Genomic DNA, 57,671 nt, shown 5'->3' with positions numbered 1-57,671 from the left:
GCCACGGCGGCGTTCCAGATCCATGCCGTCGGTCTGGGTACTGCCGTCGTCGACCGAGCCGAGCCGGTCGATGGCTCCGGCGTCGAAGAGCAGGCGTTCGGTGAGGCTGGTCTTACCGGCGTCGACGTGCGCGACAATGCCGAGATTGAGCTTGCGCATCCAGGTCCTTGCATACGAGCGGGCGACAGTGGATGGGGCCTGTCGACACTCGGCGCATGGGACCTCCTGGTAGGCGGGAAGCCGTCACGGTAACAACCCTCGCCGCGCGTGGCATCCGATTTTCATGTCAGCTCGAACTCGGCACGGCCGAACGACTCGCCGTTGATCTGGATCTCCAGCGCGTGGGTGCCAGGGTGGTAGACGCGGGTGGTGATCAGGCGGAACGAGTGGTTGCGGTCGATGGTGACCTGCTGTCCCGCGGCCAGTTCCCTCGTGACGAGCTTGAACACCTTCGGGGTCTGCGAACCGTTGGCCTTACGGTGGTGCATCACATAGTCGATCACGAGATTCGCCGGGCCGGCGCCCTCGTTGTGCACAGTCAGCGAAAAGGACAATTCGCCACCGATTCGCACGACGTCCACACCCAACCGCGGGCCGGCGAGCCTGATCCCGGCCGGTGGGGCGAATCCCAGCAGGGCCAGGGCACCCGGGTGGCCCTTCTTGACCAGCGTGCGCAGGCCGTGCCGGACCAACTGCCTGGTTGCCGGATCGGCCGACCACCGGGTGGCGATCCGTACCGCGAGGTCCGGGTCGGCCTTGCTGATGTCATTGAGGTGATTGGCCACCGAACGCCGGACATAGGCCGATTCGTCTTGGTGGAGCGCGTCGAGAATGGCGACGGTCGACTCCGGCCGCGCCACGATCGCCTGGACACGCTTGGCCCACGGCAGAAACGGCCGGGTGCCTTCCGACGCCAGCCGCCGGACGTGCTCATCCGGGTTCTTTGTCCACTTGAGCACGATCGGCAACGCATTCTCCAGGTCGGCCTCGAGCAACGCGCGGATCCCGAACTCGGCCGTGAGCCGCTTGGTGAGCTCGGCCAGCAGCGCCATTGCCGAGCGGAACGCCTTCGCGCTGCCATCGGCCACCGCGGATACCGACACAGCCTCGGTCACCGGCCAGATCATCCAGCCGGTGAACTCCGGCTTCGCCAGGCCCTCCCGGATCAACTGGTCGAGCTCGGGATAACCCGTGACCTCGGCCAGCAGCGCCTCCCGCACCAGATCCACCCGCTCGCGCAGGCTCAGCCCGGCCAGGTCCAGGGCCTTGACCTTCGCGAACCTGCGGCCGGGCCCGGCCAGGCATTTCGCCAGTGCGGCAGGGATCTCGGTACTGAGCATCTCGTCGGCGAACGGCATCAACAACCTCCAAGCTTCATGCGAGAAGTAGTACCTCAGGGGTCTGACAAAACCGGTCGCGTCGCGTGCGTAGTTGCGCGGATGGTGCCCACTCGGCGAGTAATCTGGCCGGACGATGAAGAGCTGGGTCGGCCGGATCAGGACTGGATGGGTCGTGCGGGACACCGTCCCCGGCCCTGATGTCGACGAGTTCGCCGAACCCGACCAGATCACCGCGGCCCTGGCCCGGCCCGGTGCGGCCGAGGCGACGTTGCTCGCGGCTCAGCATCCACATCGGACACCCGTGGCCCTCGCGCGCAACCTGTCGTTGCCCGAGGCGCTGCCGATCGGCCGGACTGCGCTGAACGAGTTGCGCGCCAGGCACTATCGGCCGGTCAACGATGTCGTCGCGTTGTCCTGGGGCGACGGCCCGGAAGGGTCCGCGCTGGGCGTGTTGTGCATCGTCGATCCCGCGGCTGTCAACGCCGAAGGCCTGACGTTCGTGCGCCACACCGAAGAGGTCTACCCGGATGTGGTGGCCGAGCGGGCGGCCATGCTCAGTGGCCTCGGCTGCGCGACGAGTGCGGCGATGCTGGTGCCGGCAACGGGTGGTGATCTGTTCACCGAACTGCTGCTGCAGGCCGTCGCCGAACTGGGTGAACCGACCATTTCCATGACCGGCGACGGCCACCGTAACCGGATGTGGCTGGTGGGCAGGGGCGAGGTGCAGAAAGCCGTCCTGGCCGCGGCCTGCGGCCAGTCCCTGCTGGTCGCCGACGGCAACCACCGGGTGGCCGCCGCCGGGCTGGCCGGCCGTGGTTCGTTGCTCGCGCTGATCACCGGCGGCCCGCAACTGCGCATCGGCCCGATCAACCGCGTGCTCACCGGCACCGGGCTGACCATCGACGACCTGGCCCAGCGCTGGCAGCAGGCCGGCCTCGAGGTCGCCCCGGCGCAGGACCGGACACCGCCTGCGGTCCCCGGCACAGTCGTCGTCCTGGCCGGGGACAAGGCTTTGCGCGTGCGGCTGCCCCGATCCGGCCGCGACATCGATCACCGGCTCGTGGAGCAGCTCATGATCGAAGGCGCGCTTGGCCTCGATCCGGCCGGTCCCCACGTACGACCGTTGCCTGGTGTACGGACGCCACGGCCCGACGCCGACGCGGTGCTGTTGATCGCTCCGGTGCCGCTGGCCGACGTCCTCGCGGTGCATGGCGCGGGCGAAAGAATGCCGAGAAAAGCCACCTATTTCACGCCCAAACCGCGCAGTGGCCTTTTACTTGCCGATATTCGCAGGCCCCGGTGAGCACGGCCTGAGCACAAGGATTCCCTGGCCTAGCCGTCCACCAGCAAGCCGCGCAACGGGCCTTCCAGCCGTTCCGCCCGCCGGGACACGCCTGGCAGCAACGCTATCCGGTGAGGTTGTGCGCCTTCGGCGAGTGGACGCCAGAGCTGGTCGATCACCTTGTCGGGCTCATCGTCCACTTCGGATACTGAGCGCTGCAGGTGTTCGGCCCAGAGCCGGAGCCTGGTCTGCTTGATCAACGCGGCATCCGTGACGACGAGATTGGCCTCGGTGTCGTTGAACAGGGAATGCTCGTTGAGGTTCGCGGAGCCGATGGTCATCCATTTGTCGTCCACGATGCCAAGCTTGGCATGCACATACACTGGAACCGCGTTGTCGCCGTCATGCGAGGTAAGCGTGACAGCGAGCAGCCGACCAGCGCCGTCATCGGCGTCGACCAGCCTGCCGAGCTGCCCACGAGTCGTATCGGCACCGTTGCTCGGCTTACGCGGCAACACAAGCACAAGCCTGAAACGATCATCAGGAGGCTCACGCAGTTTGCCGATCAGCACCTCGGTGATCTCGGGCGACCAGAGGAACTGGTTCTCCAGGTACACCAGGCGCTCGGCCGATCTCAACGCACGCATGTACGTGTCCAGGACGGTGAACTCACCGGACGGCGCGAACTCATAGGTCCGCTCCGGCACCGTCCGTACGAATTGGACAGTGTGGTCACCGGCCGGGCCAGGCGTCTTGACCTTCGGCAGATCCTCGCCTGCCACTTCGCGCCAGCGCCGTACGAAGTGCCGGGTGACGTCGGCGACGACCGGGCCATGGGCTTTCGTCGTCAGATCATGCCATCCTATGGGCCGATCAGCGGGATGTTGCGGGCTGTCATGCCGGTCGCCCTCCATCGCGGTGAAGTCCATCCCGCCCACGAATGCGACCTCGTCGTCCACGATGACGAGCTTTTCGTGATGGCAGTGCAGGGTTCGTTCGCGGGAGTCGAGCACGCACCGGACCTGGCTGTCGCGCATGAACTCCTCGCACGCCTTACGCGCCCGTGCCCGCGTCGGCTGGAATGCGGGCACAGGCGGCCCGGCCCACAACAGCACCCGGACCGGTACCCGCTGTGAGACCTCCGCGAGCAGGTCCCGCAACGGCTGCGCGCCGGGTTCCCGGGTCGGTTTGAAGTCGGGACTGGAATGCCAGCCGGCGATGTAGACGTGCGAACGGGCGCCCTGGATGGCCGCCACCATCGCCGGCAGCGCCTGCTCACCGTCGATCAGGACTTCCAGGCGGCAGCCGTGGCGGATCGGGGCATGTGGCGAGAACCAGCCATGTGCCGGCTCGTCCAGGACCTCGCCCCACCCGAGTTTTCGCAGCCGGTGGGCGTGGTGGGAGCACAGCAGCCGTTCCAGCCCGTCGCCGAGCCAGTCGTCGATCCGGTCGAGTAAGCCCATATCAGACATGGTTGCCGGAATGGGCGATCCTCAAACAGGCACTCAGCCCCTGGTTATGTCCGTGACGATCGCGCCGGCGAGCAGATCCGCGTCAGGGCAGGGCACCGGATAGTTCAACGTCTTGGGGTCGGCGATCCGTGAGGTGACCGTCAGCAGCGCGGTCTCCGACAGGCCGACACTGACCGTGCACCGGCCTTGGTCAGGCACGGTGCGCTCCGGGTCGTACCGGACGGCCGGGTAACCCTGGACATCCGTCGGCTCGAAATATGGCAACCGGGAACGCTTACGGTACAGGCCTTCCAGCCCGCCCGACGTGAGATCGACGGTCGCGGTCAGCTCCGGCTGCTGCGGGGTCTTCGCGCTCCACGTGCACTTGGGACCGTCGTTGAAGCCCTCGGACAGCTCCTTGGTCACCGCCTGGCCCGGCTTGAGCATCGTGCACGGTACCTGCACGTACTGGGCGATTTCCACCGGCAGGGCTATTTCCGGGGCCAGCCGGCTCGGGCTCGGCGGTGGGCTCGACATGCTGATGGTCTGCGGTTTCCCGCACGCGCTCAGCACGACAAGGCAAGCCACCAGGCCGAGCCCGATCCGCGACATCCCAGGCACTCCCTCTGGTCGGACACCTCCGCCAGTCCGGAGATATCACAGGCCACGTGCTCGGGGCAGCGAATATCCGGCCTGAGCATGCGTTGCGGACGTCAGTGTCCGAGCATGACCGGTTTGGCGTCCTTGTTCTCGTCTTCTTGATCGCCGTCCCCCGACGGGGCAGACGATACCTGCTGGCGGGCGCCAGGCAAGAACAAAGCGGGCACGACACACACGGCGACAAGGATCAGCGCCCAGAGGAACGTCGACGCGAACGAGTCCGCGACCAGCACGGCGGCCTGGTTGTGCGTCTGCGGGTTCATCAGCGCCGCACTGGCCGCGACCTGGCCCTGCGCGGTCGGCACGCCGAACTGACCGGCCAGCAGCCCGGCCAGGATGATCGACATGATCGCGCCGCCGATCGCACCCGCCGTCTGCTGGACGATGTTCATCGACGTCGTCGCGCGGGCGACAGTCCGGTTGGTCAGCGTCCGCAGCGCGGCCGACATGATCGGCATCATCGTCGCGCCCATGCCCAGGCCGAGCACGCCCAGCGCACCGAGCAGCTGCCAGTACGGCGTGTCCGCCTCGACCTGCGTGAACACCAGCATGCCTGCGATGATCAGCGCCAGACCGGGCAGCACGACCTTGCGTACGCCGATCTTGTCGGCCAGCATGCCCGCGATCGGCATGGTGATCATCGCGCCGATCCCCTGCGGGGCCAGCAGCAGGCCCGACTGCAGCGCCGGCTCGCCGTGCACCATCGAGAAGTACGCCGGGAACAGCAGCATCGCGCCGAAGAACGACATCGCGAAGAACGCCGTGGCCAGCACCGATATGGAGAACTCACGGTTGCCGAACAGGCTGAGGTCGATCAGCGGGTTGGCGATCTTGGTCGCGCGCACGATGAAGCCGGCGATCAGCACGACGCCCGCGACGATGGGCAGCCACACGTCGGTGGCGCTGATCCCGCCCGCACCCGGGATCTTGGACACGCCGAAGATCAGCGCGGCCAGGCCGGGCGAGAGCATCAGCATGCCCAGGAAGTCGAACCGCTCGGCCGGCTGCGGGTCGTCGGCCGGCAGCAGCCGCCACGCCAGCACCAGCGCGACCACACCGATCGGCACGTTGATGTAGAAGATCCAGCGCCAGCTGACCTCGTCGACCAGCCAGCCGCCCAGGATCGGGCCGCCGATCGGGCCGAGCAGCATCGGCACGCCCAGCACCGACATCACGCGGCCGACCCGCTCGGGACCAGCCGCCTTGGTCAGGATCGTCATCCCGGCCGGCATCAGCATGCCGCCGCCGAGGCCCTGCAGCACCCGGAAGATGATCAGCGATTCGATGTTCCAGGCCATGCCCGCGAGCACCGAGCCGGCCAGAAACAGCACGATGGCCATCATGTACAGCCGTTTGGTGCCGAACCGGTCGGACGCCCAGCCGGTCACCGGGATGACGGTGGCCAGGGCCAGCATGTAGCCGGTGGCGATCCACTGGATCGTGTCGAACGAGGTGTGGAACTCCAGGGTGAGCACCGGAAGGGCGACGTTGACGACCGTGGTGTCCAGGATCGCCATCACGGCGCCGATGATCACCACGGCGGCGACTCTGAGCAGGCCCGCGTCGAGCTTGCCGGCAGACGGGGTCGAGTCAGTCACGGAGAAATCCCCCAAAGAATGGTTTCAACAGCCCACAAAACCCCAAGTAAGTGGGCAAGACGGACAAATCCTATCGATACTTCCGCCGAATCAACCAGAGTGTTCGCGATCACACTACCGGGTGTTCACGGACATATCCGAACGGTCAGTTCCCATTCACCCGGCAAAGCGTCCGATCGCGACGAACGCGGCCAGCAGGAACAGAACTCCGTTGACCGGCAACAACTTGCCCTCCTTGCGGCGAACATGCACGACACCGGCCAGTATTTGCACGACAGCGAGTCCGGCAGCGGCGAGCGGCGTGAGCACTTCGGCAATTCCCGTAGCCCAAGGCAGGATCAAACCAATCGCACCGAGCACCTCAACGGCACCGATACCCTTGACGGCACCCGGCGAGAAATCCTCCACCCACGCCATGTTCTTGGCGAGTTTCTCCCGCGGCTGACTCACCTTGGTCGCGCCACCGGCCAGGTAGGCCGCGGCCAGCAGGCCCTGCACGATCCACAACAGCACGTTCATCGCCACTCCCAGCTATCTGATAGGTGTCAGAATAGAGTCATTCTGACACTCGTCAAGCCCAGTACGCTGTCGGGTGTGCGCAACTGTCCCCGACGCCGCCCGGGCCGGCGCGTGGCCGGCGAGCCGGCCGTGCCCGACGAGGACGTGATCCTGCGGCTCGGCCTGCAGGCCTTCGCCGAACTCGGCTACGACGGAGCCTCAGTCCGCGAACTGGCGAAAAGACTGGACGTAAGCCACAACTTCATCAACGACCGCTACGGCTCCAAAGCGGCCTTCTGGCAAGCCACAGTGACCCACGCCCTGGCCCGGACAAGAACAGATCTCGACGAACTGGTCGCCGCGGAAATGGACGACAGCTGCAGACTGGCCGCGGTCGTGCGCGCCTTCTACCGCTCAGCCGCCGGCAGCCCGGAGATAAACCGTCTGATGGCCGACGAGTCGAACCGCGAATCCGAACGCATCGACTTCCTCTACGCCAACTACCTCGGCCCACTCCTGGCGGCCCTCGAACCCACCCTCCACCGGCTGATGGCCGCAGGCCGAATGCGCCCAGCACCCCCACACCTACTGTTCCTCGCCATCACAGGCCCCGCCATCACCCTCACCCAATCCCCCATAACAAAACGCCTCTCCCACTGCTCCCCCCAACCCACAACAGACCCAGAAGCAGCCGAAACCCTGGCCACCCTCGTCCTCGAAGGCCTCCTCTGCAAGGCCCCCGCCCCCGAACTCGACCACCACCCCTGAACAGCGCCCAGCCTGAAGCCGGTCTGCCGTGCCAAGCAAGTGCCCCAAGCAGAAGGTGTAGCGAGCCCGGCCCGCGCCCCGGACGCGAAGAGCCCCGGCTACCAAGCTGGAGATCTGGCGGGCCCGGTTAGCGCCCCGGTCGCGAACCCAGCCCCGGTTACCGAGCCCCAGCAAAGAAAAAGCGCGTCAGCGCACCAGAGGTGTGTCCTGAGTGTCCTCACCCTCGGTCGGCCTGGGCGAAGCCTCACCACACGAGTCCAGGGCACCGCAAACAACGGCGACCAGCCCAAACCCGGCGCCCCGCAACGAAACCCAACCCCAAACTAAAACCACCTCTCAGCGAAAAGCCTGGCGATGTGGGGCGCCGGCGGTGCTCTGGGCTCGTGTGGTCACCCTTGGGCAGGCCGACCGAGGGTGGGGACGCGAACCGCCCTTCCGTCCTCATCCGAGGGAGGTTTGCCGCCCGGCGAGGGCATGTCTTGCAAACAACCACAGCAAAAACACCAGCCGAAGACTCACCAATCACCACGCACCACAAAGGAATCCCCGCCAAGCAAACCCTTGCGACGAAAGAAACCCACCCAAAGCTCACACACGACCGTAACGAAAACCCCTACCCCAAAGAAAAAGACATGCCCCCACCCGCCACCGGGGGGCGTCCCTGCTCCAGTCCATCAGGGGAGCATGATCAACAAGGGGGAAGGGACAGCCTGTGGATAACCGGATTTGCGACTGGAGCCGTTCGTACGGTTGGGGCTGGATACGGCCATCGGGCTTGGGACTGGATACGGGCGATCGGAGCAGGGCTGGACGAGGGCTGCCGGAGCAGGGCGGACACGGGCGATCGGACTTGCGGCGATTCAAGAGCTAGGCGGCTGGGTTGCCGCCGATGTGTCTGCCGTTGGGTTCGGCGGCCTGGATGGCTCGCAGGAGTTCGGGGGCGGGGATGTCCTTGCTGTTGGCGGCCGCGGTCAGTTGGGCCAGGGCGCCTATCATCTGGACGCTTTCCTCTATCTGGTCTGTGTGGCGGGCCAGCCACCAGACGACTGCGCTGCCTGTGTCCTTGAGGACGTCCTCGCTGAGGTATCGGCGCATGCTGATTTCCATCCGCCGTTCCTGTTCCCACATTCGTTCGTGTTTGCGGAGTTCGGCCAATCGGTCCAGGCGGCGGGCGTCCTCGTCGGAAACCGCCAGGGAAACGTCGACTGCCCACGCTATGACCTGGCCGTAGGGTTCGGCCAATGCGGTTCCCAGGGCCACGGCGAGCCGGTGTTGCACTACTCGGTAGTCTTCCGGCTTCTCCATCAGGGTCAGTTCCCGGGCGCGGCCGAGGATCCAGTTCACGGCCAGGTCTCCGGGGCTGGCGTGCGGGACTGCCGCGGTGGGACTGGTCTGCCGCCAGCAAATGGTGCCGGAGAACAGGAAGCGATAGTCTACTTCGGAGCTTGGCAGTGGCACGGCGGAGACCGGGTACTGCACGTGTGCGGGCGCTTCAGGCTCTGCGGCGGCCGACTCGGATGATGAGCAGGACGTGGACTGTTCGGCGGGTTTGGTTCGTTGTTCGCGCATCTGTTTGCGTAACTCCGCTTGTTCCCGGCGGTGGACTACCTGCACGCTTACCAGAACAGCAATTCCGTTAGCCCCGATCATGATCGCGATCCAGAGCCAGATCGGCCCGGTCACCAGCACACTCAGCGTCAGTACGGCAATAGTCGTCAGCACACCGGCGAGCAAGGCCAGCCGGGTACGGTCACTGTGCCCCATGGGACCTGCCTTTCGTCAGCCCCACCCGGCACCCATATTCCCGTGCCACGCGGCCCAACGGGATACCTACTCGGGGATTTCGCTCAAACGAACCAATTCCGGAGCATAGGCGAACAGTCCGGGCAGGCCACCGGTATGCACGAACACTATGGTTTCGTCAGCGCCTATCGCGCCCGTGCCAACAGCCTCGACCAGGGATGCCGCAGCCTTACCGGAATAGACCGGATCGAGGGTGATTCCCTCGGTCCGCGCGAACAGCCGCAGCGCGTCCCACATCTGCGGAGTCGGTACGCCGTAACCTGGCCCGACCGCGCTGTCGTCGAGCAGGACATGGCCGAGATTCGCAATCGGTGTGCCCAGCAGGGCGCCGGTCTCGTCCACAAGCCTGCGGATATCGGCTTCGGATTCCGCCACTGTGTGTGAGATGCAAGCGCCATTCAGCTGAACGGGCCAGTCCGACAGGCTGATTCCGGCCGCGAGCCCGGCCGCGGTGCCCGCACTTCCGACGGCCACCACAATCCGGTCGACATGCAGGTCGCCCAGTTGCGCGCGCAGTTCGGCGACCGCGGCGACATATCCGAGCACGCCGACCGCGTTGGATCCGCCGACGGGCAAAGTCGCGGTTTTCCGGCCTTCGGCGGCGGCGGTTTCGACAATCCGTTCGTACGCCGCGACCGATTCGTCACCGTCCGCACAAAGGTGCACGTTCGCGCCGTACAGCCCGTCGAGCAGGATATTGCCGGACTGCTCGTAGGCGGCGCCGGACATCGGCACGGCCTTGGTCAGCACCAGCTCACACCGCAGTCCGAGCCGGGCGCACGCGGCGGCCGTCTGCCTGCCGTGGTTGGTCTGCACGGCGCCGAACGTGATGATCGTGTCGGCGCCGTCCGCGAGCGCGGCGCCCAGGAGGAACTCCAGTTTTCGCAGCTTGTTGCCGCCCGCGCCGAGTCCGTTGACGTCGTCGCGCTTGACCAGGATCCGCGGCCCGCCCAGGGCTTCGCTCAGCCTCGGGCAGTCCTCCAGCGGGGTCGGCCAGTGGCCGAGCGCGATGCGGGGCTGGTCGTTCAGGTCGATCGGCATGGTCACATCTTTGCCCGGATGTCGGCGGCGTACGACTCCGCTTCCTCGCTGGAGGCGTACTTGGTCCGCGGCCAGAAGAAGCCGCGCAGGCCGTCGCCTTTGGTCCGCGGGACGACGTGCACATGCAGGTGCGGGACGCTCTGGCTGACGACGTTGTTCATCGCGACGAACGTGCCCTGTGCGCCGAGCCCCTCCTGCACCGCGACCGCGATCCGCTGCACGAACCCGAAAAACCCGGCGAGGTCACTGGCGGGCAGGTCGGCGAGCGTCTCGATGTGCGTGGGCGGCACGACCAGCGTGTGCCCCTTGAACACCGGCCTGATGTCCAAAAAGGCCGTTCCGGCCGGATCGGTGGTCACGATGGACGCGGGTTTCCCGCCAGCGAGGATCTCACAGAACAAACAGGCCACGCGAGAACTCTAGCGCGGGACGCCGGCCGAGATCTCGTGAGTACTTCGCCGAGCGGCGACGCGGCGAAGTACTCACGAGAAATCGCTAGCCCAACTGGTTGAGACGGAAAGACTGCGCCGCACTTCCATTACAGGCCAGCTGAACCAGCTGAACACTGTCGGCAGTCGATCCACCAGGCACTGTCAGGCATTTCGCGCTATGCCTGCTGACAAAACGAAAATAGCCGCCATCCTCGGTGACCGCCTGCCATTGCTGGTTGTTCCCGCCACCGTAAGCCCACAGCTGCAGCACGGCATTGTCCGCCGCGGAAACATTGGCGACATCAATGACCTGAGCCGGGTTGTTGCGATTGTTGATTCGCAGGAAACCACCGCTCGTGGACTGGAACTGATACTGCTGGGCATTGCTGCCGTTGCAGGTGTACTGCTGGATCGCGGTACCGTCGGCCGTGGCCGCGCTCCGGGCGTCGACGCACTTCGAGGTGCCCTTGTTGATCACCGAGAACCACTGGTTCGGCGGGATCGGGCCCGGCGGCGGGATGGTGCCGCCGCCCAGCCACAGCAGGGTGTCGACGATGAAGTCGTTCTGGCTCGGGCTGGCGAAGGTGGACGAGGTGCCCTGGCCGCTGCCGTTGACCGCGTTGTGGCCGAAGTTGGCGTAGACCATCTTGAAGTTCTTGTTGGTCCACATGATCGGGTAGTAACCGCTGCGCCACGACTGGGCCGGGTCCGTGCCCAGCGGGAAGCTCGACGGGTGCACCGAGGCCAGGATGCTGATGCTGGGGTTGGTGCGCAGGTCGTTGTTCCAGCTGTACCACTCGCTGACCGACGAGGTGAACGTGGCGGGCAACCGCTTGGTGGCCGGGTGCGTGCGATTCTCGGTCTGCAGCACGGCCGTCGTCGGGCCCCAGGTGTTGTTCCGGAAATTGCCGCTGCCGAGGAACGTGTTGTGGTACCACGGCCAGCCCGACGCGTTCTGGGTGAACGCCGAGACGTGGAACCCGAAGAACCCGCCGCCGTTTTCCATATACCGCTGGAAACCGGCTCGTTGCGACGCACTCGACGGCAGGTCGTCCAGGAACATCACGACCTGGTACCGCGATGGGCTGATATCGTTGAGCAGATCCCAGTTCGTACTCCCGGTGTAGGAGAAATTGTTCTGCGCGGCCGCGGAGGTGAACCAGGGATTCGCCTCGCGCACGAACGCGATATGCCCGGTGTCGAACGTGCCGTGGTAGAACGCTATCACGTTGAACTGCGGCGCGGCCTCGGCGTTTCTCGGCGCCGGCACGAGAATGACACCCAGCAACAGGCCTAATATCACCAGCGCCCGCATCATCTTGCCCGCATTTTTGGACATGCAGGTGCCCTTTCGGCTAATGGCGGCGCTGAACTGGGCCGTGAATCGCGCACCAGACCGACACAACAGACGGTTTACAGCGATACGCAGCGTATGAGGCGGCAACATCACTTCGCAAGAGGCTGATCGGCTGTCGCTGCCCTACGCTCAGCATGTGACGACCGAGCCTCTCCACCACGAGCCGCACGAGGACACCGGCGCGCGGCTCAACTGGCTGCGAGCCGGTGTGCTCGGCGCGAACGACGGCGTGGTGTCGACGGCAAGCCTTGTGCTCGGTGTCGCCGGTGCGACCACTTCGGTGCCGCAGATCGTCACCGCGGGCTTCGCGGGGATGTTCGCGGGCGCCATGTCGATGGCCGCGGGCGAGTACGTCTCGGTGTCCAGCCAGCGTGACGCCGAGGAGGCGCTGCTGGACCAGGAGCGCCGCGAGCTCAAGGAGATGCCGCAGTTCGAGCTGCAGGAGCTTGCCGAGATCTACGAGGAGAAGGGCCTGTCGCCAGAGCTGGCGCGCGAGGTGGCCGAGCAGCTGACCGCCAAGGACGCGCTTGCCGCCCACGCCGAGGCCGAGCTGAAGATCGACCCGGACGGGCTGACCAGCCCGTGGCAGGCCGCGTTCGCGAGTTTTGTCGCGTTCACCGTCGGCTCGTTGTTGCCGTTGCTGGCGTTCATGATTCCGACCGGCGACCTCAGGGTTTCCCTCACGGTCGCGGTCGCCGTGCTGGCACTGGCGTTGACAGGGTCGGTCAGCGCACGCCTCGGCGGGGCACCCAGACTTCCTGCCATCGCACGGAATGTCGCCGGCGGCATCATCGCGATGGCCGCGACCTACGGCATCGGCCACCTGGTCGGCGCGGCCATCTAGCTTCCGAAGGTCAGGTGCAGCCGGAACCGGTCGGGGTCGAGCAGGCATTCCGCGTGCTCCACGAACTGGCCCTTGACGTCACGGCTCAGCCGGCGTGTGCGCAGGAACCGTTCTCCCGCAGGACGGCCGAGCAGTTCGGCCTCGGCCTGTGACAGGCGTGCCAGCTCGGCCCATTCCTCCCCCGCTTCGGGTACCAGGCCCGCGGCGCGCAGTTCGTCGTACAGCGAGCCTGCCAGGCCACGCTCGGGTAGTGCGCGCAATGTCCCGATGGCCGGGATTCTGCTTCGTTCGAAGGAGATCGGCGATCCATCCACAATGGAACGGACGCGGTCCACGGCGACCAGTTCGGCCGATTCCAGGCCCAGGCGCTCGGCCAGTTCCTGTTCCTCGACGAGTTCGAGGCGCACGACTGCCGTGCGGACGCCCTGGTCGACCAGGGCCCGCGTCCAGCCGAGACGGTCGTCGATCGTCCGGTCGTCGAAGGTGACGAACGAGCCTTTGCCCGAGTGGGTGGCGATCAGGCCCTGGTTGCCCAGTTCGGTCAGGGCTTGGCGGACGGTGTTGCGGCTGACGCTGAACCTGGCTGCCAAGGCGTTCTCGCCGGGCAGCTGGTCGCCGTGGGCCAGCCGGCCGGTCTGGATCTCCTTGGCCAACTGCTCGACGATCCACTCGTGCTTGAGCCTGGGCACCCGGCTGGTCACGCCCACTCCCGCCGTCGGGCAACATCACGCGTGTACAGGTCGTCCTCCGCGTGGTCGCGACGGCGCCGAGCCATATCAGCCAGCATGACGTCGCACCATACCGCGATCCGGACGTCTAGCGGGATAAGCAATCCCTGGAACCGGCCGGGAATTGTCCCGGCGAAGACGCCAGGCCGTCCAGGACGATCCGGAAGACCAGCTCGGCGTCGTCGCCGCGGTAGCGCTGCATCGCCTGGAGCCCGACAAGCAGGGTCTTCACGTCCTTGGCGGCCACATCGGAACGTACGCAGCCCGCGGCCTGCGCGGCCGCCAGCAACTCGGCCAGCATCTGCATGAACTCACGTTCCCCGTCCGGAACCGACGCCCCGAGATCGATGCCAATGCCCGCGAGGGCGTCGGCCAGCCCTTGGTCGGCCGAGCCTTCCTCGAGCATGTAGTGCAGGAACTTGAACAGCCCCTGGCCCGGATCGTCCGCGGCCATGCCGCGGGCGACGTCGATCAGGTGCCCCATCCGGTCGGCCACGATCGCCTGGAACAGCGACTCCTTGGTCGGGAAGTGCCGGTACACCGTGCCCGCGCCGACGCCCGCCCGGCGGGCGATCTCGTCGATCGGGACCGCGAGCCCCTCGGCGGCGAATGTCTCGTAGGCCACCTGCAACACGCGGGCGCGGTTGCGGGCGGCGTCCGCACGCAGCGGCCGTGACTGCTCAGCCATGTGTGACCCACCTCCCAGTCGACAAACGGGGCGATCGTTCCGTATAGTTCTAAGCGGAACGCACGCCCCGCATCTTAACCCAGGAGAGATCATGCCAGGACAGTCGTGGACCACCGCCGACATACCGGGTCAGCAAGGCAGGACCGCCGTGATCACCGGCGCCAACACCGGCCTCGGCTTCGAAACCGCCAAAGCGCTTGCCGCGAAAGGAGCTTCGGTCATCCTGGCCGTTCGCAACGCGGACAAGGGCAAGGCCGCCGCGAACCAGATCACCGCGGCCGGCCCCGGCGCGGACGTCACCGTGCACCAGCTCGACCTGACCTCGCTGGACGCCATCCGCAGGTCCACCGACGAGCTGCGCACCAAGCTCGACCGCATCGACCTGCTGATCAACAACGCCGGCGTGATGTACACCCCGAAGCAGCGCACGGCCGACGGGTTCGAGCTGCAGTTCGGCACGAACCACCTGGGACACTTCGCCTTCACCGGTCTCCTGCTCGACCTGCTGCTGCCCGTCCCGGACTCCCGCGTGATCACCGTCAGCAGCGTCGGCCACCGGATCCGGGCGAAGATCAATTTCGACGACCTGCAGTGGGACTCCTCCTACAGCCGCGTCGCCGCGTACGGACAGTCCAAACTGGCCAACCTGATGTTCACCTATGAACTGCAGCGGAGGCTTTCCGGCAAGGGCAAGACCATCGCGGCCGCCGCCCACCCCGGCGCCTCCAACACCGAACTGATGCGCAACATGCCCGCCGCCCTGCGAGGACTGTCCGCCGTCATCGCGCCACTGATCACCCAGAGCGCCGAAGCCGGTGCCCTGCCGACGCTTCGCGCCGCGACCGACCCGAACGTCCTCGGCGGCCAGTACTACGGACCGTCCGGGCTCGGCGAGGCCCGCGGTAAGCCCGTCCTGGTCAAGTCGAGCCAGCAGTCCCACGACGTGGAGATCCAGCGCCGGCTGTGGACCGTCTCCGAGGAACTCACCGGCGTCAAGTTCCCGGTGTGACAGCGAGCCCGTCCAGCATGAACGCCAGGATGCGGCCGGTGGTCTCGGTCTGCTCGTCCCGGATGAGCAGGTTCATGAACGTCGCGATCTCCATCAGCCCCACGTCCCGGCGCAGGTCACCGGCCTGCTGAGCTTCCTGGACAGTCCGCTCGAACAACTCCAGCCAGCGCGTGCGTATCTCACGCAGCTCGGAGTTGGTCCGCAGCGCCTGCGACATCCCGCTGCACAACGGATCCTGCAGCAAGCCGAGCCTGAACTCCGCCCACTCCCGCAGAAATCGGCGTAGCGCGTCCCAGGCCGACGATTCCTCGTCCCGTGCTGTGGCGATCATGCCGGTAAGCCGATGGAAGACGTCCACGGTCACGGCGTCCATCAGTGCACCACGGTCCGGGAACCGCCGGTAGAGCGTTCCTACGCCGACGCCCGCGGCCTTCGCGATCTCTTCCATGGGCGCCTCGACACCGTGCGTGATGAAGAGAACCCGCGCAGCGGCAACGATCTGGTCGCGATTGCGCAGCGCATCCGCGCGCACCCCGGCCTCCCGATGATGTGGACGAAGTTCTTCCGGTTAGTGTAGCGTGCGGAAACCGGAAGGAATTCGTCCACTTATCGGGGGCATGGATGCGTATCGGGATCTTCGTCGAGGACATGGGCAAGACCGTTGACGAGTACCTGGGGACCACGCGGGCCGCGTCGGCCGCCGGGATCGAGTCGGTGTGGCTGGGCGAGCGGCTGGGCTGGGACCCGCTCACCCTGCTGGCCATCACCGGCCGGGAGGTCGCGGGCATCGGCCTGGGAACAGCCGTCATGCGTTCGTACGCGCGGCATCCGCTCGCCTTGGCCAGCCAGGCACTCACTGTCGGGAATGGACTGAAGCTGGGCATCGGGCCCAGTCACCGGCCGCTCATCGAGGGCCAGTACGGATATTCGTACGACCGCCCGATCCGGCACCTGCGTGAGTACCTGTCCGCCCTGATTCGGTTGCTGCGTGGTGAATCCGTGAGCTACCAGGGTGAGACGGTCAAAGTGGAGGGACAGATCACCGCGCCCGGGACCGCCGCTCCCCCGGTGCTGATCTCCGCGCTGGGCCCGCAAATGCTCAGGCTGGCCGGAGAACTCGCCGACGGGACCATCACCGTGTGGGCGGGAGCGCGGTCGATCGCCGAGTACTTCGCGCCCGCCGTCAAGCAGGTCTACGCCTCGATCTGTGTGTCCGTCACCGACGATCCCGCCGGGCTACGGGACGTTCTCAACCAGACCTACGGTCCTGCCCGGGACATGCCCAGCTACCGGGCCGTCCTGGACCGGGAGGGCTTCGACAACGTCGGGGAGACCGCCGTCGTCGGCGACGAGAACGCCGTGCGCAAGCAGATCCAGCGTTTCGCGGACGCGGGCACGGCGGAGTTGATCGCCGTTCCGTTCGGGTCGGACGCCGAGCAGCGACGGACCATCGCGCTACTCGGGGATATCGCGGGCTAGCTTCACACTCGCAGTTTCGTCAGGCCGCGCAGGACTCGTTCGAGCAGTTCCATATCCGGGTTGGCCGACGCGTTCTCGTGCACCACGATCAGGCCGAGCGTGGCCATGTCGCCGAGCAGCACCTTGGCCACTCCCAGGGGCAGCTTCAGCAACGCCGCGACCTCCGCGACGGACTTCGACTGGCCGCAGAGCTCGGCCACTTCCTGGTGCTCGGCCGCCAGGTCCCAGAGCCGGTCCAGGGCCCGGGTGCTGGTCGAGACCAGGGTCTCGATCTCCAGGCGGTAGCTCGACCGCGTCCGTCCGCCGGTCCACGCGTAGGCACGCACGAACGACGCGTTCGGCTCTGGAGCCGCCGGCCGGGCCGCTGCTGCCGCGGGCGTCGTTGCCTGCGGAGCGGCGGGCTCTGGAGTGGGCTTGCGCCGAGCGGCGAAGCGCCGCCCGCTGTCCAGGCTGAATCCGTTGAGCACCTCGGCGAAGCCCTGATCGTCAGCGCTCACCCGGATCTCACCTCACCCAATCACCGAAACACCGAAACGATCACCGGCGGACGGATCCGCTCAGCTCGGCACGCAGCTCGGGGGTCAGCATCTGACCGACCTGATCGACCAGCACAGTCATCTCGTACGCGATCTGGGCGATGTCGCAGTCCCGCCTGGCCAGCACGGCCAGGCAGGATCCGTCCCGGATCGAGGTGAGCAGCAACACGCCGTAGTCCATCTCGACGATCGACCGGTTGACCTTCTCGGCACCCAGGCATTTCGCCGCGCCCAGATTCAGGCTGACGATCCCGGCCGCGATGGCGGCCATCTGCTCTGCCCGGTCCTCGGGCAACCGGGATGAAGCGGTGAGCAACAAGCCGTCGACCGAGATCACGATCGCGTGCGCGACGCCTGGGACGCGCTCTGTGAAGTTGTCCACAAGCCAGCCGAAACGGCTGATCTGACGAGTCTCCGTCATGGTTTCTCCTCCCCCTGGTCGGCTTTGCTCTGGCGGACGCCCGCCTGGAAACTGCTCAAGAAGCCCCTGGCACGTTCAGCGTTGGCCGGCGGTCTTGGCGGCACGGCACTGCGCTTGCCGTTGGCAGCACCATTGTCACTGACCGATCCGGCGAACAGCTGTGCCTTGGGAACGCGTTTGGGCAACTCACCTTCTTTTTGGGGTGTCGTGGCGACCGACGGCCGCGTCTGCTGGGGCAACGGCGGCTGCTGCGCCGGAGCCGCCGGAGCCGCGCCACCGAGCCACGCGAAGTCCTGTGCGGGCTCCGGTGCCGCCTGCTGGGTCTGCGTCTGGGGCGTCTGGGTCTGTACCTGTACCTGTACCTGGGGCTGGACCGGCGCCGGGGGTGCCACCGGCTTGGTCTTCACCACTGTGGGCGGCTCGTCGGGCGGCAGGTCCTTGGACAGGAACAGGATCGATGCGGGTGAGCTCGCCAACGGCAGTTCCGGCAGGGACACCGTGATGCCCACCGACTTCAGGCGGCCTGCCAGGCCGTGCTCCTCGACCGGGATGTCCTGGACCTCCGCGGGCTTGATGGCGGAGGTGTAGATGACATCCGGCGGCACGACCACCGAGGCCACCAGGCCGTCCTGCTCGCCTTCCCGGCGCGAGAGCACCACGGAGATGCCATGGCGGCTGGCCAGGCTGCCGACCACGAACAGGCCCATCTGGCGGGAGACGGGCACGTCCACGCCACCGGCCGCGGCCACCCGGCTGTTGGCCTCGGCCAGTTCGGTCTCGGCCATACCGATGCCCTCGTCGAGGATCTCGATCAGGACCGAGCCGTCCTCACGGCGCTCGCCCTGGATGGTCACCTGCGAGTCGGGCGGGGAGAAGGCAGTGGCGTTCTCCACCAGTTCCGCGACGGACCGCACCAGGTCACCGGCGGCGTAACCGAGCACCTCCACCCGCGGCACGGACCGCACGGTCGCCCGCTGGTAATGCTCCACTTCGGACACAGCGGCGCGCAGGACGTCCGACAGCGGCACGTGTTCGCTGAACCGCCGGCCCAGGTCGGCACCGGAGAGCACCACGAGGTTCTCGTTGTTGCGGCGCATCCGGGTGGCCAGGTGGTCCAGCTTGAACAGGTTCTCCAGCTGGTCGGGGTCGTCCTCTTTCTGCTCCAGCTGTTCCATCAGCCGCAGCTGCCGTTCGACCAGGCCCTGGCTGCGGCGCGACAGGTTCACGAAGATGTTGCGCAGGTTGCCGCGCAGCGCGGCTTCCTCCTCGGCCGACCGCACGGCCTGGTTCTGCACGGTGTCGAACGCACGGGCCAGCTGACCGAACTCCTCAGTCGTCTTGACCGGCATCGGCTCGATCGCCGCGGGCTTGCCCGCGCGGATGTCCGCGACCACCGCGGGCAGCTGGTACGAGGCGACGTCCAGGGCGGCGTTACGCAGGGAGTTCAGGGACCGAAGCAGGTACCGGCCGACCACACCACCGATCGCGGCGGCCAGCAGCACCATCGCCAGCAGCAGCACCGACTGTGTACCGGCGCGGTTGCTGCTGTCGTTCTGCAGGCGGGCGGACGCGGCCTGCAGCTCGCTGGCGGCACCACGGGCCACGAACGCCATCAGGCCGGTCGTCGCGTCCGACGTGGAGTTCCATTCCTTGGCCACGAACGGCATCGTCGGCCGGACGTTCGTACGGCGCTGGGCCGGGGACACCTCGGCACGGGCCTGGCGGACCATCGCCTGGCGCGCGGCGACATCCGAGCCGGTGACCGTGTCCAGATACTGCTTCCACAGGAACGGGGGCGCGACCGCACGCGCGTCGACGATCATGTCGGCGAGCCGGACGTCGGCCTCGATCAGCTGTTCACGCTCGGGGCCGGACAACTCGCCGCGGCGGAGCCCGACCAGCACCAGCGACTGCTGCAACGCCACCTGCTCGCGGGCGACCTGCAGGTCGTAGAGCGCGGTGGACGCACCCGTCAGTTCCTCGTCGGGGAACCGGCTGACCAGGGTGCGGTCGAAGTCGAGGATCGCCTGCACGATCGTGCCGTAGGCCGACAGCACCGCGGTGGAGTCCGCGCCGGAGGTGACCTGCTGGCGGATCTCCTTGAGCGCGCCGAGTTCCTGGATCAGCTTGTGATAGCCGTCCAGCGACGCCTGGTCCATGTCCGGCGCCTGGTCACGCAGCCAGTGCAGGGTGTCGATCAGCGTGTCGGTGCCGGTGGTCTGCTGCTGGAAGGCCTCGACCGGCGGCTCCACCGCGAAATTGCGCTCACGCTGGACAGCCGACAGCAGCGGCACCAGCTCCGCGCGCAGCACAGCCAGACGCTCGACCCGGGCGTACGAGTCCGCCAGGTCCATGTCGGCCTGCACCCGCAAAGTCCCAAGCGTCATCGCGCCAATGACCGGCACCACCAGGACGGCGCCGATCTTGACGAGCACAGGCCAGTTCCGCCACTGCATGGCGGCCGCCGACCACGAGCGCCGAGCAGTCACGAGAACTCCAAATACAAATAGGACATCGCGGCTAACCTAAGGAATCGTCGCCCATTTGTTCAAGTGTCAATTACGCCACGACTCCAGCACGTTCCGTCAATGGGCCGGTACACAGACCAAGGATTGGTGTTGGAACTTTTCACACAGAAGAACTACTTGGTGATACATCCACGCACACCTGTCTTGACGTCGCGGGTACCTCGGCTTTAGCTTGTCCCGGCCGAGCAGCCCGGCTCCAACCTGCGGAGGACCATCCCCATGAAAACAATGCCGTCCTTTTCGCGGGAGCATGATTTCCCCGAACCACCGGACGGCGAACCGGACTTCGAGGCGATTGCCCGCAGTCCTGAGTTCATCGCCATACGGCGCCGGTTGCTGCGTTTCACCTTACCGATGACCGCACTGTTCTTGTGCTGGTATCTCGGATATGTCCTGCTCGCCGCTTACGCGCACGACTTCATGAGCCAGCGTGCGTTCGGGAACGTCACAGTCGGGCTGCTGCTGGGGTTGTCGCAGTTCGTGAGCACGATAGTGATCATGGTGTTGTACCTGATCTTCGCCAAGCGGCGGGTGGATCCGCAGACGGCCGAATTGGCCGAACGAATGAGCACGGGCAGGCGATGACAGTCAATCTGGCCGCAACCGCGGGGAATCCTGGTATTAACATCAGCGTCTTTGTCGGCGTCGTGGCCGTGACGTTGTTCATCGTCTACCGGGTGAGCAGGAGAAACACCACCGCGGCCGACTACTACGCCGCAGGCGGCTCGTTCACCGGCATCCAGAACGGGTTCGCGCTCTCCGGTGACTACCTTTCGGCCGCGTCCTTCCTGGGCATCGCCGGCGCGATCGCGGTCTACGGCTACGACGGGTTCCTGTTCTCGGTGGGCTTCCTGGTCGCCTGGCTGGTGCCGTTGCTGCTGGTGGCCGAGCGGATCCGCAACATCGGCCGGTACACCATGGGCGACGTCATCAGCTTCCGGATGCGCCAGCGCCCGGTGCGGGCCGCGGCCGCGAACTCCACCCTGGTCATCTCGTTCTTCTACATGCTCGCCCAGATGGCCGGTGCCGGTGGTCTGGTCGCGCTGCTGCTGGACGTGCACACGGTCGGCGGCCAGGCGCTGGTGATCGGCGTGGTCGGCCTGATCATGATCTTTTATGTGCTGGTCGGCGGCATGCGGGGCACCACCTGGGTACAAATTGTCAAAGCCGCGCTCCTGCTCGTATGCGTCGCGCTAATGAGCGTGTTCCTGCTCGGCAAGTTCGGCTTCAGCCTTTCCGACCTGCTCGGCAAAGCCGTCAGCAACAACGCCATCGACAGCGCGGTCCTCGAGCCCGGCGCGCGCTACGGCAAGACCGACACCTCCAAGCTCGACTTCGTGTCCCTGTCGCTGGCCCTGGTGCTCGGCACCGCCGCGCTGCCACACGTACTGATGCGCTTCTACACGGTTCCCAACGCCCAGCAAGCGCGCCGGTCGGTCGTCTGGGCGATCTGGGCGATGGTGCTCTTCTACCTGAGCACGCTGATCATCGGCTACGGCGCGAGCGCGATGGTCGGCTCGGACGCGATCGTCAAGGCACCCGGCGGTGAGAACTCGGCCGCGCCGCTGCTCGCGTTCGAGATCGGCGGGGCCACCCTGCTCGGGATCGTCTCCGCGGTGGCGTTCACTACGATCCTGGCTGTCGTCGCAGGCCTCACGCTGACCGCCTCGGCCTCGTTCGCGCACGACGTGTACGCCAACGTGATCAAACGCGGCAACCCTGAACCGGGCTCCGAGGTCCGTGTCGCCCGGCTCACCGCGGTCGTCGTGGGCTGCCTGGCTGTGGGCGGCGGCATCCTGGCCATCGGCCAGAACGTCGCGTTCCTGGTCTCGCTGGCGTTCGCGCTCGCGGCCTCGGCCAACCTGCCTGCGATCCTGTACACGTTGTTCTGGCGACGTTTCAACACCACCGGGACGTTGTGGTCGATCTACGGCGGCCTGTCCACGTGCCTGGTGCTGATCACGTTCTCGCCGGTGGTGTCCGGCAGCCCGACATCGATCTTCAGCGGCGTGGACTTCGCCTGGTTCCCGCTGTCGAACCCGGGTCTGTTCTCGATCCCGTTGTCGTTCGCGCTCGGCATCGTCGGCACGATCGTCGGCGAGAAGAAGGGCGACAGCGACACCGAGCGCCGCGACGAGATGGCGGTCAGGTCAGTGACCGGGATCGGCTCGGACTGACCTAGTGCTTCAGGGCTTGCGGCCGACAGCGCCGACCGCAAGCCGCTGGGTCGGGCCCAGCGGACGCAGCCGGGGACCGTCGGGCCACCAGTCGGCCAGCGTGACCAGCCCTGGTTCCAGCAGGTCCAGCCCGGAGAGCATCCCGGCGATCCGGTCCCGGGTACGAAACCAGGCCCCGATGCCGGTGTCGGTGTAGATCTTGACCAGATCGGCCATCAGCCCGGCCAGTTCATGGTCCGGCCCTGGGTCGAGCAGGTGCGCGAACACCAGGTAGGACCCGGACGGCAACGCTGAGACGTAGGCCGAGATGATGCCTTCCGGATCACGTTCGTCACGCACGTGATGCATAGTCCCGGCGTGCAGCAGGGCGACCGGCTGGCCGAAGTCGAGGTATTTGGTGACGGTCGGGTGTTCGAGAACCTGCTGGGGCTGCCGGAAATCGGCCTCCACCATGTGTGTCCGGTCGTTGTCGGCCAGCAGGGCACGGCCATGGGCGAGCACAGCCGGATCCCGGGACACATAGAACATGGTCGACTCGCGGTTGAGCCGTTGCGCGACCTGATGGACGTTCTCCGCCTCGGGCAAGGTCGCGCCGCAGTCCACGAACTGCGCGACACCCATCTCGCGGGCCAGGTACCGGGTCACGCGCATCAGGAAGTCGTGCCGGTCGCGGGACGCGCGGCCGAACTGCGGGTCCAGGGCCAGCAACCGGTCCTTGACGTCCCGGTCGACCTGGAAATTGTCCTTGCCGCCGAGCATCGCGTCGTTGACCCGGGTCAGGCTGGCCCTCGACGTGTCGACCCGGGCAGGCAAGCCCTGGCCGTACGCCGAATCGTCGCCCCGAGTCATTCCGCGATCCCGTCTTCTGCAGTAGCTGATCACTGCCAACAGTACGGGGTTCACGCAGTGCGACGAGCGGAATACGCCGTTCAGAGGGTTATCCGGCGTGCTCCGCCGGACGGCCGGATAGTCAAATACCTAGGCGCCGGCAACCCGTTGCGGCGGAAGGCATCGGACACATATGCGCGCACCGGGCTCACCTTGGACGCCGCGACGAGTGCGACCGCGGGCCGTCCTGGCCCGTCGACCAGCATCGACGCGCCGAAAGCACCGCCGGCGAGCGCGGCCTTGACCGCGATGTCCTGTTCAGGCTCGGGTTCCTGGGCTTGGTGGAAAGCCATCAGATACCGGCCGAGCAGGCCCAGCGATGAGCAGTCCTGTGCGGGAATCTCGTTGGGCCGAATGGCCGTGTCACGTCTCACACGGGTGTCGATGACGAGCAGCCGGGCGTCCTCGATGTCAAGGCCGACTTCGTATCCGGTGAACGCGACCGGGGCCAGCGGCTCACCCTCGGCGAGCGCGCTGACCAAGTCGTCCATGGGAATGTCCGGGCGGCATAGGTCTCGAATGGCCAGTCCGGCGGCACAGGCGAGCGCGGTCTGCGACGACAGGCCCGAACCCGCCGGAAGATCGACGCTGCACAGCAAGGTCGCGCCGCCGGGCCGCAGCCTTTCGATCACGCGGGCGACCGGTTTGGCCCACTCGGGCAACTCCGAACTCAACGGAAGCACGACCGGTTCGGCCGGTTTGTTGATCGAAGTGAGCTCCAGCAGGCCGTCGTCGCGGCGCTCCCCTGCCACGATCGCGCCCCACCGGCAGCACATCGCCATCCCCGGCACCACGTTCACGACGCCGGGCGCGTACCAGACACCTTCCGCCGAACGGCCGAACGCCTCCCGGAAGGCATGGGGCACAAGGCGGAGCTCGGGCGCGAGATCCGGCCGGTCAGCGAGATCCGTCACACGCTCTCCTTACGTGCGAGCACACGGTAGGCGTTGCCACGGTCGTCGCGCCGGGCGATGCTCTGGTTCACGGTCCTGTCCAGCAGTCCGGCCACGATCAGCCACGGAATGCCGACCGACCACACCACAGCACTGCGCAGCGCCTTCAGCCGCGGCTTCGCGGGCCGCCACGGCGACGGCGAACGCGGTGCGATCCTGGCCAGGAACAGGTAGCTCGACAGCACGAAGTCGTTGCACAGATGCGCTTTGCCGCGTTCCTCGGCGACCGGCTGCAGACCGCGCTCGGCGAGTGCCTTCTTGAGGTTGGCGATCGGCAGCATGTGCTGGTGCTGCGGCTGAAACCATGGCATCCAGTACTTGCCGAACAGCCGGCCCAGCTTCCACTCCGGATCGGGCACCTCGATCAGCAGGTATCCGCCTTCGCCCAGCACATCGGCGACGATGTCCAGCTCGTCCCACGGGTCGCGGGTGTGCTCGAGGTAGTGGTGCATACTGATCACGTCGTAACGGCCGCGCAACTGGTCGGCGAAGTCCTTGAAGTTGCCGCGGTAGGCCTCGGTGATCCAGCCGAGCGTGGCCGCGTCCTCGATCGACGCGCCCTGATCAAGCCCGTCGAACCTGGTGTCCGGCAGGATCTCCTTGGCGCCACGGCAGAAGTGCGCGTGTCCCGATCCGACGTCCAGCCAGTTCGACGGTGTGGTGAACGGCTGCACCATCCGGGCGCGGTCGTAGTACGGGTCAGGCTTTCCGGCGAACACCGCTTCGGCCGCACTCGCGCCGTGACCGTCGTAGAAGTCCCGGTAGTAGAAGTCCAATCCGGTCGTCGACAAACGCGGGTTCTGGAACACGTGTCCACAGGAGACGCATCGGTCCATTGTGAACTCACCGGGCTTGCGCTGGACCAGGTCCACACTGTGCACCCACTGCTTGAGCGAGGCCGACCCACAGGTGGGACAGGCCTGCAGGCGCGGCTCGTAGAACCGGTCGGTCCCGCGCTCGATCTCCTGCTGATAGGACGGTACCGAGGCCAGCATGTCCTTCTGCTGCTGGATTTCCGCGTTGGACTGCCACCGCCCGCCGAGTGTCCGCACCCACAGATACGGCTGATAGACCGCGCGCAGCACCGAAGTGAGCAGGAGATCCTTGGGCCGCAACGGCGTTCCGGCGAACACCAGGATCGGCTGCAGGCTGTAGAACGCCGCGGCGATCAGGCCCCATGGCCCGGTCCAGACCACCGTTCCCAGCACGGCCAGATACCCCAGAACCGAGGCGCTGGTCGAGAGTGCCGGGCGTTTGCCCAGCTTGCGCAGCCGGGCGGCGCGGGTCGACAGGTCGTACGGGCCTGCCGGGAGGGTCGGCGCGACGGCAAGATCGACGCTGACGCCTTCACGGTCCTTGACCCGCCGCGCCACCGAAACGAACTCGGTCGGGTCTGTCGGCTCCTTGATACCGAGCTTGTCCACGGCTTTGCGGCTGTAGAGGATCGCTTCGCTCGCGCTGATCCCGCGTTCCCAACGACCGGACCGGTACGTCTTCGGGTCGACCTGTTTGAGCAGGTCCAGCGCGGCCACAGTGGACAGGTTCGCCGGGATCAGGTCGACCAGGCCGAGGTCCTCGGTCCGGGCGAACTCGATCGCGGCCTGGCGGACGTCCTCGGGCAGCACCGCGGGGAAGCTCTCGAAGTCCTCCGAATCGCCGGCCACCTGAGGCAACACTGCCTGCGGCAACACCTGCATCTGGCTCGCTCTGCCCCGCAATCGCAGTGTGTCCAGCGCGAGGAAGGCCACTACCAGGCCGAACAGGATCCAAGCGATCATGCCGCCACCGCCTCGAGATGATCGGCCGCGGCGGACGCACCGCCCGCGGCTCGGAAGGACTCTTGCACCCGGCGCGCGTTGGCCGCGTAGTCCGGGGTGTGCAGGACGCTGTCCAGGGCGGTGCGGATCTCGCCGGCCCGGACGCGGGTGTACTTCAGCCGTACGCCCGCTCCCGCGGACACGACTTGCTGCGCGATGATCGGCTGATCGTCCCTGATCGGAGTGACGACCAGCGGCAGCCCGTGTGCCAGCGCCTCGCACACGGTGTTGTGCCCGCCGTGCGAGATCACCGCGTCGACATGGTTCATCAACGCGAGCTGCGGAACACGTTCAGCCACAAGCACGTTCGACGGTGCCTGGACGGCATCGGGTGGCGCGACCATGACGACCTGAACACCTTGCATGTCCGTGACAGCGTCGATCACTTCACCGAAGAACCGTTGCCCCGCAGCGCCGTTCAACGTTCCCAACGAGACGAGCACTCGCTGATGCCCATCGGCCAGCCAGGTCCACGGGAATTCCGCTCGCTGTGGCCGGTGCCCCAGCGCCGGGCCGGTGAACACGTAGTGCGTGGGGAACTCATGCGCACCGACGAGCTCCCTGGAGGTGAATGCGAGTACCAGCCGGTCGGAGAACCGGATGTCCTCATCGGACCCGGACAGTTCGTTCAGCTGACGGCGAATCCACTCCTCGACTTTCGGCATGGTCTGCAGTGGACGGATCAGCTCCGCCGGAGTGCTCGCACTGGTGACCCATGGCGTGCCGGTCTCCCGCGCGACCACCGGCCCAGCCAGCGCCTGCTGATCGGCGATGAGCACATCGGGCACGAACTCGCTGACCGCCGCCCGCACGCCGGGGATCATGGCGTGCCCCAACGGGATCAGGAACTCCTCCCACAGGAACTTCAGCACCGCGATGCCCTTGAGGCCGAGCCAGCGTTGCCGCGCCTGCTGAATCCCCTGTTCCAGAACGTCGTCCAGCGCCGGGAAGATCCGGGAACTATCCGGTAGCAACGCCCGCAGCGTCCCCGGATGGCCGACCCACGCGACCTCGTGCCCACGCCGCAGCAGCTCACCACCGACAGCGACCGTCGGATTGACATGGCCGGTCAAGGGCGGCACGACGAACAAGTACCGGCTCATCGGAGCTTCTCCAGCCAGCCGGTCACCGTCGCGATGAGATCCTCAGTGGCCTCACGCAGAACCGTATGCCCAAGCCCCGCGATGACATGCGTCTCGCAGTTCGGCACCAGCCGGGCGAGGTCCTTCTCCGCGTCGACGAGTTCCGACTCCGCCCCGAACACGCCCAGCACAGGGCACTGGACGTGTTCGAGGTCTTCTTCGGAGAGGAGCGCTCCGCAGACCAGATCATCGATCAGGGATGTCCCGTTGAGCAGGGCGTTGGCGTTGCCGGCGAGCTTGGCGACCTTGCGCTGGCCGAGTTTGATCAGCTGTTCCTGGGTACGGTCGAACTCCAGGCCGAGCGCGGCGACACTGAGCGTGTTCACGATGTCCTCGACCCACAGCTCACCGGACGCGCCCGCGCATGCCGCTTCCACGACCACAACCCCAGCGACACGGTCCGCTGCCTTCAGCGCCGTGTGCATCGCGACGATTCCGCCATAACTGTTGCCCAGCAGGTAAACCGGCTCCTGCACGCCGAGCTCGTCGAGGATCGCGATCAGGTCCGACGCGCTCTCCTGCGGCGTGTATCCGGTCGCGGGACGCGCGGACATGCCGTGACCACGCAGGTCGAACAGGATCGTGCGGATGCCTTGGCGGGCAAGCGGCGCGGCAAGCGTGTAGTAGAAGCTGGACAGGTTGTCCATCACCAGGCCGTGCACGAACACCACAGTGGGGCCGGTGTTGTCTTCACCCAGCTGCTGGACGTGGAACCGCAGGTCGCGGGCTTGGATCGTGGCCACGGGTCAGCCGGCGCTCGCGGCGGGCTGCGCCTCGATGTGGTCCACGAGCTGCCCGACGGTCATCGCCATGATCTCGTCGATGTCCATGTCGCCCAGGAACGCCACCAGGTCGACACGGTCGCCGTAGCGGTCCCGCAGCCGTTCGGCCAGCGCGACGAACTCGATGCTCTCCAGGCCCAGGTCGTCGCTGAACGTCGTGTGCGGGGTGACCTCCATACCCAGCAGGACGTCCTCGCCGACCACCTCCTCGATCATCCTGACGACATCGTCCAGCACGTCAATCTCGGGCACGGTGACCTCTTTCCTTCCAAGCGACCACATAGGACGTTCCCTGGTCGGTGATCACGGCCGCGTCCGGCGGCGACCAGGCGCCCGGCTCGATGCTGATGTCCACCCGTGTGTCGCCCGCGATGGCCACAGCACAGCCGGCCGCCGACGGTTTGCGTGGGTCCGCGCAGTGCGCGACCGAGACCTTGGGTGTGGCGAACGCGCCACGGACGCGTACTTCAGTACCTTCATCCGCGACCGTCAGCTCGGCCGGGAAGATCGGCCCCGCACCGCGGTTCCACAGCCAACGCCGGACCGCGTCCTTGACCGCGATGTTGCGCAGCAGCCACTGCCTGCGGGTGCGCAGGTCAAGATTTTCGTAGCTGACCCGCTCTTGGGCTGTCAGGTAGCGGCGTGCCATCAGCTCACGAGTGGCGCTGTCGGCCCATTTCTCGGTCACGAGAACCCAGCCGCCAGTCTGCGGTTCGGCCAAGGTGTTGCGGTCCGGCCGCAACTTGACCTGCCAGATCCGGTCGTCGGTGGTGAACCGGCGCGTTGTCCAGCCGTCGATCCGGCACCACAACCGGCCGTCGGCTGTGCGCAGCTCGGCATCCGCGCGCATCTGGTCTGCCGTGACCTCACGAATCCATGCCTCGCACTGGACGCGCTCGCCGGTTTCCGGGGCCGGGCGGTAGAACTCGATCCGGTCGATGCCGGTGGGCAGCACGGTCTGGTCCACGTCCCGGCTGACCTGCATCCAGTGCCCGATCAGCTGGCCAGCGCAGTCCAGCAGCGCCCCGGACGCGGGCAGTGCCGTGATCGTGCCGCTGATCCCGTTGTCCGCCAACGTTTTGATCTCGGAAACGCCCGCGTACTGCGGGCCGTGGAACATCCAGCCTTCGCTGTAGAGCTCGCCGGCCTTTACGGGTGCGGGCCTGGGCTGCCGGAACGCCGGGTAGGTCCGTTCCTCCGGTCGCGGGGAGCCGAACCGCACGTGGCCTTCGGCGTAGTCGCCGACGCGGACTCGTACCCGGTCGCCGTCGAGCCGGGCGGTGATCCGGACCTCCGTGGCAGGCTCGACCGCGAGCCAGCGCATGGCACGAACCGATTCGACAGCACAGACGGAGCCGGCTGGAACGATCTTGCGGGCGGCGTCGACGATCACTTCGACCAGGCCGGTGATCGGCACGATCGGGAACCCGTCGGACAGGTCCGGCCAGCCGTCGGCCTGCGGGAAGATCGAGTGGTCGACCAGTTCGGGCATGGCGGGCAACGAGAAGACCCGGCTGAACTCGGCCTCGAGAGGCTGGGGCCCCGCGAGGGCCTCGCTGACCTGCCGTGCCACCGCTGTCGTCTCGGCCAGCACCGCGTTCAGCGCGGCACCGATCGGGGTCGCGGTGCCGACCGGGAGGTGATGATCGACCGTGACCGGATCCATTCGCAGCGGCCGCAGCCCAAGGGAAAGCGGCTTGGCTGTCCGGCCGCGGTTGAGCCCGAACGCCCACAGTGCCGCGACCGCGCGGTGTTCCGAGTCGCCGGCCACGGTCAGGTGCTCCTGCGAGCCGAGGGTGTCCTCGACGAATCCGGTCAGGCTGCCCGGCCCGACTTGGACGAAGGCGCGGATTCCGTGGTCGTGCAGACGTTGCAGCAGCGGCCGGAACCGGACTGGTTCCACCAGGTGCCGCAGCACCAGCTCACGGATCTCGTCCGGCTGGGCGGGCATCGGGGCCAACGAGGTCGCCGACCAGACCGGCACTGTGGGCGCGCTGACCGGTAGCGCGTCCACAGTGGATCGCGCCGCGGTGAGGTACGGCGCGAGCACCGGCGTGTGAAAACCGGTCCGGAACGGCATGACCTGAGCCAGAACGCCTTGTGCGCGCAGGCGTTCCACGGCCTTCTGCAGGTCGTCGGCGGGGCCGCAGATCACCGACTGGTGCGGGCAGTTGTCGTGACTGACCACGACCTGGACATCGATCTCGTCCAGTGTCTGCTGGGCCTTGGCCGCGCTGCAGCCAAGCGCGGCGTAGACCACGTCCGCGACAACCACCATGCCTGGTCGCAGCGACTCCACGAACTCGTCGATCGTCGGGTAGATCCCCGCGACGATCATCGCGGTCCACTCCCCCATGCTGTGCCCGGCCATCGCGCCCGGCACGATCCCGGCCTCCCGCAGCCGGTGTGCCTGATGCCGCCCGGCCTTCACGAGGGTGACCGCGTGTTCGACCACGGACTGCTCACCTGCCAGCTCGCCCGTGCCGCGCTGCTCGAATCCAGGGAACAGGAACCCGATCTGGCCGGGTCCGGTGAGCAAAGGCTTGGGTGAGAACCAGATGTCGTGCCGCCCGGTCCACTTGCGGCCCCGGGCGACGACCTGTCGAGCTAGTTTGAGACGCTTCGCGTCCGGCTGCCAGATCGCGAGCCGGCAAGCTAGATCTTTCGCGGGGATTCGGCGAGCCGCCCGGCTCAGCAGATCGGCGTCGTCGGCCAGCAGTTCCCGCTCGAGGCCTTCCGGGGTGTCCGCGGACAGCAACAGCACCGACGCGATCGGGTCCGGCGCCACCGCGACGGCAGCGTGGTCCTGTTCCAGCACAACGTGTGCGTTGATGCCGCCGAATCCAAAGGCGTTGACTCCGGCGCGGCGCAGTCCTGTCCACTCGCGCGGCTGCATCACCGGTTCGAACTTGGTGCCCCTGAGGGCCGCGTGTGGTTCGTCGACGTGCAGGGTCGGCGGCAGTACTCCGTGGTGCACGGCGAGAGCTGCTTTGATCAAGCCTGCCATGCCCGCGGCGGGCATGGCGTGGCCGATCATCGATTTGACCGTGCCGATCCCGACCGGGTCGCCGGTCGCGCCGAACGCGTTGATCATCGTCGCCAGCTCGGCGGCGTCACCTGCCGGTGTCGCGGTGCCGTGTGCCTCGATCAAACCCAGTTCTGCCCCCGGGCCGAGTCCTGCTTCGGCCCAAGCTCGTTGTACAGCAAGGAGTTGTCCCTCCGGATTGGGTGTCATCATGCTGGTGGACCGGCCGTCGCTGGCCGTGCCGACACCGCGGATCACGGCGTAGATCCGGTCGCCGTTGGCCACAGCGTCCTTGGCACGTTTGAGCAGCACCATTCCGACGCCCTCCGACAGCAGGGTGCCGTCGGCGGACCGGTCGAACGGCCGGATCTGCTCACGCGGGCTCAGCGCACGCAACTGCGTGAACACACTCCACAGAGTCGGGTGATGCGACACGTGCACGGCACCGGCGAGCATCGCATCACACCGGCCGGAGATCAGCTCACGCACAGCGTGTTCGACCGCGACGAGCCCGGAAGCACAGGCGGCGTCCACTGTGTACGCCGGGCCCAGCAGGTCGAACCGGTTCGCGATCCTGGACGCGGCCAGGTTCGGCACCAGCCCGATCGACGCCTCCGGCTGGTCGGGGCCGAGCCGTTCCCGCAGTGACGCCCGCAGTGCCGCCTGGTCGATCCCCGGGACCAGGTCCTGGATCACCGACACCAGCTGGCTCACTTGTACGCGCTGGTCAAGCCGTGCGCATCCAGGTGTCAGGTAACCGCCGCGGCCGACGACGACTCCCACCTTCGCGCGGTCCGGCAATGCCTGCTCGCCACCGGCATCGGCAATCGCCTCGGCGGCCACCCCGAGCGCCAGCAGCTGGTCGGGTTCCGCGTGGTCCACAGTGGACGGCATGATGCCGAACCTGGTCGGGTCGAACGTGGCCAGATCGTCCAGGAAACCACCGCGCCGGCAGTAGAAGCGGTCACTGGCGGGCGGAGCCGACGGGTCGTAGTAGAGATCCGGGTCCCACCGTGACGCCGGGATCGTGCCGATCGCGTCGACCGAACCGACGATGTTGTGCCAGAACGTCGGCGCGTCGCCGGCGCCCGGGAACAGCGCGCCCAGGCCGACGATCGCGACGTCTACATCTCGCATTGGTAGACCACCTGGACGTCCTGCTTGGTGCCCAGCGAGAGTTCTCGCAGCAGGCTCGCCACGCCTTCTCGCGGGTCGATCAGCTGGATGCCACGCTTGGCGTACTCGCCGGCCAGCTCGGCCGCCATCCCGCTACCCGCCCACGGGCCCCAGTCGACGCTCAGCACGCGGGCGTCGCTCTGGATGGCCCAGAAACGGGCGATCCGGTCGAGCGTGTCGTTGGCCGCCGCGTAGTCGGCCTGCCCACGGTTGCCCACAACACCACTGATGCTGCCGAACAGAACCATGAATCTCGGGTTGTGCCGGAGCGCGGCCGCCAACGCCCTGGCACCGTTGACCTTGGTGTTGTAGACGCGGGCGAACGCCTCAGGTGTCTTGTCCGCCATCAGTTTGTCGTCCAGGACACCGGCTCCGTGCACCACGCCGTCGAGCCTGCCGAACCTGGCGACAATGTCGTCGATCACCGCGTGCACGGCGGAGGCGTCCTGGACGTCGCACGAGTGGTAGCGGACCGACCCGGCCGACGCCCGCAGCTTGTCCATGGTCTGCCGGATCTCCCGCTCGGCCAACAACTTGCGGGCCTGAGCAGCGATCTCGCCACGGTCGCGCAGCCCGGTTTCGATGAGCGCCCGCCGTAGTTCGGCTTCGCCTGTCGCACCTGCGGTCCGTGGGTCCTCCATGCCCTTCGGCGGTGGTGTCCGCCCGATCAGTTCGATCCGGCAGCCGGTCTGTTCGGCGAGTTCGATCGCGGCCAGCGCGGTGATTCCCCGCGCGCCGCCGGTCAGCAGGACCACGCTGTCGGCATCGAGTTCGAATCGAGCGTCCTGAGTGAATTCCACTGTCTGCAGCTCGATCGCGTGTCGTTTGCCTGAGGCGTGACCGACGACTGCGGGGCCGTCGGCTGTGGTCAGCTCCGCCATCAGCGCCTTGGCGATCACGCGGTGGCTTTCCTTCGGGTTCACGTCGACCGCCCGGACAAACACACCGGGGTACTCCAGCGCGGCGGTCCGGATCAGGCCGTGCATACCGAAGTCCAACGGTTCCCACTCGTCGTGCAGGTCCCTGAACCCCAGGGTGCCGCCGCCGGCGGTCGCCACGATCAGGCCTTTCACACCGGCGGTCAGGCAGGTGCGGATCTCCTGGTACGCCTCGGGAAGCGTCGGCTCGCCGTCCGAGCGCAACGCACTCAGATAGATCACAAAGTCGGTGTCTTCGATGTCGGTGATCGTTTCGACGGTGCGCGGCGTGCCGCCCAGCCGTTCGACCTGGTCGGAGATCTCCAGGCCGACGTCACCACCGTCGTCGACGATCAGGACGCTGCGACCGGCGAGCGCGGCGGGCTCCGGCTGCGGGCAGCCGTCGATCGTGACCAGTGCCGGGATCTGGCGGACCGGACGCCCGCCAGGCACGGTTTCTTCCGCCGCAACAGGTTCGGCCGCACCAGGTTCGGACCGTGCTGTGTCCTCTTGTCCAGTGAACCAGCCGACGATGCCTTCGATTGTCTTGATCCTGGCCAGGGCCTCGACCGTGGCGCTGTCGCCGCTCACACCGAGCGCACGGGCGAGTTCGCCGATGATCTCGGTCCGTTTGATCGAGTCGATCGACAGGTCGGCTTCCAGGTCCAGGCACGGATCGAGCATCTCCGGCGGGTAACCGGTCCGGGCGCTGATCGTCTCCAGCACCACCGTCCCGACGTCGACCGCGCCCCGTTCCGGTTCCCGCGCGGGTTCGGGGATCACGACCTCGGGCACGACCACCGGGGCCGCGACCTGGACCGGCGCCGCCGGAGCGGTACCGAGGTAACCGAGCAGGACATCACGTTGGGCGGCAACGGCTTCCCGCATGCCGTCGAGGAATTCCTTGACCACCGCGTCCCGGGAGATCCCTGCCGACGCCACCAGCCTCGGTGCCTCGCCTGCCGGGCGCAGGCCACCGTTCAACGCATTGCCATCGGCGTCACGCACGAGTCCTCCATCCACGAACCACTGGGGACGAGCGGGAATGTCGTCGAGCCGGACCGGCGTGGCCCGGCCGGTGAAGATCGGCGCGACATCCACCGGCACGCCCGCGACAGCCAGGTCGGCCAGGCCGCGCAACAGGACCTTGATGCCGTTCTCGCCCGCGGAGTCGCACGAAACCGCGGTGTACGGCCGATCGCCGAGGATCTTGCGGACCAGGCCGGTGAGCACACTGCCGGGCCCGGCCTCCACGAAGACCCGGGCACCCGCGGCGTACATCGACTCGATCTGCTCGACGAAGCGAACCCCGGCCGCGAGCTGCCTGGCCATGGTCGGCCGGATCTCACCGTACGGCGTAGCGTCCACATTGGACCACACTGGGAACGCGGGCGTCCCGACCCCATGACCGGCAAGCACTTCCGCGAAGCTCTGCTCCGCAGCGGCCACCAACGGACTGTGGAACGCCGCCGCGACCGTGATCGGCTTCGCCGACAAACCCGCTTGCGACAACCGTTCGACCGCACTCGCGATCACCTCGGTCCCACCCGAGATCACGACCTGTTTCGGCGCGTTGTGGTTCGCGACCACGACGCCGTCCGGCAGGAGATCACGAACCTGCTCGATGGATGCCGAGACAGCAGCCATCATGCCTGGATCGTCGCCCACGGCGTTCACGATCGCGTTCGCCCGCGCCGCACTGAGTTCCAGCAGTTGTTCGGGTTCGAACACGCCTGCCGCGGTCAACGCCACCAGCTCGCCGTAACTGTGACCGCCCGCGATGTCCGGCCGGATGCCCAGCTGCGCAAGCAGTTGCGTCATCGCGAGGCCCGCGATGCCCAGCGTCGGCTGGGCGACGGTCGTATCGGTGATCGCCGCCTTCTGCCGGTCGGTTTCCTCACGGGTGATCGCGGCCGGCGGGAACATCACGTTCTCGTACCGTCCTCCTGCCAGCCTGAGTGTGTCCTGCAGCCGTGGGAAGGCGGTGAACAGGTCCAGCAGCATGCCCGGCCGCTGGCTTCCCTGGCCTGGGTAGAGGAACGCCACCTGTGGCGTGCCGGTGTTGTCGCGCAGCCGGACCGGGCCGTTCGCACGCCAGGCATCGACATCGGCGAGCACCTGGGCGAGCCGGTCGAGATCCTCGACCACCGCCGCGGCGTGAATCGGCTGGCCGGGTGCCATCGAGGCGGCCGTCGCCGCCAGGTCACGCAGGCTCTTCGGCCGGCCCGCGGCGTCGTTCGCCTGCACCAGACGAGCCAGTTGGCCTGCTACCCGCCGGGCGGCGGCCTGGTCCGCGCCACGGAACACGAACAGTTCGGCGGGCCACGCCTGCAGACCGTGTCTCGGCTCGTCAGCACCGCCGTATCCGGTGATCACGGTATGGAAGTTCGTGCCGCCGAACCCGAACGCGCTGATCCCGGCCGTGCGTTCTTCCGCAGGGGCCGACCAGGTCCGGTGCCCGAAGGCGAACGGGCTGTCGGGCTTCCAGTACGAGTTGGGCTTCTGCACATGCAGCGTCCCGGGCCGCAGTCCGGTGTGGACCGCGTGCGCGGCTTTGATCACACCGGCCAGCCCCGCCGTGCACTTCGTGTGCCCGATCTGGGATTTGACCGATCCGATCGTGCAGCTGCCCGGGTCCACCCCGGCCTCGGTGAACATCTCGGTCAACGCGGCCAGCTCGGTCCGGTCGCCGACAACCGTCCCGGTGCCGTGGGCCTCCACCATCCCGACTGATGAGACGGAAACCCCCGCTGAGCCGTAAGCACGTTGCAGGGCACGGCGCTGACCGTCGGCGCGTGGCGCCGTCAGGCCCAACGACCGGCCATCGCTGGAGGCACCGATGCCCTTGATCACGGCGTAGATCCGGTCGCCGTCGCGTTCGGCGTCTGTGAGTCGTTTCAACACCACACAAGCGACGCCTTCACCCAACGCGATGCCGTCGGCAGCCGAGTCGAAGGTCGCGCACCGGCCGTTGGGCGACAACGCCTTCACCGAGGCGAACATCAGGTAGTCGTGCGCGCTGTTATGCAGGTCCACGGCACCGCACAGGACCATGTCACTGGATCCGGCCCGGAGTTCCTTGCAGGCCACGTCCAACGCGGCGAGGCTGGACGCACACGCGGCGTCCACTGTGTAGTTCGCGCCACCGAGGTCGAGCCGGTTGGCGATCCGTCCGGCGATCACGTTGCCCAGCACGCCTGGGAACGAGTCCTCCGTGAGCCTCGGCAGGTAGTCGTCGAGCTCGGCAGGCGTCACGCCGTAGAGCGCGGGCATCGCCGACCGCACGGTGTAGGCGTTGGCCAGGTCGGCACCGGCCTCCGCGCCGAAGATCACCGAGGTCCGGCCGCGATCGAACTCGCGCGTGCGATAGCCGGCATCGTCGATGGCCCTGGCAGCTGCTTCCAGCGCCAGAAGTTGCGCCGGCTCGATCGAGGTCAGCGACGCGGGCGGGATGCCGTAGGCGAGCGGGTCGAACGGGACCGGGTCCAGGAAGCCGCCCCAGCGTGAGGGCGTGGCGTCCTGGTACAGCCCGGGATTCCAGCGATCCGCCGGGACTTCGCCGACCGAGTCGACGCCCGCGACGATGTTGGCCCAGTACTCGGCCATGTCCCCGGCGCCGGGCAGCATCGCCGCCATGCCCACGATCGCGATGTCCAACGGCTCGCCCACGCTCGGCGCCGGCTCCTCGGCCAGCTCGGCGTAACGGGCTTGGAGCAGGTCCGTGCTGGTCACCTGCTCGTGCAGGGTGGCGATATCGGTCAGCTCGGACCGCAGCGTGGCCGCCTGGCCGATCATGAACATGCCGGCTTCGCGTTGTTCGTCCTCGCTGACCTCGACGAGATCCGCGCCTTCGCGCCTGAGCCCGCGGCTGGCTATCCGCAACCTGCCCAGGTTGAGCCGCTCCAGCCGGGCCCAGGCCTGCTGGCGGTCCACCCCGGCCAGCTCGGCCTTGGCCTGGCCGAACATGTCCACAAAGGATGACTGGGCGCAACGGACACTGTGTCCCGGCGAGGTCTCCAGCAGCGCGGTCTGCGTGCACTCCAACGCGACCTGCTGGAACACCGGCCGGATCGCGCCGAGCTGCACTGCCTCCCTGGTGAACAGGTATGCCGTGCCCATCAGCACGCCGACCTTCGCGCCCTTCTCAGTCAGCGGCGCACTCATCGCCGACACCATGGCCGCGGAGCGTTCGTCGTGGATGCCGCCTGCGAAGAGCACGCTCACACCGTCCAGCGAGGCGCGGCGAAGCAGGACCGAGATCTGCTGTTCCCAGAGTGTGAAGCTGGACCGCGGACCGGTGTGGCCACCGCATTCCCAGCCTTCGAACACGAACTTGCGGGCGCCCTCATCGAGGAAGCCGCTGAGCAGGGCGGGCGACGGAACATGCAGGAATGCCTGGATACCGGCGTCTTCGAGGGTCTTGGCCTGCGCCGGGTTGCCGCCCGCGACGATGGCGTACGCCGGTTTGGCGGCAAGCACCTCGGTCAGTTGCGCGTCCCGGACATCCGGCTCGGCGAAGCCGAGGATGCCCACACCCCACGGGCGGTCCGGCAGGCGCCAGGCTGTCTCGGTGAGCAGCGTCCTGGTCTGCTCGCCGGTCATCAGCGCGAGGGCGAGGAACGGCAGGCCGCCACCCTCAGCGACGGCCTGAGCGAAGGCCGGCTGGTCGCTCACCCGGGTCATCGGGCCCTGGGCAACGGGGTGGCGGACATCGCTGAATAGCCCGTTCGGCCGCAATACCGGATTCGCGGCGGCCACGGCAAGATTCGCCCGAACAGCCTTACGAACAATTTGCACGACGCCGCCAGCCGTGCGGCCCGATTGGCTCAAGCCATTAGCCAGAGCGCCGTCCTGTCCCACTGACAGGGGAATGCCCAGCCCGGGGCGCGTAAGCATACGGCAGCCGTCAACAATCGTCGTGTCCGCGCCGTCCATGGCCGCAATAGCCGTCACGACCTCGGGATTGAGACAATCCCGGACTTCGGTGGCAAGCGCCAGCTGGCTATCAATCACCACACCGCTCGCACCGCCCGCGACGGCTGCGGCGGCGGTATTCGGGCCTATCCCGCCCGCGGCCCAGACCGGCAGATCGAATTCCGCGACCAGGCGCTGCAGCAGCACAAACGTGGTGGCCTCACCGACCCGGCCGCCGGCCTCACAGCCCTTGGCGATCAGCCCGTCGGCGCCGCCGTCGACCGCCGCGCCGGCCTGCTCGACCGAGGTGACCTCGACCAGGACCCGTTTGCCCGGGATTCGCACGGGTTGTGGCGTAAGGATTACGTCGACGTAACCCGGCAGCTCGTCTATCCTCAGTGGACAGTCAGGACCGATCCGGACGCCGAAGCCCCGGCCCAGTCTGCGGGCCGCGACCCCCAGGTGCTCCCAGGCCAGGGCGCGGTCACGCCCGAGATCGAGCACACCGAGACACCCGGCGCGCTCTACGGCGACGACGAGGGCGGCATTCGGTTCGGCGAGCGGACTCACGCCAATGACCAGGTCACGACACGAAAACACGCTCAAGTCGATTCCTCCTCCACACCGGCAGGGAATGGGATGTGAAAGGAAACCAGTGGTGAACAACCGGAGCCGCCACCCCGGCGGGACGTTTCCGGACCGTTTACAACCGTTTCAGCGGGTTAACCAGTACGCAACTCGAATAGCGGACTTCTCTTTGTGCGAAGTGCCGGACACAATTGGGTTCTCATCGCCCCGGCGAGGACGCACATCGATCACCGTACAAACAAACCCCGATGCCGTCCACACCCTTGTGAAAACTTCTCATGTAACGCCGGATGGTTGTCCCGCGACCACACCACCTGCCTCGGGAAACGCTCACCGAGGTGAGTGAATAACAGTTCGGCCCATGATCGGGGTCGCCGCCACCAGGCAAAACACCCTCACCCGGCTGAGTTACCCCACGTCAGAACGGACAGCGTGAGGCGGCCGCACCCAACCGGGTACGGCCGCCTCACACACCACGTCAGAACGGGAAACTGGGAATATCTCCCCGCACGGTGACCCACCGCGTCTCGGTGAACGCCTCGATGTTGGCCTGCGCGCCACCGAACCGTGACCCGGTCCCGGAGGCCCGCACGCCGCCGAACGGAGCAAGCGCTTCGTCGTTCACGGTCTGATCGTTCACATGCACGATGCCGGTCGGAATTCGTTCGGCCAGAGCCAGGCCCCGCATCGAATCCCCGGTCAGGATGCCGAGCGACAAACCGTACTCACTGTCGGCCGCGAGCTTCACCGCCTCGTCCTCGGTCGAGAAAGGCGTCACCGAGGCGACCGGCCCGAACACTTCCTCGCGGTACGCGGGTGCGGAAGCGGTCGCGTCGGTGAGAACGGTCGGGCGGTAGAACAATCCGGAATAGGTGCCGCCGGCCACGAGGACCGCGCCGGCGTCGACCGAGGCCGTCACCAGATTGTGGATCTTGTCGCGCTGAGCGGCGTCGATGATCGGCCCGAGCGCTACCTCCTCGGTCGCCGGGTCGCCCACCGGCAGCGCGTCGGCCTTCTCGGCGAGCAGCCGCACATAATCGTCGTAGATCGACGAGTGCACCAGGTGCCGTCCGGTGGTCATGCAGATCTGGCCCTGGTGGAAGAACGTTCCCCACGCGGCCGCGCCCACCGCCCGGTCGAGATCGGCGTCTTCGAGCACGATCATCGCCGAGTTCCCGCCCAGTTCCAGGTGCGCGCGCTTGAGGTGCTTCCCGGCGGCCTCGCCGACAAGACGTCCGGCCGCAGTGGACCCGGTGAACGAAATGACCCGCACGGCCGGGTCGGCGACCAACGCGGCGCCGGTCTCCGCACCGCCCGGCAGGACGTGCAGCAAGCCAGGCGGCAGCCCGGCCTCCTCGAACACACGGGCCAGGACCACGCCACCGCACACCGCCGTCCGCGGGTCCGGCTTCAAGATCACGGCGTTGCCGAGCGCCAAAGCCGGTGCCACCGACCGGATCGAGAGAATCAGCGGGGCGTTGAACGGTGCGATCACACCGACGACTCCGGCCGGGACACGGCGCTGCATGCTCAGCCGGGGAGCCTCACTGGGCAGCACGCAACCCAACGGGTGCGCCGGCAACGCGGCGGCTTCGTGGCATTCCTGTTCTGCCACATGCAGTTCGAAGCCGACCTTGCCGCCGATGCTGCCCGACTCCCGGATCAGCCAGTAGCTGATCTCCGCGGCGTGCGCGCCCCACAGCGCCGCCGCGCGGCGCAACACGGCCGCGCGTTCCTGGAAAGGCGTTGCGGCCCAGGAACGCTGTGCCTCGACCGCGATCGCTGACGCGGCGGCGACGTCGGCCGGGGCGGCGATCCCGGTCCGGCCGAGCTCGTTGCCCGTGGCGGGCTCGATGACAGGGGCGTCTCCCCCGGCCGAGGCCACCCACGTGCCGTTGAAGATCCGCCCCTGCCAGATCTCATCGTTGAGAAAAGCCATGCGCACTCCTGTCTCGCTGAGCCCGACTTAATATCGCGCTCAGCGGCCGGAGTCAGCCCGGGTTTCCATTCAGCGGAAGTGAGTTGCCCGGGCGATTCGATCCTGCAGCGCGCGCTCCTCCGCTATCTCACGAGCGTTCGGCGACAGCGCGACGATCGCGAGCGTGACAACTGTTACGAAGGTGATGCCGACGACCATCGGCAGCAGCAACGATTCCCCTGTCATCCCAGTCAGTCCACTGGTCGCGTCGTGCGGCATCACGTGCGCGGCGAACATGCCGACATGGTGCATGCCGTTCACGGCGACACCCATGATCAGCGCCGCGATCACCACCGCACCGAACGCACGGATGTACAGCGTCGCCCACAACGCGGCCGTCGCGGCGACGACTGCGATCACCACCGAAGCGGCCACCAGCAACGGGTCGTAGTGAATCTCCCCGAACAGGTTGATAGCCGACATTCCGACGTAATGCATGATGGCCACGCCACCGCCGGTGAAAGCACCGCCGACGAATAGCCAAACCGGTCGCTCGCCGAAACCCACCACGAACATACCGACGGCCACCACGGCTATCGCGAGAACCATGCTCAGAATGGTTACCGGAGCGTTATAACGCAACGGTGTTCCGTATACTTCCGAGCCGAGCATCGCAATAAAATGCATCACCCAGATACCGGTGCCGCCAATGGAGACCGCCGCCAGCGCCAGCCAGCGCGCCCGCTCCGAGCCGACCGCCGCCCTTGCCCGTGACGTGCACAGGAGTCCCAGGGCAGAGCCCACTACAGATGCGACGTAGGCGATCACCGCCGTCACGACATTAAAAGAAAACCCATACATCGCCTCGCCCTCCCCGACCTGGGGGCGCCCACCCCAGCCAGCAACCACTTAGTAATGCTCAACATAGCAACCTACGCAAGAGAAGCAACTGGCATGCAGGGCATTCATGGAATGGCGGTGAATCACTAACGAAAAACTACAGAAGCTCAATCACCGAACCGGCCGCCAGCCGGCCGCGGCAGTCCAGGACATAACCCGATTTCTCGGCCACGACCTGGTAATCGAACTCATCGTGATCGGTCAGTATCAGTACCGCGTCGGCCTGCGCGAGTTCCGCGGCGGTGACCTCCACGCGGACTACCCGATGATCGACCGGAGTCTCTTCGATCACATGCGGGTCGGCCACACGGACTTGCGCGCCCATCGCGAGCAGCCCGTCGATCACCGCGAGCGCCGGAGACTGTCTGATGTCGCCCGTACCGCGCTTGTAGGCCATCCCGAGCGCCAGCACCCGGGCACCGTTCACACACTTGCGGCGTGTGTTGAGCCCCGCGGACAGTCGCTGTAATACGTATTGCGGCATCCGGTCGTTGATGTCGTTGGCCAGTTCGACGAATCGGAACCGCTTGCCGAGCTGGCGGTGCACGCGCCAGGACAGGTAGACCGGGTCGACCGGCAGACAGTGCCCACCGACCCCCGGGCCGGGCACGAACGGCATGAACCCGAAGGGCTTGGTGGACGCGGCGTCGATCGCCGCCCACACGTCGATGCCCAGCTCGGCCGCGAGCATACCGATTTCGTTTGTCAGTGCGATATTCACGTGCCGGAAGGTGTTCTCGATCAGTTTGGCCAGCTCGGCCACCTTCGGCGCGGCGACCGGCACGGTCTGCTCCACGAAGCTGTCGTAGAACGCCCGCACGGCGGCCAGCGATTCCTCGTCCACTCCGGACACCAGCTTCGGTGTCGACTCCAGGCTCCACGTCCGGTTGCCCGGGTCGATCCGCTCCGGGCTGAATCCGAGCCGGAAGTCCGGCCCCGGCCGCAGCCCGGACAGCTCGGCGAGCAACGGACCGGCGAACTCCTCAGTCGTTCCCGGATACACCGTGGATTCCAGGATCACGGTCGCACCCTGCCGGAGATGAGGTGCAAGAACGCGGATCGCGGATTCCACATAGGAAAGATCTGGCGCGCCGTCGCGTAACGGAGTCTGCACCGCGATGACGGCGACATCGAACGAACCCAGGTCGACTTCGGCCACGGTCGGCCGGAACCGCCCACAGGAGAGCGTCATGGCCAGCCGTTCGTCGGCCACGTCTTCCACATAGGACTCGCCGGACAACAGGCGCTTGACCCTGCCGACGTCCAGATCGTAACCCGTGACGGCATGGCCGGCCTCGGCGGCGAGAATCGCCAGCGGCAGACCGACGTAACCGAGACCGGCGACAATGACGTCAGAACTCACAGAACGCCGCCGTCGCGTCGTCGTGGACCTTCGACCGGCGCCAGCGGACCCGGTCGGGATCGTCCTTCTCACAACGGCGGACTTCGTCGATCAGGCCGTCCGGTCCGAGCTCCAGCAATCGCGGCCAGGTGGCTTGGGCGTAGTCGTCGACCAGACAAGACGCGCCATCGGTGAGCAGCGCCGCCCTGCGTATCGCGCCTCTCGCAATAGATCCTGTTATCGCGTTGGCGGCCGCCGCGGGATCGGCGCTCGCCACCCAGTAGCCGTCCGGATGGTTACGCAAACGGTGCAGTCCGTCACGCAGATGTTGTTTCATCTCCTCGGACGCGTCCGGATGCCGCAGGACGTCCAGCAGTTCGGCAAGCCGGGAATCGGTCAGCGCGGTCACGCCGAGATTGGTCTCGACCACGATGACGCAGTCGGCGAGAATCAGATAGTCCACGGCCGACTCGGTTTCCCGCAACACCGCCACGGTCGCCGCCGGACTCCAGGGGTGCGTCAGATCGCAGGTGTCAGCATGCGATCGCGCCACGTCACCGATTGCGGCACCCACCGCTTCGGACAGTGACAGCCGACCGGCGGCATGGTGGAGAATCCGCTCGGACAGCCGCCGGACGTACCACACAGTGCCATGACTGCAGCCGGATTCGTCGGTGTACCACTTGCTCACACCATCGAGGACCACGACGACACCATCCGCCGCGGCCGCTATGTCCTCATTGGACTCCCCAGATCCGCCATCGCTGGCGAACGTCACCCGCACGCCAGGAGTCTGACACCCGGACACCGAAGCGGCAAGAGCAAACTGATTGTGTCAGCGACTCGTGACAAGTCCACCAAGCGGTGTTTTAATCCAGGCGGTTGCCTACTGGGGAGGCTTACTTGACGGTTGTTGTCACTGGTGGTCTCGGCTTCATCGGCTCGCATCTGGTCGACGCGTATCTCGCGGCCGGCCACCGGGTCCGGGTGATCGACTCGTGCGTCGGCGCGGTGGTCGACGGCGAGGACTACGACGCCGACCCGCGGTGCACAGTGATCCGCGAGAGCATCGAGGACTATCTGGACGCCGGAAACGGTTTCGCCGGAACGGATCGAGTGGTGCACACGGCCTCACACGTCGGCCCCGCGAGCATCCTGGCCCGAACCGGTCAGCTCGGCAACGACATCGTCGGCAGCGCCGCGCGCGTGATCGAGGCCTGTCTGGCCGCGGACGTCCCACTGTGCCTGTTCAGTTCGGCGGAGGTCTACGGCCGCAGCGGAATGCTCGACGAGAAGGACTCGATTGTCGTTCCCACGACCTACAACACCCGGATCGAGTATGCCATCGGCAAGACCCTGACCGAGGCGATGGTCATCAACAGCAGGCATCGTGGCCTGCGGGCGATCGTCATCCGGCCGTTCAACGTCGCGGGCGCCCGGCAGTCCCGCGCGGGCGGTTTCGTCATGCCGACATTCGTGCAACAGGCCCTCGCCGACAAGCCGATCACCGTGTTCGCCACCGGTGATCAGGTGCGGGCGTTCGTCGCCGCGAGTGATCTGACGCGGTTCGTGGTCGAGCACATGGACGGCGCCCTCGGCTCCGACGACGTCATCTTCAACGTGGGCAACCCGGACAACGCCATCACCGTGATGGAGTTGGCCGAACGGGTGAAACGCCTGCTGGGCAGTGCTTCGGAGATTGTGCGCGTGGACGGCCGCAGCGTGCACGGGCCGCACTACGCCGAAGCGGAGTCGTTCCGCAAAGTGCCGGTGCTGCGGGCCGCGTCGACCCTCGGCTGGCACCCGGAAATCGACCTCGACCAGCTGATCATGATGACCGCCGACTACTACCGGACACGCGCGGACAAGCGAGGTGCACATGCCCCGCTTTGACCGCGTACTCGTGATCTCCCCGCACGCGGACGACGAAGTCCTCGGCTGCGGCGGAATGATGGCGGCACTTCACTCGGCCGGAGCCGAAGTACACGTGCTTTACCTGGCTGTGGACGGCATGCACCACTACGGCCTCACCGAGGCGACGACATTCGCCGACCGGCTGGCCGAGATCAGCCACGTGTCGCAGATCCTGGGTTTCACCTACGACATAGCCTTCGCTGGCCAGAACCTGACCGAACGACTGGACACCCTGCCGCGCCGCGACATGGTCGACCTGTTCCAGGACGCCATGAACGCCCGCAGACCCGACCTGGTCCTGTTGCCCAGCTTCGCCGACTACGACCAGGACCACCGCGCGGTGTTCGACGCCGGTTTCGCCGCGGCCCGCCCGATCGCCCAGCAGTTCGGCAAATGGCTGGTGCCGCACGTGTTCCTCTACGAGATGTCGAAGATCCAATGGGCCGCGGAGCCGTTGCCCCGCTCCACGGCCTACTACGACATCAGTGACCATCTGGACCGGAAACTCGAAGCCCTCCGCGCCTACAAAACCCAATACCGGCCGGTGCCGCACATCCGCAGCGAAGAATCCGTCAGCGCACTCGCCGTGCTGCGCGGCGCCGAGATGGGCGTGCACCACGCCGAGGCGTTCGGAGTCCTGCGAACCATAATTTCCTGAGAGGACCCCGGTGCCCGGCTACGTCTTCGCAACCGGCATGGAATTCGCCGCCCCCGCCGTGGACATCCTGTGTGCGCAAGGTGATCCCCCCGCCCTGCTGATCGGCTACCCACCAGGCCTGGCCCACCGCTCCGGCTACGCACCACTGGCGGAAGCCTCCGCCAGACACCGCATCCCCCTGCTGGAGACCGCGGACATCAACGACGGCCAAGTCCTGGCCGAAGTCCAGCGCCTGAACATCGACCTCTTCGTGATAGCCGGCTGGTCCCAGCTCATCCGCGAACCCCTGCTGAGCGCATGCCCCCTCGGCGCCATCGGCCTGCACCCCTCCAGGCTCCCCCATGGCCGAGGCCGAGCCCCACTGCCCTGGACCATCATCAAAGGCCTCACAACAAGCGCGGTCAGCCTCTTCTTCCTCAAACCAGGGGTCGACGACGGCGACCTCATCGACCAAGTCGAATTCCCCATCACCCCCCGCGACACCGTCGCCGAGGTCTACCGCAAAGTCACCGAGATCAACATCGCCCTGCTCACCAAACACATCCCCGCAACCCTCCGCGGCCAGACCACAGCCACACCTCAACCCTCCGGCGGCTCAACCTGGCCAAAACGCCGCCCCGACGACGGCCTGATCGACTGGACCCAACCCGCCCCCGCCGTCTACAACTGGATCCGAGCCCTCGGCCCTCCCTACCCAGGCGCATTCACCACACACAACGGCCGCCGCCTCTGGCTCCACACCGCAGACCTCATCCAGGGGGCGGCGCTCGACCATGGCTTGACCGAGCACGGCGTGGCCAATGCCAGCCTGTCCCTCGCGGCTGGCTCCAGCCTGAGGTCGGCCGGCTCGGGCCTGCCTCTGTCGGCAGACTCCGGCCTGGCTCTGCCGGCTGAGGCCGGGGTGGCTGAGGCGGCGGGATCCGATGGGCGGACCAGCGAGATTGATCGCGTCGCGCCCGCGCCTTCCTCTTCCCCCATCCGGCCCGGCGCACGGTCCCCTACCGGGAGGGCCGAGACCCCCAAATCCGGACAGTTTTGGCCAATTGTTCACCCGATCGTGTCACCGTTGGGGGCGGATCGGCCCCCGGCGGTGCCTGGCCGGGCCTTCGAGGCGGAGCCCAGCCATGGTAGCCCAGCCGATGACGGCCACCCTCTGCCAGCCGGACACGAGGCTTGGCCTGGGGAGGTTCTGGGGGTGGTGTGGTCGACTTCTGTTGGTGGGGTCTTGGTTCGGTGTGGGGGTGGGGTTGTGATTGTTCGGGAGGTTAGCTGGGAGGGTGGGCCGAGGACTGATGCCTTGGCTTTGCTTGAGAGTGGGGAGCTTGGGGTTGGTGTGCGGTTGGGGGTGTCGTGATGCGGGTGACTGGGGCTGTGATGGCGCATCCGTTGCGGTTGGAGCGGGCGCGGGCCTTGGCTGGGGGTGTTCTTGATGTGGTGACTGATCCGGATCCGGGTGGGCAGCCATCGGCGTTCCGGACTTCGTTGCGGGCGTGGTCGTCTGTGCCGGAGGGGTCGACGCATCATTTTTTGCTTCATGACGACATGGTCTTGTCGGCTGGGTTTTTTGGGCGGGTGCGGGCGGCGGCTGAGGCGATGCCTGATGCGGCACTGGCTTTGTTCGCGTTCTGGAATTCGCGGAATGGGGCTGCTGCGCGGCAGGGGGCGCTGGCTGGGGCGCGGTGGGTTCCTGCGGCGAATGAGTACATGCCGGTGGCCGCGATCATGCTGCCGCGGGATGTGGCGCGAGACTACGTCGCGTGGGCCCGTGACAAGGGTGGGACATGGCCGGATGACGTGTTGATGAATCGGTTTCTCAAGCAGGCGGGTGTTCCGGCCTATGTCGCGGTGCCGAGTTTGGCGGAGCACGAGGACATGGCGAGCCTGGTGGACAACGACTTCCAGGGGCTGCGCCGGTCTGCGTGTTTCATCCGGCACGACGACGGCGAGGAGCGACCTGGCCTGACCGGACTGTCCGTGATTCCGTTCTTCAAGCTGGGGGTCGCTCAGTGTGCGGTCCGGTCCTCGGCCGGGTGGCGGACCATGCAGTGTGAGGAGTACCTGCGGCGGTTCGAGATCGACCTGCCCCAGCGGGACGAGTTCGACTCCGAGGAAGCTTGGGGTGTGTGGCTCACCGCGTTCACCATGGGCGTGGTCAACCAGGCCGAAGGCCATGGTGTGGGCCAGTCCGAACAAGTGCTTGATCGGGCGCTGGCGACGATCGTACCGGGCGGGATGTGCCACAAGCTGGGCGCGAAAGCGTTGGCGGACCTGACTGACCGGCTTCATGAGGTCGCGTGGGACGGGTTGCGGCTCGGTCTGTCGACGACGCCGAAGACCCGTGAGAGCCCATCTCGGAGTGTGAGCGTGGCAGGCGGCGGTTTCGTCGGCGACTATCTGAGGCACGCGCTGGCAGACCGTGGTTATCAGGTCACCGATCGCAAGGCTGATATCGCGATTCAGATGGCTGGCGAACGCGCGATCCTTCTAGGCGACCTGATACTGAGATTGGGAGTGCCCTACGGACCGGGAATGCCAGCGGACAAACCGCTTGCCCAGTTCGTGAGAAATGCTCTGCTCAATCGTCCGATCGATCTCACCGACGCCGAGCCTGTCCAGCTTGTCCACCTGAAAGACGTCGCCGACGCCGTCGAGGCAGTGCTACACCGCGCGCCACCGAGCAAGGCCTACACCATCGCGAACCCCAACCTCGTCACGCCCGAGAAGCTCTGTGTCGCGATAGGGCAGTCAGTCCGGCCGGTCCGGACCGAGGGCACACCGGCCAAGGGCGGCACCCCAGTCCCAGTCGGCAGAGCGGAGAAGGAGCTCGGCTGGCGACCGAGCATCGACCTGCATTACGGCCTGCACACGTACTCGCAATGGCTGGCCTACGAAACCGACGACTGAGCAACCCGCCACGAAAGCCGCTCCCCCGCACCGACAAGCCGCCCCAACCACGCGGCCAGCGCGGTATTGCCTTCAGCGGGGCCAAGATCCGCCCAGGGTGACGGCTCACGAGCCGCGACCCGGGTCAGCACCCGGTCGTCAGCGATGGCGAAAAGCCTGCCGTGCATGGCAGTGAGCGAGACAGAACAAGGAGCTGTGTCCACTTTGCTCCACCCGTCGAGCCCAGCCTCCAGGCACCGGATCGGCAGATGCCACAACGAATCACCCGCCACAGCGAACATACCTTCGTCCACGGCCGCGAGCGCACTCGTCCCAGGTGGGGCCGAACTCACATCCTTCCAAGCCGCATCGGACGGAATGCCATCACGGTAGCGGATTCGGCCATCGCGAGTCACCCCGTACAGTCCGAGCAACGGACCGCCGTGCGCCTCGCGAGGCGCGGCGACCGCGATCACCCCGCCCGCGTCGCCAGCCGGTTGCCAGTTCAGGTTCTGGCCGCAGAGTGGACGGTGGATGAGCTGGTCGTCGCTGGTGACCGCGTACAACCGGCCGTCACACACAACAAGGACACGGATGTCGCCGGCCGCGCCGATGACTTCCCACCGCGCGGGTGATCGCGGGGTCGACAGGCGGTCGATCACATTGCGGGTGATCCGGTCAAGTGCAGGATCCTGCAACGAGTTGCCCCAGTTGATGGTGGCGGCGTTGAACACTGTGCCGGCTCCGAGCTGGTGAACACCCATTGTGATGGCGCCGTCCTTGCCGTACCGGCGCCAGTGGCGCAGGTCCGCAGTAGCCAGGATGACAAAGGACGGCGGTGTCCCGTCACGGCCCGTGGCCAACGGAACACCGTCCACATCCTCGAAGTCCGCGGCGTCGGTCTCGTAGCCGATCGAGCCCTGGCCGAACCGGTCTCCGTCCCGCAGGCCGGTTGCGTCGAACACCCAGTGATCGGCGAACCGGGTCGTGTAGGACTCCTCGGCCATCACACGGGAATCCACCCAGCAGCCCGCGCCGCGTGCGAAGCTGACCCCGATGAGACTGTTCTCCGGCCGGTTGACCGGTTCACTCGACCATTCCACTGTGGACAGACTCGGGTCGGTGACCGGGTCGGACACCGCGTCCCGGTAGCAGACCATCGTGCGCATGTCGTCCTCGAACCGGACCTGCCACCAGCAGGTGTTGCCGGAGAAGACGGCGAGGTTGCCGCCGCCCCGGACGAACTGCTCGACCGAGTCGCGCATCTGCTTCGACCAGTACTCGTCGTGACCGTTGATCACCAGCAGCTGGTAGTCGTTGAGCAGGTCGATGCCGTCATGCAGGTCCAGGCCCGAGCAGTAGTCCACCTGGTACCCGGCCGGTCCCAGCCAGCGCAGCAGGCCCAGCTCCCAGCCTTCGGGCTGCGGTCCCGCGCCGGAACGGTCGAACGAGACACGTACCGCCCGGTCCGGCTGCTCGGCCTGGTACAGACCTTCGCCCGCGACACCGGGCCGGTTGTAGGCTTCCCAGGTCGGGAAGGGAATCGACACCAGCACCGGGCTGGACGCCACCGCGGCACGCACCACGAAGTAGGCGGTACTCGACGCGAACACGGCACGGTACAAGGAACTCGGCCAGTCGCGTGGCACGACCAGCTCCCAGTCCGTGTCGAACACTTCCTCCTGGTGAACCAGTTGCCCGGTGGGCACATCCTCGACACGGACCGGCCCGGGTTCGGCGCGGAACAGCAACGTCTGCCCCTGTGCACAGGAGGTCGCCCTGGCGTAGCTCATACCGCCGCCTTGACCAGCAGCGACTCGACGTCCCGCAGGTAGCCTTCGATCCCGCCGGGCGACAGCAGCGCCGTGTCGGCGGCCAGGCTGAGCTCGCCGTCGCCGACGTGCACCCGGAAGTCACAGATATTGCGATCCATTGTGGATGTCCATTGCACTGTCGACGACGAGTCATCAGGCGGCAGCGGTTCGGCGCGTTGCACGAGCCGCTGGTCGTTGAAACAGCCGAACGACGCCACCGGCAACGCGCTGGTCACACGGTGCATCTCGTCGGGATCGAACTGGGCGAACCGGTAGCCACGCAGCGCGGCCTGCCATGCCTGCCGCACCAGGCCGTCGAAGTCCGGCGAACCGAGATCCAGCACCACCAGGCCTTCCTGCGAGATGGTCGAGACCACATCGCGCCGGCCGTGGCTGAACCGGTTACTCACGATCATGCGCATACCCAGCACACGCTGGCCGGTGAGTTCGGCCGCCTGCTTCATCACCGCGGTCAGGAACACAGTCGACGAACTCACCCTGTCACGGTCGGCGATCACGTGCGCCGCGGCTGCGGCAGCCTTGGTATACAACGACGCCTGTACGTATCTCGGCTGCCGCACAGGGGCCGTGGGCAGGCTGGCCGGAGTGATGCGTCCGTACTGTTCTGTCCAGTAGGTGACAGCGTCCCGTGTCATCTTCCTGCCATCAGCGGAGTTCTGGTGGGCCGCAAGGTCTGCGGGTTTCGCGGCCGACGCCTGCGGAAGTGTTCCCCGCAGCAGCAACAGCCGTAAATCCTTCAGCACGATCTCAGCGCCGTGCCCGTCCACAGCCATGTGGCAGAACACAAGCACGATCCGCTGCACAACGCCGTCCGTGACAACAAATCCGGCACGCAACGGCCATTGCTCCGCGTAGTGGAAAGCAGGCGCCGACATCCGGTTCAGCTCTTGTTCGGCGGCAACAGAAACTTCATCGACGGCACACTCTGTCACCGTGACATCGAGCTGACCAGAGCTCTCCACTTGCTGGCGGTCACCGGAAATCCTGGTCCGCAACGCCTCATGCCGCTCGACGAGCTTGCCGAGCGCGTCCGCCGCACGAGCGAGAGTGACCGGGCCGGACCTGCGCGGGGCGGGCAGAACATGACCGAAGTTCAGGTATCCGTCCTGCGGCCGCGCGGCCTCGATCGCGCGCCAGATGTCGCGCTGTCCCCAGGTAAGCGGCGCCGAACGGGCCTGGCCTGCCGCGAAGCCGATCTTCATGTCAGCTGGCCCACCACGTCGTCCAGGGTCGCCAGCGGGGCCATGGTGTCGATGTCCACACCGAACTCCCGCTCCAGCGCGTCGATCAACCGCAGGTACCCCAACGAGGTCACGCCGAGATCCGGCAGACTCGCCCGCCCGGCCAGCACATCGCCCGATTCGACGTCACCGTCGGTGGCCAGCTCGACCAGCTGCGCGACACGACGGCGAACTTCCCCAGATTCCCGCACGACGGGCGAGTCTAGTCCGAATTGCCGACAAGTCACGAACTACTTGACGCTGCTGCCAGTTCTTCATAACGTCTGCGCGAGGAAGACCGGCCGGCATGGGTGCCAACACCTAGCCGGCCGCTGGGGCAGGAGGTGGGTTCCACGGCCCATCAACGAATACTGACAGTTCCCGAACTGCTCGCCGATCGGGCGTTCGATGAACCTGAGCGAGCGGCTCTCATCGTCGCGGGCGTGGGAACGTTGACGTTCCGCGAATGGGATGAGCGCTCGGATGCGGCCGCACACGGCCTGATCGCGTGCGGCGTCGGTCGTGGCGAGAAGGTCGGGCTGGTGTTCGGCGCCCGGGACTGGCTTGATTTCGCGGTGACGTGGACCGCGGTGCTCAAGGCGGGCGCGGTCGCCGTACCGATCTCCGATCGGATGGCGCCCGTCCAGCGCGACGAGATGCTCGTCCGGTGCGGGGCCACTGCCGTCCTTTATGGACAGATAGTGGCCCCTCCTGCCGGGCCGGGCTGGGCCGGGACAGCGGCGCAGCTGCAGACCGGCACGACCGGTCAGCCGGATGTCCGCGTCGAGCTCACCGACCCGGCGCAGATCCTGTTCACCTCGGGCACGACCGGACGTCCCAAGGGTGTCCGCGCCACGCATGCCAACCTCGGGGCCCGCGGTCCGATCAGTCCGAAACGCCGGGCGTTCGCGCACAGCAAGTATTTGCTGCACGCGTTCCCGATCGGGACCAACGCGGGCCAGGTGATGCTGACGCACGCGTTGACCGCGGCACCGGCAGTGGTCACGCTGCCGCAGTTCACCCCGGCCAGGTTCGCCAGGCTGATCGAGTCCTACAGCGCGGGCACGGTGTTCGTGGTCCCGGCGATGGCCACCGAGTTGCTGAGCGCGGGCATCGCGGCGAATCACGACCTGTCCAGTGTGCTCCTGCTGGGATCGGCGGCGTCCGCCCTGCCGCCGAAGGTCGCCGCCGGACTGGTCGAGGCCTTCCCCAACGCCACCATCACCAACTACTACACCTCGACCGAGGCGTCCCCCGCGCAGACCATCATGATCTACGACCCGCAACGGCCGTCGGCGCTCGGCCGTCCGGCGGCGGGCAGCGAACTGAAGGTCGCCGACAGCAACGGTGTCCGGCTCAGTCCGGGTGAGACCGGCGAGGTCTGGCTGCGCGCCGGGCCGTACAGCCGGTCCTATCACGGCGAAGAGGACAGCCAGGACACTGTGTTCCGCGACGGCTGGGTCAGGATGGGCGATCTCGGCTACGTCGACGAGGACGGATTCCTGCATCTGGTCGACCGGGACAGCGACGTCATCAAGTCGGGTGCCTTCAAGGTGCCGACCCTCCAGGTCGAAGCCGAGCTCTACGAGCATCCCGATGTCACCGAGGCGGCGGTGTTCGGCATTTCCCATCCCGTCATGGGAATGGCCGTGGCCGCCGCGGTCGTCGCCACCTCACCCATCTCGCTTGCCGGGGTCCGATCGTTCCTCGGCGAACGGCTCGCCCAGCACGAACTGCCCACCCGGCTGCTTGTGCTGGACCGCCTGCCACGCAACGACGCAGGCAAAGTGATCAAGCAGACGCTCAGGCGGATTGCCAAGGAGTAAGGCGCTATATGACCGGGGTCCCCACCGCACCCGTCCAAGCCACGCTGGCCCAGTACGGGATGTGGATCACCGAGCAGGTCGGCAGCACCGGCACGGCCTACCACCTGCCGGTCGCCGTCTGGCTGGACGGCCCGCTCGACCGGCAGGCGATGCTCGACGCCTGCTCGGCGGTGATCCGCAGGCACAGCGTCCTGTCGTGCGCGTTCGAGGAACGGGATGGTGTTCTGTTACTCGTCCCGACGACGAACGCGCCACCGGTCACGTTCACGGCTGTCGCCGATGTCCAGTCGTGGATCGAGCAGGAAAGCAAGCGCCCGTTTGATCTGCGGTACGGCCCACTCGCCCGGTTCGCGGTCGCCGAGGTCGCCAGGGACCGGCATGTCGTGCTGTCGGTGATCCATCACCTGGTGTTCGACGGGATGTCGAAGGACTTCCTGGTCCAGGATCTGCTGGCGTTCTACCAGGGCAAGCCACCGGCTGCGCTAGAAATCTCGCACGAACAGGCGGCAGACGAACAGCAAGCCCGGATCGCAGATGTCTTGCCGGCCGCGGCGGCGTACTGGCAGCGACGTTGGCAGGACGCCGACCGTCCGGTCACGCCCGGTGCCGGTGGCGTGGTCGACTTCGACCTGACCGCGGAGATCTCCGACACCGCCGAGCGGATCGGGGTCAGCCGGTTCGACGTGCTGCTGGCGTTGCTGCACGTGGTGTTCGGCCAGCCGACGGTCGCGGTCGCGATGTCCACCCGGCGTGTGGAGACCCGGGCACATCTCGGGTTGTTCGCCACTGAACTGCCCGTGATCGTCACCCTCGGCCCTGACCTGTCGTTCCGCCGGTTCGCCACGCAGGTCAAGGCCGAGATCCGTGCGCTGAACGAGTTCCGCGAGGTCCCGCTCGCACGGGCGATCGGCGGGATGCGGCCGAGCGCGGCGCTGGCGCCTGTGTCGATCAGCTACCGTCGCCATCACCAGGCGCCGCCCCTGCCTGGCTTCGACGTCAAGGTGGACCTGATGATGTCCACCCTCGCGATCCGCAACATCGTGCACCTGCAGGCCGACGACGGCCACGACGGATTACATGCCCGGCTGTTCCACAATCTCGGCGTGGTCGACCGGTCCACGGCCGAGAACGCGGCAGAGTGTTTCCGGTCAGCGTTGAAAACCGTCGCGGCCGACCCCGACATCCTGCTGTCCGAGCTACCCACAGTGGCCTTGGCCTTGCCCACCGAGCCGACCACCGGGGCCGCGCCGGTCACCGGCACTGCGCTCGATCCGGACCTGGTCGCACAGATCCGTCTCATGTGGAGCGAGGTGCTCCGGATCGATGAGATCGGGCTGGATGAGGACCTCTACGACCTCGGTGGGCACTCGCTCACGATCACCCAGATCACAGCGAGGTGCCGCAAACGGTTCGGCGTGGAGGTGCCCTTCGACGTGTTCCTCGACGATCCGACCGTGACCGGTGTCGCGACCGCGATCAGCGAGTTACGTCCATGACGGTTCCGCTCTCGTTCTCCCAGGAGCGGCTGTGGTTCCTGCAGAGCCTTGACCCGCAGGACGTCACCTACAACCTCACGGCGGTCCGGCGTTTGCGCGGCCGTCTCGATGCCAAGGCGTTGACCAGCGCGTTCGGGGATGTTGTCGCGAGGCATGCCGCATTGCGGACGCGCTTTCCCGCGCCGGACGGCTCGCCGGTCGCGGTGGTCGAACCACCTGGTCCAATCCGGGTCGAGTGCCTGGCCGCCCGGTCCGAGCAGCAGGCCCATCGTCTGGTGGCCGAACGAATCAACCAAGCGTTTGATCTGGCTGCCGCGCCGCCGGTGCGGATCACCCTGGTCCGGCTGGCTGACGATCACCACATCCTGTCGGTCGTGTTGCATCACGTCATCGCTGACGGTTGGTCGTTGAACATTCTCTTCGACGAGTTCGCCCAGTTCTACGCCGCACGACGTGACGGCGTCACGATCGACCTTCCGTTGCCACCGGTCGAGTTCGGTGATCACGCTGTCACGCAACGGAATGCGTCGCCCGATGTCGAGTACTGGACACGGCGGTTGGCCGGAGCCGCGTCTCTTGACCTGCCGCTGGATCGGGCCAGGCCCGCCCGCCGGGGCAGTGCCGGTGCTGAGATCATCTTCCGGATCCCGCCGGATGTCGGTTCCGCGCTGGGGAAGTTCGCCCGGCAACAGCGGTGCACGCTGTTCATGGTGCTGCTGGCGGCCTATCAGGTCCTGCTCGCGCGGCATTCCGGCCAGGACGATGTCCTCGTCGGATCGCCGACCGCCGGGCGCGATCTGCCCGAACTGGAGCCCGTGGTCGGGTTGTTCGCGTCCACTTTGGTGCTGCGCGGGGACTTGTCCGGCGACCCCACGTTCACCGAGTTTCTGTCCCGGACGCGCACCCGGGTGTCCGAGGCGATGACACACCGGGACGTGCCGATCGAACGTGTGCTCTCGGCGTTGGACATCGAGCGTGATCTCAGCCGTACTCCCCTTTTCCAGACGCTGTTCGCCCTGCATTCGGCGGCGGTCGGGTATGCCGAGAGTCCGCAGTTCGCAGACCTGGCCTCGCAGCCCTACCCGCACGACTGCCGTCGCGCCATGAGCGACGTGACGCTGGACATCTGGCCCAGAGCGGACGGGCTGCTCGGGTCGCTCGTGTACAACGTGGACCTGCTCACCCAATCCACAATGGACCGGATGGCCGCCCGGTTTCAGCGGCTGCTGGCTTCAGTCGTGGCGAACCCCGGACTGCCGGTCTCGGCACTTGCGTTGCACACCGCCGACGAGCTGAAGCAACTCGAAGCCTGGAACCAGACCGAATGCCCGGTCCCCGCCGGAACCGTCGCCGACCTTGTGGTGGAGCAGGCCGCACGCACGCCCGACACGATAGCCGTGACCTGCGGTGACACGACCCTGACCTATCGCTCGCTCGTCGCGCAGGCCCGCGAGGTCGCCGACCGGTTACGAGCCGACGGCGTCAAACCCGGCGACATAGTCCCGATCCAGCTTCCCCGATCCGCAGACCTGGTTGCTGAGCTGCTCGGTGTCATGCTCGCCGATGCGGCTTATCTGCCGATCGACCCGTCGTACCCGGAGTCCAGGATCTCCTATGTGCTGTCGGACGCGCGGTCCGCGCCTGTCCCGGCCGGGACCGCGTATCTGCTGTACACGTCCGGCTCGACTGGCCGTCCCAAGGGTGTCGTGATCCCCCATTCGGCGCTGACCAACTTCGTCTCGGCCATGCGGAACCTGATCCCACCGCGAGCCGGGGACGTCTGGCTGGCGCTGACCTCGCTGTCGTTCGACATCTCCGCGCTGGAGCTCTATCTGCCGTTGATCAGCGGCGGGCGCGTGGTGATCGCCGGCGAGGAGACCTCCCGCGACGGCGCCGCACTCGCCAGGCTGATCAAGGACACCGGGGTCACGCACGTCCAGGCCACTCCATCCGGTTGGCGAATGCTGCTCGCCGGACAGGTGGAAACCAGCGATGTGGTCGCATTGGCAGGCGGCGAAGCACTGCCACTCAAACTGGCGCGTGAGCTCAGGGCGCAGGTCCGGCGGCTGATCAACATGTACGGGCCGACCGAGACCACGGTGTGGTCGACTGCGTGGGATGTACCGCTGGAACCGGCCGAGGTATCGATCGGCTACCCGATCGCGAACACGACCGTGCACGTTCTGGCCGGAAACCAAGCGGCCCTGATCGGCGTGCCCGGAGAGCTCGCAATCGGTGGTGCGGGGCTCGCGACTGGCTATCACGGCAGGCCGGAGCTGACCGCCGAACGGTTCGTCACCGGTCCGTGCGGCCGGATATATCGAACGGGCGACCGGGTTCGCCGGCTCGCCGACGGCCGGCTGGAATTCCTCGGCAGGCTTGATCACCAGGTCAAACTGCGGGGTCACCGGATCGAGCCGGGTGAGGTCGAGGCCGTTCTGGAATCGGCGCCGAATGTGGATCGAGCTGTAGTTGTCGTACGCGACGACGCTTTGATCGCGTATGTCATCGGCGAGACCGAAGGCTTGCGGGAGCACGCGGCCGACATCCTGCCCGACTACATGCTGCCCACGTTCGTGCGGCTGGACGCGTTCCCGCTGACCGCCAACGGCAAGATCAACCGTGCTGCCCTGCCCGCGCCGGATCGGCCCGCCGGGCGCGGTGGGCCGCCACGCACTCACGCCGAGAAGACGGTCGCCGCTGTCTTCGCCGATGTTCTGGGCCGGGACGACGTCGGCGCCGAAGACGACTTCTTCGCGCTGGGCGGGCATTCGCTCCTGGCCACGAAGGTGGCTGCCAGACTCGGCGGGCTCCCGGTCCGGGCTGTGTTCACCCATT

General features: G+C 67.0%; 45 protein-coding genes (2 of these 45 cut by a window edge). 14 read left to right on the top strand and 31 right to left on the bottom strand.

The annotated features are described in order from the left end of the window. Both JOF56_RS31000 and JOF56_RS30995 read right to left on the bottom strand, forming a co-directional pair. Nucleotides 1–159, bottom strand: partial view of an elongation factor G gene (locus JOF56_RS31000; RefSeq protein WP_209643005.1) — the 5' end (the start) only. It extends 1,659 nt beyond the left edge of the window; only the first 159 of its 1,818 coding nucleotides appear in the window; it begins with the start codon at nucleotides 157–159; its stop codon lies beyond the left edge, outside the window. Nucleotides 160–281: 122 nt separating this feature from the next. Further along, a complete protein-coding gene (locus JOF56_RS30995) occupies nucleotides 282–1,358 on the bottom strand; it encodes a DNA alkylation repair protein (protein WP_209643004.1) in 1,077 nt (358 codons plus the stop codon). Nucleotides 1,359–1,473: 115 nt separating this feature from the next. Here JOF56_RS30995 and JOF56_RS30990 point away from each other — a divergent pair, with 115 nt between their 5' ends. Continuing rightward, nucleotides 1,474–2,643 carry a DUF1015 family protein gene (locus JOF56_RS30990; protein ID WP_209643003.1) on the top strand — a complete coding sequence of 390 codons (1,170 nt, stop codon included), beginning with the start codon at nucleotides 1,474–1,476 and terminating at the stop codon, nucleotides 2,641–2,643. A 29-nt stretch (nucleotides 2,644–2,672) separates the two neighbouring features. Here JOF56_RS30990 and JOF56_RS30985 read toward each other — a convergent pair whose 3' ends face one another. From JOF56_RS30985 to JOF56_RS30970, 4 genes are all read right to left on the bottom strand, one after another. Continuing rightward, nucleotides 2,673–4,085 (bottom strand): phospholipase D-like domain-containing protein, encoded by a 1,413-nt coding sequence (locus JOF56_RS30985; protein ID WP_209643002.1) that lies wholly within the window; start codon nucleotides 4,083–4,085, stop codon nucleotides 2,673–2,675. Nucleotides 4,086–4,127: 42 nt separating this feature from the next. After that, complete coding sequence (locus JOF56_RS30980) at nucleotides 4,128–4,685, bottom strand: DUF3558 family protein (protein ID WP_209643001.1); 558 nt, start codon at nucleotides 4,683–4,685, stop codon at nucleotides 4,128–4,130. A 101-nt stretch (nucleotides 4,686–4,786) separates the two neighbouring features. Beyond that, complete coding sequence (locus tag JOF56_RS30975; protein WP_307855334.1) at nucleotides 4,787–6,331, bottom strand: DHA2 family efflux MFS transporter permease subunit; 1,545 nt, start codon at nucleotides 6,329–6,331, stop codon at nucleotides 4,787–4,789. Nucleotides 6,332–6,487: 156 nt separating this feature from the next. Further along, entirely contained in the window at nucleotides 6,488–6,850 is a 363-nt protein-coding gene (locus JOF56_RS30970) for a DoxX family protein (protein WP_209643000.1), read from the bottom strand. Between the two features lie 75 nt (nucleotides 6,851–6,925). Here JOF56_RS30970 and JOF56_RS30965 point away from each other — a divergent pair, with 75 nt between their 5' ends. Then, nucleotides 6,926–7,597 carry a TetR/AcrR family transcriptional regulator gene (locus JOF56_RS30965; protein WP_209642999.1) on the top strand — a complete coding sequence of 224 codons (672 nt, stop codon included), beginning with the start codon at nucleotides 6,926–6,928 and terminating at the stop codon, nucleotides 7,595–7,597. 867 nt (nucleotides 7,598–8,464) lie between these two features. Here the strand turns inward: JOF56_RS30965 and JOF56_RS30960 are convergent. The 4 genes from JOF56_RS30960 to JOF56_RS30945 all read right to left on the bottom strand — a co-directional run bounded on the left by JOF56_RS30960 (nucleotide 8,465) and on the right by JOF56_RS30945 (nucleotide 12,211). Then, nucleotides 8,465–9,361: a hypothetical protein gene (locus JOF56_RS30960; RefSeq protein WP_209642998.1), complete on the bottom strand. Its 897-nt coding sequence runs from the start codon at nucleotides 9,359–9,361 to the stop codon at nucleotides 8,465–8,467. Between the two features lie 66 nt (nucleotides 9,362–9,427). Next, nucleotides 9,428–10,441, bottom strand: a complete 1,014-nt coding sequence (locus JOF56_RS30955) for a D-cysteine desulfhydrase family protein (protein WP_209642997.1) — start codon at nucleotides 10,439–10,441, stop codon at nucleotides 9,428–9,430. A gap of 2 nt (nucleotides 10,442–10,443) precedes the next feature. Continuing rightward, the gene (locus JOF56_RS30950; RefSeq protein WP_209642996.1) at nucleotides 10,444–10,851 is read right to left on the bottom strand and encodes an HIT family protein; all 408 of its coding nucleotides are present in this window, start codon (nucleotides 10,849–10,851) and stop codon (nucleotides 10,444–10,446) included. An 85-nt stretch (nucleotides 10,852–10,936) separates the two neighbouring features. Further along, nucleotides 10,937–12,211 carry an RICIN domain-containing protein gene (locus tag JOF56_RS30945; protein WP_245378464.1) on the bottom strand — a complete coding sequence of 425 codons (1,275 nt, stop codon included), beginning with the start codon at nucleotides 12,209–12,211 and terminating at the stop codon, nucleotides 10,937–10,939. Between the two features lie 154 nt (nucleotides 12,212–12,365). Between JOF56_RS30945 and JOF56_RS30940 the strand changes: the two genes are divergently transcribed. Beyond that, nucleotides 12,366–13,073, top strand: a complete 708-nt coding sequence (locus tag JOF56_RS30940; RefSeq protein WP_209642995.1) for a VIT1/CCC1 transporter family protein — start codon at nucleotides 12,366–12,368, stop codon at nucleotides 13,071–13,073. Here JOF56_RS30940 and JOF56_RS30935 read toward each other — a convergent pair. Together JOF56_RS30935 and JOF56_RS30930 are read right to left on the bottom strand one after the other, a co-directional pair. After that, on the bottom strand, nucleotides 13,070–13,774 hold the full coding sequence (locus JOF56_RS30935) for a GntR family transcriptional regulator (protein ID WP_307855333.1): 705 nt from the start codon (nucleotides 13,772–13,774) through the stop codon (nucleotides 13,070–13,072). The genes JOF56_RS30940 and JOF56_RS30935 overlap by 4 nt on opposite strands. Before the next feature lie 115 nt (nucleotides 13,775–13,889). Beyond that, nucleotides 13,890–14,489 carry a TetR/AcrR family transcriptional regulator gene (locus JOF56_RS30930; protein WP_209642994.1) on the bottom strand — a complete coding sequence of 200 codons (600 nt, stop codon included), beginning with the start codon at nucleotides 14,487–14,489 and terminating at the stop codon, nucleotides 13,890–13,892. 91 nt (nucleotides 14,490–14,580) lie between these two features. Here JOF56_RS30930 and JOF56_RS30925 point away from each other — a divergent pair, with 91 nt between their 5' ends. Beyond that, nucleotides 14,581–15,498, top strand: coding sequence for an SDR family NAD(P)-dependent oxidoreductase (locus JOF56_RS30925; protein WP_209642993.1), 918 nt, complete (start codon nucleotides 14,581–14,583; stop codon nucleotides 15,496–15,498). Here JOF56_RS30925 and JOF56_RS30920 read toward each other — a convergent pair. Continuing rightward, a complete protein-coding gene (locus JOF56_RS30920; protein ID WP_209642992.1) occupies nucleotides 15,482–16,030 on the bottom strand; it encodes a TetR/AcrR family transcriptional regulator in 549 nt (182 codons plus the stop codon). The genes JOF56_RS30925 and JOF56_RS30920 overlap by 17 nt on opposite strands. Nucleotides 16,031–16,119: 89 nt before the next feature. On the opposite strand from JOF56_RS30920, the gene JOF56_RS30915 reads away from it, so the two are divergent. After that, the gene (locus JOF56_RS30915; protein ID WP_209642991.1) at nucleotides 16,120–16,977 is read left to right on the top strand and encodes a TIGR03564 family F420-dependent LLM class oxidoreductase; all 858 of its coding nucleotides are present in this window, start codon (nucleotides 16,120–16,122) and stop codon (nucleotides 16,975–16,977) included. A 2-nt stretch (nucleotides 16,978–16,979) separates the two neighbouring features. On the opposite strand, the gene JOF56_RS30910 is transcribed toward JOF56_RS30915, so the two are convergent. Genes JOF56_RS30910 through JOF56_RS30900 form a run of 3 tightly spaced genes read right to left on the bottom strand, consistent with a single transcriptional unit; the run spans nucleotide 16,980 to nucleotide 20,423 of the window. After that, nucleotides 16,980–17,474, bottom strand: a complete 495-nt coding sequence (locus JOF56_RS30910; protein ID WP_307855332.1) for a DUF742 domain-containing protein — start codon at nucleotides 17,472–17,474, stop codon at nucleotides 16,980–16,982. 40 nt (nucleotides 17,475–17,514) lie between these two features. Further along, nucleotides 17,515–17,934 carry a roadblock/LC7 domain-containing protein gene (locus JOF56_RS30905; protein ID WP_209642990.1) on the bottom strand — a complete coding sequence of 140 codons (420 nt, stop codon included), beginning with the start codon at nucleotides 17,932–17,934 and terminating at the stop codon, nucleotides 17,515–17,517. After that, nucleotides 17,931–20,423, bottom strand: coding sequence for a sensor histidine kinase (locus tag JOF56_RS30900; protein WP_209642989.1), 2,493 nt, complete (start codon nucleotides 20,421–20,423; stop codon nucleotides 17,931–17,933). The genes JOF56_RS30905 and JOF56_RS30900 overlap by 4 nt, the downstream gene beginning before the upstream one ends. 258 nt (nucleotides 20,424–20,681) lie before the next feature. Between JOF56_RS30900 and JOF56_RS30895 the strand changes: the two genes are divergently transcribed. Next, on the top strand, nucleotides 20,682–21,047 hold the full coding sequence (locus JOF56_RS30895) for a DUF485 domain-containing protein (RefSeq protein ID WP_209642988.1): 366 nt from the start codon (nucleotides 20,682–20,684) through the stop codon (nucleotides 21,045–21,047). Next, nucleotides 21,044–22,639 (top strand): monocarboxylic acid transporter, encoded by a 1,596-nt coding sequence (locus tag JOF56_RS30890; RefSeq protein WP_209642987.1) that lies wholly within the window; start codon nucleotides 21,044–21,046, stop codon nucleotides 22,637–22,639. Before JOF56_RS30895 ends, JOF56_RS30890 begins: the two co-directional genes overlap by 4 nt. A 9-nt stretch (nucleotides 22,640–22,648) precedes the next feature. Here JOF56_RS30890 and JOF56_RS30885 read toward each other — a convergent pair whose 3' ends face one another. The 12 genes from JOF56_RS30885 to JOF56_RS30830 form a co-directional block, all read right to left on the bottom strand. Then, nucleotides 22,649–23,488, bottom strand: a complete 840-nt coding sequence (locus JOF56_RS30885; RefSeq protein ID WP_209642986.1) for an SAM-dependent methyltransferase — start codon at nucleotides 23,486–23,488, stop codon at nucleotides 22,649–22,651. A gap of 80 nt (nucleotides 23,489–23,568) precedes the next feature. Then, the gene (locus JOF56_RS30880) at nucleotides 23,569–24,441 is read right to left on the bottom strand and encodes a GHMP family kinase ATP-binding protein (RefSeq protein WP_209642985.1); all 873 of its coding nucleotides are present in this window, start codon (nucleotides 24,439–24,441) and stop codon (nucleotides 23,569–23,571) included. Beyond that, a complete protein-coding gene (locus tag JOF56_RS30875) occupies nucleotides 24,438–26,258 on the bottom strand; it encodes a class I SAM-dependent methyltransferase (RefSeq protein WP_209642984.1) in 1,821 nt (606 codons plus the stop codon). Before JOF56_RS30875 ends, JOF56_RS30880 begins: the two co-directional genes overlap by 4 nt. Beyond that, nucleotides 26,255–27,400, bottom strand: coding sequence for a glycosyltransferase (locus JOF56_RS30870; protein WP_209642983.1), 1,146 nt, complete (start codon nucleotides 27,398–27,400; stop codon nucleotides 26,255–26,257). Before JOF56_RS30870 ends, JOF56_RS30875 begins: the two co-directional genes overlap by 4 nt. Next, nucleotides 27,397–28,182: an alpha/beta fold hydrolase gene (locus tag JOF56_RS30865; RefSeq protein WP_209642982.1), complete on the bottom strand. Its 786-nt coding sequence runs from the start codon at nucleotides 28,180–28,182 to the stop codon at nucleotides 27,397–27,399. The genes JOF56_RS30870 and JOF56_RS30865 overlap by 4 nt, the downstream gene beginning before the upstream one ends. A gap of 3 nt (nucleotides 28,183–28,185) precedes the next feature. After that, nucleotides 28,186–28,473: an acyl carrier protein gene (locus tag JOF56_RS30860; RefSeq protein ID WP_307855331.1), complete on the bottom strand. Its 288-nt coding sequence runs from the start codon at nucleotides 28,471–28,473 to the stop codon at nucleotides 28,186–28,188. After that, nucleotides 28,460–32,383 (bottom strand): beta-ketoacyl synthase N-terminal-like domain-containing protein, encoded by a 3,924-nt coding sequence (locus JOF56_RS30855; protein WP_209642981.1) that lies wholly within the window; start codon nucleotides 32,381–32,383, stop codon nucleotides 28,460–28,462. The genes JOF56_RS30860 and JOF56_RS30855 overlap by 14 nt, the downstream gene beginning before the upstream one ends. Further along, complete coding sequence (locus tag JOF56_RS30850; protein WP_307855807.1) at nucleotides 32,371–38,853, bottom strand: SDR family oxidoreductase; 6,483 nt, start codon at nucleotides 38,851–38,853, stop codon at nucleotides 32,371–32,373. Before JOF56_RS30850 ends, JOF56_RS30855 begins: the two co-directional genes overlap by 13 nt. A 466-nt stretch (nucleotides 38,854–39,319) precedes the next feature. Continuing rightward, complete coding sequence (locus JOF56_RS30845; RefSeq protein ID WP_209642980.1) at nucleotides 39,320–40,780, bottom strand: benzaldehyde dehydrogenase; 1,461 nt, start codon at nucleotides 40,778–40,780, stop codon at nucleotides 39,320–39,322. Nucleotides 40,781–40,849: 69 nt separating this feature from the next. Beyond that, nucleotides 40,850–41,596: an MHYT domain-containing protein gene (locus JOF56_RS30840; RefSeq protein WP_307855330.1), complete on the bottom strand. Its 747-nt coding sequence runs from the start codon at nucleotides 41,594–41,596 to the stop codon at nucleotides 40,850–40,852. 160 nt (nucleotides 41,597–41,756) lie between these two features. Further along, nucleotides 41,757–43,022, bottom strand: a complete 1,266-nt coding sequence (locus JOF56_RS30835) for a nucleotide sugar dehydrogenase (RefSeq protein WP_209642979.1) — start codon at nucleotides 43,020–43,022, stop codon at nucleotides 41,757–41,759. After that, nucleotides 43,012–43,785 (bottom strand): hypothetical protein, encoded by a 774-nt coding sequence (locus JOF56_RS30830; RefSeq protein ID WP_209642978.1) that lies wholly within the window; start codon nucleotides 43,783–43,785, stop codon nucleotides 43,012–43,014. Before JOF56_RS30830 ends, JOF56_RS30835 begins: the two co-directional genes overlap by 11 nt. Nucleotides 43,786–43,904: 119 nt before the next feature. Here JOF56_RS30830 and JOF56_RS30825 point away from each other — a divergent pair, with 119 nt between their 5' ends. Genes JOF56_RS30825 through JOF56_RS30810 form a run of 4 tightly spaced genes read left to right on the top strand, consistent with a single transcriptional unit; the run spans nucleotide 43,905 to nucleotide 48,477 of the window. Continuing rightward, the gene (locus tag JOF56_RS30825; RefSeq protein ID WP_209642977.1) at nucleotides 43,905–44,894 is read left to right on the top strand and encodes an NAD-dependent epimerase/dehydratase family protein; all 990 of its coding nucleotides are present in this window, start codon (nucleotides 43,905–43,907) and stop codon (nucleotides 44,892–44,894) included. After that, a complete protein-coding gene (locus tag JOF56_RS30820; RefSeq protein WP_209642976.1) occupies nucleotides 44,881–45,573 on the top strand; it encodes a PIG-L deacetylase family protein in 693 nt (230 codons plus the stop codon). Before JOF56_RS30825 ends, JOF56_RS30820 begins: the two co-directional genes overlap by 14 nt. A gap of 10 nt (nucleotides 45,574–45,583) precedes the next feature. After that, the gene (locus tag JOF56_RS30815) at nucleotides 45,584–46,927 is read left to right on the top strand and encodes a methionyl-tRNA formyltransferase (protein WP_209642975.1); all 1,344 of its coding nucleotides are present in this window, start codon (nucleotides 45,584–45,586) and stop codon (nucleotides 46,925–46,927) included. Continuing rightward, nucleotides 46,927–48,477, top strand: coding sequence for an NAD-dependent epimerase/dehydratase family protein (locus JOF56_RS30810; protein WP_209642974.1), 1,551 nt, complete (start codon nucleotides 46,927–46,929; stop codon nucleotides 48,475–48,477). The genes JOF56_RS30815 and JOF56_RS30810 overlap by 1 nt, the downstream gene beginning before the upstream one ends. On the opposite strand, the gene JOF56_RS30805 is transcribed toward JOF56_RS30810, so the two are convergent. The 3 genes from JOF56_RS30805 to JOF56_RS60255 are packed head-to-tail and all read right to left on the bottom strand — an operon-like array spanning nucleotide 48,459 to nucleotide 51,723. After that, nucleotides 48,459–50,249, bottom strand: coding sequence for a N,N-dimethylformamidase beta subunit family domain-containing protein (locus tag JOF56_RS30805; RefSeq protein WP_209642973.1), 1,791 nt, complete (start codon nucleotides 50,247–50,249; stop codon nucleotides 48,459–48,461). The genes JOF56_RS30810 and JOF56_RS30805 overlap by 19 nt on opposite strands. Then, entirely contained in the window at nucleotides 50,246–51,493 is a 1,248-nt protein-coding gene (locus JOF56_RS30800) for a condensation domain-containing protein (protein ID WP_209642972.1), read from the bottom strand. The genes JOF56_RS30805 and JOF56_RS30800 overlap by 4 nt, the downstream gene beginning before the upstream one ends. Beyond that, on the bottom strand, nucleotides 51,490–51,723 hold the full coding sequence (locus JOF56_RS60255; RefSeq protein ID WP_209642971.1) for an acyl carrier protein: 234 nt from the start codon (nucleotides 51,721–51,723) through the stop codon (nucleotides 51,490–51,492). Before JOF56_RS60255 ends, JOF56_RS30800 begins: the two co-directional genes overlap by 4 nt. 132 nt (nucleotides 51,724–51,855) lie before the next feature. Here JOF56_RS60255 and JOF56_RS30790 point away from each other — a divergent pair, with 132 nt between their 5' ends. The 3 genes in view from JOF56_RS30790 to JOF56_RS30780 are tightly spaced (at most 8 nt apart) and all read left to right on the top strand, a layout consistent with a single transcriptional unit that may run on beyond the window. Further along, a complete protein-coding gene (locus tag JOF56_RS30790; RefSeq protein WP_209642970.1) occupies nucleotides 51,856–53,337 on the top strand; it encodes a class I adenylate-forming enzyme family protein in 1,482 nt (493 codons plus the stop codon). Nucleotides 53,338–53,345: 8 nt separating this feature from the next. Further along, nucleotides 53,346–54,833 carry a condensation domain-containing protein gene (locus JOF56_RS30785; protein ID WP_209642969.1) on the top strand — a complete coding sequence of 496 codons (1,488 nt, stop codon included), beginning with the start codon at nucleotides 53,346–53,348 and terminating at the stop codon, nucleotides 54,831–54,833. Further along, nucleotides 54,830–57,671, top strand: partial view of a condensation domain-containing protein gene (locus JOF56_RS30780; RefSeq protein WP_209642968.1) — the 5' end (the start) only. 2,930 nt of this gene lie beyond the right edge of the window; 2,842 of the gene's 5,772 nt are visible here — the first part of the coding sequence; it begins with the start codon at nucleotides 54,830–54,832; its stop codon lies beyond the right edge, outside the window. Before JOF56_RS30785 ends, JOF56_RS30780 begins: the two co-directional genes overlap by 4 nt.

It is taken from the genome of Kibdelosporangium banguiense (assembly GCF_017876405.1).
GTDB lineage: Bacteria > Actinomycetota > Actinomycetes > Mycobacteriales > Pseudonocardiaceae > Kibdelosporangium > Kibdelosporangium banguiense.
This window is presented reverse-complemented; position numbering and strand designations above follow the sequence as displayed.

Coding starts and splice junctions, on each gene's coding strand:
- JOF56_RS30960 (WP_209642998.1), bottom strand. CDS start 9,361: ATGGGGCACAGTGACCGTACCCGGCTGGCCTTGCTCGCCGGTGTGCTG.
- JOF56_RS30905 (WP_209642990.1), bottom strand. CDS start 17,934: ATGACGGAGACTCGTCAGATCAGCCGTTTCGGCTGGCTTGTGGACAAC.
- JOF56_RS30810 (WP_209642974.1), top strand. CDS start 46,927: ATGCGGGTGACTGGGGCTGTGATGGCGCATCCGTTGCGGTTGGAGCGG.
- JOF56_RS30895 (WP_209642988.1), top strand. CDS start 20,682: ATGAAAACAATGCCGTCCTTTTCGCGGGAGCATGATTTCCCCGAACCA.
- JOF56_RS30800 (WP_209642972.1), bottom strand. CDS start 51,493: ATGAAGATCGGCTTCGCGGCAGGCCAGGCCCGTTCGGCGCCGCTTACC.
- JOF56_RS30805 (WP_209642973.1), bottom strand. CDS start 50,249: ATGAGCTACGCCAGGGCGACCTCCTGTGCACAGGGGCAGACGTTGCTG.
- JOF56_RS30785 (WP_209642969.1), top strand. CDS start 53,346: ATGACCGGGGTCCCCACCGCACCCGTCCAAGCCACGCTGGCCCAGTAC.
- JOF56_RS30855 (WP_209642981.1), bottom strand. CDS start 32,383: ATGCGAGATGTAGACGTCGCGATCGTCGGCCTGGGCGCGCTGTTCCCG.
- JOF56_RS30985 (WP_209643002.1), bottom strand. CDS start 4,085: ATGGGCTTACTCGACCGGATCGACGACTGGCTCGGCGACGGGCTGGAA.
- JOF56_RS30945 (WP_245378464.1), bottom strand. CDS start 12,211: ATGTCCAAAAATGCGGGCAAGATGATGCGGGCGCTGGTGATATTAGGC.
- JOF56_RS30890 (WP_209642987.1), top strand. CDS start 21,044: ATGACAGTCAATCTGGCCGCAACCGCGGGGAATCCTGGTATTAACATC.
- JOF56_RS30875 (WP_209642984.1), bottom strand. CDS start 26,258: ATGATCGCTTGGATCCTGTTCGGCCTGGTAGTGGCCTTCCTCGCGCTG.
- JOF56_RS30970 (WP_209643000.1), bottom strand. CDS start 6,850: ATGAACGTGCTGTTGTGGATCGTGCAGGGCCTGCTGGCCGCGGCCTAC.
- JOF56_RS30870 (WP_209642983.1), bottom strand. CDS start 27,400: ATGAGCCGGTACTTGTTCGTCGTGCCGCCCTTGACCGGCCATGTCAAT.
- JOF56_RS30925 (WP_209642993.1), top strand. CDS start 14,581: ATGCCAGGACAGTCGTGGACCACCGCCGACATACCGGGTCAGCAAGGC.
- JOF56_RS30885 (WP_209642986.1), bottom strand. CDS start 23,488: ATGACTCGGGGCGACGATTCGGCGTACGGCCAGGGCTTGCCTGCCCGG.
- JOF56_RS30995 (WP_209643004.1), bottom strand. CDS start 1,358: ATGCCGTTCGCCGACGAGATGCTCAGTACCGAGATCCCTGCCGCACTG.
- JOF56_RS30930 (WP_209642994.1), bottom strand. CDS start 14,489: ATGGCTGAGCAGTCACGGCCGCTGCGTGCGGACGCCGCCCGCAACCGC.
- JOF56_RS30955 (WP_209642997.1), bottom strand. CDS start 10,441: ATGCCGATCGACCTGAACGACCAGCCCCGCATCGCGCTCGGCCACTGG.
- JOF56_RS30990 (WP_209643003.1), top strand. CDS start 1,474: ATGAAGAGCTGGGTCGGCCGGATCAGGACTGGATGGGTCGTGCGGGAC.
- JOF56_RS30845 (WP_209642980.1), bottom strand. CDS start 40,780: ATGGCTTTTCTCAACGATGAGATCTGGCAGGGGCGGATCTTCAACGGC.
- JOF56_RS30820 (WP_209642976.1), top strand. CDS start 44,881: ATGCCCCGCTTTGACCGCGTACTCGTGATCTCCCCGCACGCGGACGAC.
- JOF56_RS30980 (WP_209643001.1), bottom strand. CDS start 4,685: ATGTCGCGGATCGGGCTCGGCCTGGTGGCTTGCCTTGTCGTGCTGAGC.
- JOF56_RS30915 (WP_209642991.1), top strand. CDS start 16,120: ATGCGTATCGGGATCTTCGTCGAGGACATGGGCAAGACCGTTGACGAG.